Origin of the sequence: Microcystis ichthyoblabe FBCC-A1114 (assembly GCF_050500245.1) — a bacterium.
Classification (GTDB): Bacteria; Cyanobacteriota; Cyanobacteriia; order Cyanobacteriales; family Microcystaceae; genus Microcystis; species Microcystis ichthyoblabe_A.
Map to the genome: position 1 here is coordinate 4,491,310 of NZ_CP191408.1, position 57,671 is coordinate 4,548,980.

General features: G+C 43.3%; 52 protein-coding genes and 6 pseudogenes (2 of these 58 only partly in view). 32 read left to right on the forward strand and 26 right to left on the reverse strand.

Translation table 11 applies throughout. The features are described 5' to 3' along the window. Positions 1 to 75: the 5' portion of a hypothetical protein gene (locus tag ACQY1Y_RS21885; RefSeq protein ID WP_016516458.1), read on the reverse strand. 348 nt of this gene lie to the left of the window's left edge; 75 of the gene's 423 nt are visible here — the first part of the coding sequence; its start codon is at positions 73 to 75; the stop codon falls past the left edge of the window. After that, complete coding sequence (locus tag ACQY1Y_RS21890; protein ID WP_002747030.1) at positions 68 to 286, reverse strand: hypothetical protein; 219 nt, start codon at positions 284 to 286, stop codon at positions 68 to 70. Before ACQY1Y_RS21890 ends, ACQY1Y_RS21885 begins: the two co-directional genes overlap by 8 nt. A gap of 206 nt (positions 287 to 492) precedes the next feature. Here ACQY1Y_RS21890 and ACQY1Y_RS21895 point away from each other — a divergent pair, with 206 nt between their 5' ends. From ACQY1Y_RS21895 to psbC, 4 genes are all read left to right on the forward strand, one after another. Next, complete coding sequence (locus ACQY1Y_RS21895; protein ID WP_130758437.1) at positions 493 to 969, forward strand: YbjN domain-containing protein; 477 nt, start codon at positions 493 to 495, stop codon at positions 967 to 969. After that, positions 932 to 1,693 (forward strand): lipoate--protein ligase family protein, encoded by a 762-nt coding sequence (locus ACQY1Y_RS21900; RefSeq protein WP_002778839.1) that lies wholly within the window; start codon positions 932 to 934, stop codon positions 1,691 to 1,693. The genes ACQY1Y_RS21895 and ACQY1Y_RS21900 overlap by 38 nt, the downstream gene beginning before the upstream one ends. Positions 1,694 to 2,018: 325 nt before the next feature. Then, positions 2,019 to 3,074, forward strand: coding sequence for a photosystem II D2 protein (photosystem q(a) protein) (gene psbD / locus ACQY1Y_RS21905; protein WP_002737445.1), 1,056 nt, complete (start codon positions 2,019 to 2,021; stop codon positions 3,072 to 3,074). Further along, on the forward strand, positions 3,058 to 4,440 hold the full coding sequence (gene psbC, locus ACQY1Y_RS21910; protein WP_002801320.1) for a photosystem II reaction center protein CP43: 1,383 nt from the start codon (positions 3,058 to 3,060) through the stop codon (positions 4,438 to 4,440). Before psbD ends, psbC begins: the two co-directional genes overlap by 17 nt. Before the next feature lie 62 nt (positions 4,441 to 4,502). On the opposite strand, the gene cobD is transcribed toward psbC, so the two are convergent. Continuing rightward, positions 4,503 to 5,567 (reverse strand): threonine-phosphate decarboxylase CobD, encoded by a 1,065-nt coding sequence (cobD, locus tag ACQY1Y_RS21915; RefSeq protein ID WP_002790903.1) that lies wholly within the window; start codon positions 5,565 to 5,567, stop codon positions 4,503 to 4,505. Between the two features lie 31 nt (positions 5,568 to 5,598). After that, positions 5,599 to 5,883, reverse strand: coding sequence for an HU family DNA-binding protein (locus ACQY1Y_RS21920; protein WP_002739253.1), 285 nt, complete (start codon positions 5,881 to 5,883; stop codon positions 5,599 to 5,601). A gap of 549 nt (positions 5,884 to 6,432) precedes the next feature. On the opposite strand from ACQY1Y_RS21920, the gene ACQY1Y_RS21925 reads away from it, so the two are divergent. Both ACQY1Y_RS21925 and ureE read left to right on the forward strand, forming a co-directional pair. Further along, complete coding sequence (locus ACQY1Y_RS21925) at positions 6,433 to 6,918, forward strand: DUF4168 domain-containing protein (protein WP_002738674.1); 486 nt, start codon at positions 6,433 to 6,435, stop codon at positions 6,916 to 6,918. Positions 6,919 to 6,994: 76 nt separating this feature from the next. Next, on the forward strand, positions 6,995 to 7,471 hold the full coding sequence (ureE, locus tag ACQY1Y_RS21930) for an urease accessory protein UreE (protein ID WP_002747017.1): 477 nt from the start codon (positions 6,995 to 6,997) through the stop codon (positions 7,469 to 7,471). 481 nt (positions 7,472 to 7,952) lie between these two features. On the opposite strand, the gene ACQY1Y_RS21935 is transcribed toward ureE, so the two are convergent. Continuing rightward, positions 7,953 to 8,600: a Uma2 family endonuclease gene (locus ACQY1Y_RS21935; protein ID WP_002738484.1), complete on the reverse strand. Its 648-nt coding sequence runs from the start codon at positions 8,598 to 8,600 to the stop codon at positions 7,953 to 7,955. 72 nt (positions 8,601 to 8,672) lie between these two features. Then, complete coding sequence (locus ACQY1Y_RS21940; protein ID WP_199309477.1) at positions 8,673 to 9,275, reverse strand: DUF928 domain-containing protein; 603 nt, start codon at positions 9,273 to 9,275, stop codon at positions 8,673 to 8,675. On the opposite strand from ACQY1Y_RS21940, the pseudogene ACQY1Y_RS21945 reads away from it, so the two are divergent. From ACQY1Y_RS21945 to ACQY1Y_RS21955, 3 genes and pseudogenes are all read left to right on the forward strand, one after another. Next, positions 9,229 to 9,450: pseudogene (locus tag ACQY1Y_RS21945) on the forward strand (transposase); the annotation flags it as partial. The gene ACQY1Y_RS21940 and the pseudogene ACQY1Y_RS21945 sit on opposite strands and share 47 nt — an antisense overlap. 147 nt (positions 9,451 to 9,597) lie before the next feature. After that, a pseudogene (locus tag ACQY1Y_RS21950) lies at positions 9,598 to 9,714 on the forward strand (transposase); the annotation flags it as partial. A gap of 733 nt (positions 9,715 to 10,447) precedes the next feature. Next, the gene (locus tag ACQY1Y_RS21955) at positions 10,448 to 10,729 is read left to right on the forward strand and encodes a hypothetical protein (protein ID WP_002790909.1); all 282 of its coding nucleotides are present in this window, start codon (positions 10,448 to 10,450) and stop codon (positions 10,727 to 10,729) included. 23 nt (positions 10,730 to 10,752) lie between these two features. Here ACQY1Y_RS21955 and ACQY1Y_RS21960 read toward each other — a convergent pair whose 3' ends face one another. Beyond that, entirely contained in the window at positions 10,753 to 11,733 is a 981-nt protein-coding gene (locus ACQY1Y_RS21960; protein ID WP_002738968.1) for an aspartate carbamoyltransferase catalytic subunit, read from the reverse strand. A gap of 83 nt (positions 11,734 to 11,816) precedes the next feature. Between ACQY1Y_RS21960 and ACQY1Y_RS21965 the strand changes: the two genes are divergently transcribed. The 8 genes and pseudogenes from ACQY1Y_RS21965 to ACQY1Y_RS22000 all read left to right on the forward strand — a co-directional run bounded on the left by ACQY1Y_RS21965 (position 11,817) and on the right by ACQY1Y_RS22000 (position 24,938). Beyond that, positions 11,817 to 12,419 carry a GUN4 domain-containing protein gene (locus tag ACQY1Y_RS21965; protein WP_002739340.1) on the forward strand — a complete coding sequence of 201 codons (603 nt, stop codon included), beginning with the start codon at positions 11,817 to 11,819 and terminating at the stop codon, positions 12,417 to 12,419. 301 nt (positions 12,420 to 12,720) lie between these two features. Further along, entirely contained in the window at positions 12,721 to 14,178 is a 1,458-nt protein-coding gene (locus ACQY1Y_RS21970; protein WP_002750991.1) for an efflux RND transporter periplasmic adaptor subunit, read from the forward strand. Between the two features lie 5 nt (positions 14,179 to 14,183). Continuing rightward, positions 14,184 to 14,678 (forward strand): ureidoglycolate lyase, encoded by a 495-nt coding sequence (locus tag ACQY1Y_RS21975; protein ID WP_430013559.1) that lies wholly within the window; start codon positions 14,184 to 14,186, stop codon positions 14,676 to 14,678. A 446-nt stretch (positions 14,679 to 15,124) separates the two neighbouring features. After that, the gene (locus ACQY1Y_RS21980; RefSeq protein ID WP_430013560.1) at positions 15,125 to 16,075 is read left to right on the forward strand and encodes a hypothetical protein; all 951 of its coding nucleotides are present in this window, start codon (positions 15,125 to 15,127) and stop codon (positions 16,073 to 16,075) included. A 21-nt stretch (positions 16,076 to 16,096) separates the two neighbouring features. Then, the gene (locus ACQY1Y_RS21985; RefSeq protein WP_430013561.1) at positions 16,097 to 17,131 is read left to right on the forward strand and encodes a hypothetical protein; all 1,035 of its coding nucleotides are present in this window, start codon (positions 16,097 to 16,099) and stop codon (positions 17,129 to 17,131) included. Positions 17,132 to 17,152: 21 nt separating this feature from the next. Continuing rightward, complete coding sequence (locus tag ACQY1Y_RS21990; protein ID WP_069475326.1) at positions 17,153 to 18,175, forward strand: hypothetical protein; 1,023 nt, start codon at positions 17,153 to 17,155, stop codon at positions 18,173 to 18,175. Between the two features lie 26 nt (positions 18,176 to 18,201). After that, a pseudogene (locus ACQY1Y_RS21995) lies at positions 18,202 to 18,579 on the forward strand (hypothetical protein); the annotation flags it as partial. Between the two features lie 134 nt (positions 18,580 to 18,713). After that, the gene (locus ACQY1Y_RS22000; protein ID WP_430013562.1) at positions 18,714 to 24,938 is read left to right on the forward strand and encodes a cadherin domain-containing protein; all 6,225 of its coding nucleotides are present in this window, start codon (positions 18,714 to 18,716) and stop codon (positions 24,936 to 24,938) included. On the opposite strand, the gene ACQY1Y_RS22005 is transcribed toward ACQY1Y_RS22000, so the two are convergent. Continuing rightward, positions 24,939 to 25,064, reverse strand: coding sequence for a hypothetical protein (locus ACQY1Y_RS22005; protein ID WP_002738347.1), 126 nt, complete (start codon positions 25,062 to 25,064; stop codon positions 24,939 to 24,941). 382 nt (positions 25,065 to 25,446) lie between these two features. Here ACQY1Y_RS22005 and ureA point away from each other — a divergent pair, with 382 nt between their 5' ends. The 3 genes from ureA to ACQY1Y_RS22020 all read left to right on the forward strand — a co-directional run bounded on the left by ureA (position 25,447) and on the right by ACQY1Y_RS22020 (position 27,062). Then, on the forward strand, positions 25,447 to 25,749 hold the full coding sequence (gene ureA, locus ACQY1Y_RS22010; RefSeq protein WP_002738360.1) for an urease subunit gamma: 303 nt from the start codon (positions 25,447 to 25,449) through the stop codon (positions 25,747 to 25,749). 19 nt (positions 25,750 to 25,768) lie between these two features. Then, positions 25,769 to 26,095, forward strand: a complete 327-nt coding sequence (locus tag ACQY1Y_RS22015) for an urease subunit beta (RefSeq protein ID WP_002738732.1) — start codon at positions 25,769 to 25,771, stop codon at positions 26,093 to 26,095. 82 nt (positions 26,096 to 26,177) lie between these two features. Further along, entirely contained in the window at positions 26,178 to 27,062 is an 885-nt protein-coding gene (locus ACQY1Y_RS22020) for an S-methyl-5'-thioadenosine phosphorylase (RefSeq protein WP_024970817.1), read from the forward strand. A gap of 226 nt (positions 27,063 to 27,288) precedes the next feature. Here ACQY1Y_RS22020 and ACQY1Y_RS22025 read toward each other — a convergent pair whose 3' ends face one another. Then, on the reverse strand, positions 27,289 to 28,245 hold the full coding sequence (locus tag ACQY1Y_RS22025; RefSeq protein WP_002739411.1) for an RNA polymerase sigma factor, RpoD/SigA family: 957 nt from the start codon (positions 28,243 to 28,245) through the stop codon (positions 27,289 to 27,291). Positions 28,246 to 28,807: 562 nt separating this feature from the next. Here ACQY1Y_RS22025 and ACQY1Y_RS22030 point away from each other — a divergent pair. After that, complete coding sequence (locus tag ACQY1Y_RS22030; protein ID WP_002739408.1) at positions 28,808 to 29,446, forward strand: LON peptidase substrate-binding domain-containing protein; 639 nt, start codon at positions 28,808 to 28,810, stop codon at positions 29,444 to 29,446. A 184-nt stretch (positions 29,447 to 29,630) separates the two neighbouring features. Next, the gene (locus ACQY1Y_RS22035; RefSeq protein ID WP_002748318.1) at positions 29,631 to 30,233 is read left to right on the forward strand and encodes a Crp/Fnr family transcriptional regulator; all 603 of its coding nucleotides are present in this window, start codon (positions 29,631 to 29,633) and stop codon (positions 30,231 to 30,233) included. Between the two features lie 423 nt (positions 30,234 to 30,656). Here the strand turns inward: ACQY1Y_RS22035 and ACQY1Y_RS22040 are convergent, their stop codons facing one another. From ACQY1Y_RS22040 to ACQY1Y_RS22050, 3 genes are all read right to left on the reverse strand, one after another. After that, positions 30,657 to 31,865, reverse strand: a complete 1,209-nt coding sequence (locus ACQY1Y_RS22040) for a 4-hydroxy-3-methylbut-2-enyl diphosphate reductase (protein WP_430013563.1) — start codon at positions 31,863 to 31,865, stop codon at positions 30,657 to 30,659. Between the two features lie 94 nt (positions 31,866 to 31,959). Next, a complete protein-coding gene (locus ACQY1Y_RS22045; RefSeq protein ID WP_002738641.1) occupies positions 31,960 to 32,433 on the reverse strand; it encodes a CRR6 family NdhI maturation factor in 474 nt (157 codons plus the stop codon). 413 nt (positions 32,434 to 32,846) lie between these two features. Next, positions 32,847 to 33,011 carry a hypothetical protein gene (locus ACQY1Y_RS22050; protein WP_223210779.1) on the reverse strand — a complete coding sequence of 55 codons (165 nt, stop codon included), beginning with the start codon at positions 33,009 to 33,011 and terminating at the stop codon, positions 32,847 to 32,849. A 581-nt stretch (positions 33,012 to 33,592) separates the two neighbouring features. Here ACQY1Y_RS22050 and ACQY1Y_RS22055 point away from each other — a divergent pair. Together ACQY1Y_RS22055 and ACQY1Y_RS22060 are read left to right on the forward strand one after the other, a co-directional pair. Further along, positions 33,593 to 34,462: a bile acid:sodium symporter family protein gene (locus tag ACQY1Y_RS22055; protein ID WP_430013564.1), complete on the forward strand. Its 870-nt coding sequence runs from the start codon at positions 33,593 to 33,595 to the stop codon at positions 34,460 to 34,462. A gap of 44 nt (positions 34,463 to 34,506) precedes the next feature. Beyond that, positions 34,507 to 35,103, forward strand: a complete 597-nt coding sequence (locus ACQY1Y_RS22060; RefSeq protein WP_430013565.1) for a hypothetical protein — start codon at positions 34,507 to 34,509, stop codon at positions 35,101 to 35,103. 23 nt (positions 35,104 to 35,126) lie between these two features. Here ACQY1Y_RS22060 and recA read toward each other — a convergent pair whose 3' ends face one another. The 3 genes from recA to ACQY1Y_RS22075 form a co-directional block, all read right to left on the reverse strand. After that, positions 35,127 to 36,194: a recombinase RecA gene (gene recA / locus ACQY1Y_RS22065; RefSeq protein WP_002739007.1), complete on the reverse strand. Its 1,068-nt coding sequence runs from the start codon at positions 36,192 to 36,194 to the stop codon at positions 35,127 to 35,129. A 127-nt stretch (positions 36,195 to 36,321) separates the two neighbouring features. Next, positions 36,322 to 37,275, reverse strand: coding sequence for an aldo/keto reductase (locus ACQY1Y_RS22070; RefSeq protein WP_430013566.1), 954 nt, complete (start codon positions 37,273 to 37,275; stop codon positions 36,322 to 36,324). A gap of 394 nt (positions 37,276 to 37,669) precedes the next feature. Further along, the gene (locus ACQY1Y_RS22075) at positions 37,670 to 37,843 is read right to left on the reverse strand and encodes a hypothetical protein (protein ID WP_164502961.1); all 174 of its coding nucleotides are present in this window, start codon (positions 37,841 to 37,843) and stop codon (positions 37,670 to 37,672) included. 163 nt (positions 37,844 to 38,006) lie between these two features. On the opposite strand from ACQY1Y_RS22075, the gene ACQY1Y_RS22080 reads away from it, so the two are divergent. Next, positions 38,007 to 39,284, forward strand: coding sequence for a pentapeptide repeat-containing protein (locus tag ACQY1Y_RS22080; RefSeq protein WP_430013567.1), 1,278 nt, complete (start codon positions 38,007 to 38,009; stop codon positions 39,282 to 39,284). 209 nt (positions 39,285 to 39,493) lie between these two features. Here the strand turns inward: ACQY1Y_RS22080 and ACQY1Y_RS22085 are convergent. Then, positions 39,494 to 40,712 (reverse strand): annotated as a pseudogene (locus tag ACQY1Y_RS22085) (ISAs1 family transposase). Between the two features lie 349 nt (positions 40,713 to 41,061). Between ACQY1Y_RS22085 and ndk the strand changes: the two are divergent. From ndk to ACQY1Y_RS22115, 6 genes and pseudogenes are all read left to right on the forward strand, one after another. Further along, positions 41,062 to 41,511, forward strand: coding sequence for a nucleoside-diphosphate kinase (ndk, locus tag ACQY1Y_RS22090; RefSeq protein WP_042790998.1), 450 nt, complete (start codon positions 41,062 to 41,064; stop codon positions 41,509 to 41,511). Positions 41,512 to 42,100: 589 nt separating this feature from the next. Beyond that, positions 42,101 to 42,985: pseudogene (locus ACQY1Y_RS22095) on the forward strand (RluA family pseudouridine synthase); the annotation flags it as partial. Positions 42,986 to 43,297: 312 nt separating this feature from the next. After that, complete coding sequence (dnaK, locus tag ACQY1Y_RS22100; protein ID WP_430013568.1) at positions 43,298 to 45,460, forward strand: molecular chaperone DnaK; 2,163 nt, start codon at positions 43,298 to 43,300, stop codon at positions 45,458 to 45,460. Between the two features lie 145 nt (positions 45,461 to 45,605). Then, on the forward strand, positions 45,606 to 46,481 hold the full coding sequence (locus tag ACQY1Y_RS22105) for a DnaJ C-terminal domain-containing protein (RefSeq protein ID WP_430013569.1): 876 nt from the start codon (positions 45,606 to 45,608) through the stop codon (positions 46,479 to 46,481). 104 nt (positions 46,482 to 46,585) lie between these two features. Continuing rightward, the gene (locus ACQY1Y_RS22110) at positions 46,586 to 47,728 is read left to right on the forward strand and encodes a quinone-dependent dihydroorotate dehydrogenase (RefSeq protein WP_002738734.1); all 1,143 of its coding nucleotides are present in this window, start codon (positions 46,586 to 46,588) and stop codon (positions 47,726 to 47,728) included. Between the two features lie 181 nt (positions 47,729 to 47,909). Next, positions 47,910 to 49,499 (forward strand): DUF3352 domain-containing protein, encoded by a 1,590-nt coding sequence (locus ACQY1Y_RS22115; protein WP_002738841.1) that lies wholly within the window; start codon positions 47,910 to 47,912, stop codon positions 49,497 to 49,499. On the opposite strand, the gene ACQY1Y_RS22120 is transcribed toward ACQY1Y_RS22115, so the two are convergent. The 6 genes and pseudogenes from ACQY1Y_RS22120 to psbA all read right to left on the reverse strand — a co-directional run bounded on the left by ACQY1Y_RS22120 (position 49,473) and on the right by psbA (position 54,623). Continuing rightward, positions 49,473 to 50,720 (reverse strand): bifunctional folylpolyglutamate synthase/dihydrofolate synthase, encoded by a 1,248-nt coding sequence (locus tag ACQY1Y_RS22120; RefSeq protein WP_430013570.1) that lies wholly within the window; start codon positions 50,718 to 50,720, stop codon positions 49,473 to 49,475. The genes ACQY1Y_RS22115 and ACQY1Y_RS22120 overlap by 27 nt on opposite strands. Positions 50,721 to 50,803: 83 nt before the next feature. Beyond that, positions 50,804 to 51,529, reverse strand: coding sequence for a 2-phosphosulfolactate phosphatase family protein (locus ACQY1Y_RS22125; RefSeq protein WP_002759138.1), 726 nt, complete (start codon positions 51,527 to 51,529; stop codon positions 50,804 to 50,806). 567 nt (positions 51,530 to 52,096) lie between these two features. Next, positions 52,097 to 52,231, reverse strand: a pseudogene (locus tag ACQY1Y_RS22130) (ISAs1 family transposase); the annotation flags it as partial. Positions 52,232 to 52,721: 490 nt separating this feature from the next. Continuing rightward, positions 52,722 to 53,060: a type II toxin-antitoxin system PemK/MazF family toxin gene (locus ACQY1Y_RS22135; protein ID WP_002739429.1), complete on the reverse strand. Its 339-nt coding sequence runs from the start codon at positions 53,058 to 53,060 to the stop codon at positions 52,722 to 52,724. Next, positions 53,050 to 53,289, reverse strand: coding sequence for a hypothetical protein (locus ACQY1Y_RS22140; protein WP_002738503.1), 240 nt, complete (start codon positions 53,287 to 53,289; stop codon positions 53,050 to 53,052). Before ACQY1Y_RS22140 ends, ACQY1Y_RS22135 begins: the two co-directional genes overlap by 11 nt. Before the next feature lie 251 nt (positions 53,290 to 53,540). Continuing rightward, complete coding sequence (gene psbA, locus ACQY1Y_RS22145; protein ID WP_002731626.1) at positions 53,541 to 54,623, reverse strand: photosystem II q(b) protein; 1,083 nt, start codon at positions 54,621 to 54,623, stop codon at positions 53,541 to 53,543. Positions 54,624 to 54,898: 275 nt separating this feature from the next. Between psbA and msrB the strand changes: the two genes are divergently transcribed. Continuing rightward, positions 54,899 to 55,315 (forward strand): peptide-methionine (R)-S-oxide reductase MsrB, encoded by a 417-nt coding sequence (gene msrB / locus ACQY1Y_RS22150; protein ID WP_002791726.1) that lies wholly within the window; start codon positions 54,899 to 54,901, stop codon positions 55,313 to 55,315. A 52-nt stretch (positions 55,316 to 55,367) separates the two neighbouring features. On the opposite strand, the gene ACQY1Y_RS22155 is transcribed toward msrB, so the two are convergent. From ACQY1Y_RS22155 to ruvA, 4 genes are all read right to left on the reverse strand, one after another. Then, complete coding sequence (locus ACQY1Y_RS22155; RefSeq protein WP_002739162.1) at positions 55,368 to 55,571, reverse strand: phycobilisome linker polypeptide; 204 nt, start codon at positions 55,569 to 55,571, stop codon at positions 55,368 to 55,370. A gap of 189 nt (positions 55,572 to 55,760) precedes the next feature. Then, positions 55,761 to 56,246: an allophycocyanin subunit beta gene (gene apcB / locus ACQY1Y_RS22160; protein WP_002738786.1), complete on the reverse strand. Its 486-nt coding sequence runs from the start codon at positions 56,244 to 56,246 to the stop codon at positions 55,761 to 55,763. 79 nt (positions 56,247 to 56,325) lie between these two features. Further along, a complete protein-coding gene (locus ACQY1Y_RS22165; protein WP_002744263.1) occupies positions 56,326 to 56,811 on the reverse strand; it encodes an allophycocyanin subunit alpha in 486 nt (161 codons plus the stop codon). A 317-nt stretch (positions 56,812 to 57,128) separates the two neighbouring features. Beyond that, a protein-coding gene (gene ruvA, locus ACQY1Y_RS22170) for a Holliday junction branch migration protein RuvA (RefSeq protein ID WP_002777015.1) crosses the window boundary here: on the reverse strand, positions 57,129 to 57,671 show its 3' portion. The gene runs 87 nt beyond the window's last position; 543 of the gene's 630 nt are visible here — the last part of the coding sequence; its start codon lies off the right edge, out of view; its stop codon occupies positions 57,129 to 57,131.

A 57,671-nucleotide genomic window follows, 5' to 3' on the forward strand; every position in this document is an offset into this window, starting at 1 on the left:
CACATATGGCATTCGGTCAACCATGCTGGAACTGGTGTCAATAATTTTGTAGGGAAATTTTTGACCATCAAGCATTCTGTTCTTTTTGTTTTGTAGCCAGAAGGTTCATTAAGGTGTTGGCCGCTTCAGAACAGCCATAGGGAGACCAGATTGGGTACTCTTGACCTTCTACAAAAAAGTCTCCGTTCTCTTCTTTGACAAGCTCAGTGGCCAAGAATTGCATTAGTCGCAGCTTGTCAATTTTTGAAAGTTCCTGGATTTGAGATTTGAGTTCAGCCAAGGACATTTTGAGAGCCTCTTTTCTGAAATTTGGTGGCAAGGTAATGATACTGGCTTCTGGTTCAGGTACAGACCAGCAATCAATATTCTACCATCCAGACTGCTGAAAAATATCGTCAGTGCTGGGTTGTAACCAGTATTTTCCCCGATTTTTTTGACTTTTTACTTTTCTCTTGGGATAAGATTGTGATCGATCGAGTTTAGGGAATTTTTATGACCACAGAAAGTTTAGCGACTTCAGAAGCAATAGAGTCAATGACCGATGAATTTCTGGCTAGTACGAGCAGTCACCAAGAAATGATTGAAATGGTTATTTCTACTCTGCAGCAGAATGATACTGCTATGGTACAACATACAGAAAAAGGTTATCTGTGGAAGTTTCAGTATGGTAGCGTTGAGGTATTTGTGCAGTTAACTGGGGAAAGCGATGATGATTTTCTCACGGTGTGGTCTTCTGTGCTGAAATTGCCTGTTCAGGATGAATTGGGATTAACCCGCAAGTTATTAGCGATGAATTGTGCCGAAACCTTTGAATCTCATTTTGCCATTATGAATGATCAGGTGGTGGTGATTTCTCAGCGTACTGTGGCCGATTTGTCTCCCGGGGAGATTTCCCGAGCAATTACTCTCGTGGCGACGGTAGCAGATAATAATGATGAAATGTTACGAGAATCCTTTGGTGGCAGCTAAAATTTGGCGTTATATCCCTCCAATTATCTCATCGGCAGAGCTACAAATGGCGATCGATTCTTGGTTACTAGAACAACACCGTTGTGGTCATCATCCCCCGACTCTGCGTTTTTATCAATGGTCGCCCCCAGCTATTTCCTTGGGCTATCATCAACGGCAATATCCCGATTTTTGGCGTGATTTGACTTGGCAAGGTCAAAAAATCTCCCTAGTTCGTCGTCCTACCGGTGGCCGGGCCGTACTACATCAGGGGGATTTGACTTATATGGTGGTAAATTCGGGGATGAAGGGGAATGTTAGGAAAGTTTACTGTCAAATCTGTCAATTTTTAATCACAGGCTGGCAAAATCTCGGTCTAGAATTGTCCTACGGTGCTGCCGGCCGGGGATATATCCATTCTGCTAACTGTTTCGGTACAGCTACCGGTGCGGATTTAGTCGATAATTGGGGAAATAAATTTATTGGGAGCGCCCAACTGCAACGGGGTTCCTCGGTTCTCCAACATGGTTCGATGGTGTTAGAGCAAGATAATTCGCTGTTTGAGCAAGTTTTCGCCAGTGCTGCCCCTCAAAAGCTCAATTTAGCCCCAGATTTGACCCTAGAGACAATTATCGCTACCCTGAAAACCGCCGCCGAGGAATGCTTTGATTGTCAATTGCTAGAGCAACCCCTAGAGGATTGGGAATGGCGATCAATTAAAAAAATGAATATAAATACTCATTGACAAAAAAGTTTTTGTGTGTATAAAAAATCAATTATGAGTCAAGTTGTATAGATTTGTAATTTTTTGCTAATAATAGTTAAAGGTAGATAGAGGCCGCAAGGAACCAAAGTCTTACCGAACTCGAAATTATTGTCTAGCTTGTGCTAGTTTAAGAAACGTTAATCTTTTACAGTTTGTGAGGATTAACGAGCGATCGCAGCTAGTTTAGTTAAGCTAATCCAGTCAATCGATCGCGCCATCTTATAAGACAATGGGAGTAATCCCAGACTCAAAAAAGTTAAGAAATCTTGCCCGTGATTTCAGTTAAGCAAGAGGAAAAATACCCATGACCATTGCTGTCGGACGCGCCCCAGAAAGAGGGCTGTTTGATGCTCTCGATGACTGGCTCAAAAGAGACCGTTTCGTCTTCATCGGTTGGTCTGGTTTACTACTCTTCCCCTGCGCCTTCATGGCCCTAGGTGGATGGTTAACCGGCACCACCTTCGTCACCTCCTGGTACACCCACGGGTTAGCCAGTTCCTACCTGGAAGGCGGCAACTTCCTGACTGTAGCCGTCTCCACCCCCGCCGATGCCTTCGGTCACTCCATCCTCTTTCTCTGGGGACCGGAAGCCCAAGGTAACTTCACCCGTTGGTGTCAAATCGGCGGTTTATGGCCCTTTGTCGCCCTGCACGGTGCTTTCGGCTTGATTGGCTTCATGCTGCGTCAGTTTGAAATCGCCCGTTTAGTCGGCATTCGTCCCTACAACGCCCTCGCCTTCTCTGGCCCGATTGCGGTGTTCGTCAGTGTCTTCCTGATGTACCCCCTCGGTCAGTCTAGCTGGTTCTTTGCCCCTAGCTTCGGCGTGGCTGGTATCTTCCGTTTTATTCTCTTCTTCCAAGGCTTCCACAACTGGACCCTCAACCCCTTCCACATGATGGGTGTAGCTGGTATCCTCGGTGGTGCGCTTCTCTGTGCTATTCACGGAGCGACCGTAGAAAATACCCTGTTTGAAGACGGTGAAGGTTCCAACACTTTCCGAGCTTTTGAACCCACCCAAGCGGAAGAAACCTACTCCATGGTCACTGCGAACCGTTTCTGGTCGCAAATCTTCGGCATCGCTTTCTCCAACAAACGTTGGTTACACTTCTTCATGCTCTTTGTCCCCGTGACTGGTTTATGGATGAGTGCTGTGGGTGTGGTGGGATTAGCTCTTAATCTACGGGCCTATGACTTCGTTTCTCAGGAATTGAGAGCGGCGGAAGACCCGGAATTTGAAACCTTCTACACTAAAAATATTCTGCTTAACGAAGGTCTGAGAGCTTGGATGGCTCCCCAAGACCAACCCCACGAAAACTTTATCTTCCCTGAGGAGGTTCTCCCGCGTGGTAACGCTCTCTAATATCCCTACCGCTAGTGGTCGTGACCAAAGTTCCACCGGCTTCGCTTGGTGGTCTGGTAACGCTCGTCTTATCAACCTCTCCGGTAAACTGCTCGGCGCCCACGTCGCCCACGCCGGTTTAATCGTTTTCTGGGCCGGGGCGATGACCCTGTTTGAAACCGCCCACTTTATCCCCGAAAAACCGATGTACGAACAGGGTTTAATCCTGCTTCCCCACTTAGCTACCCTCGGTTTTGGGGTCGGTCCGGGTGGTGAAGTAGTCGATACCTTCCCCTACTTCGTTGCCGGTGTTCTGCACTTAATTTCTTCGGCTGTACTCGGTTTTGGTGGTATCTACCACGCTATCCGCGGACCGGAAACCCTAGAGGAATACTCTAATTTCTTCGGTTACGACTGGAAAGACAAAAACCAAATGACCAACATCATCGGTTATCACCTGATTCTCTTGGGTTGTGGTGCGCTGTTGTTGGTATTTAAAGCCATGTTCTTTGGCGGTGTCTATGATACTTGGGCTCCCGGTGGCGGTGATGTCCGCATCATCACCAATCCGACCCTCAACCCCGCAGTTATCTTTGGTTATCTGACCAAAGCTCCCTTCGGTGGTGAAGGCTGGATTATCAGCGTCAACAACATGGAAGATATCATCGGCGGTCACATCTGGATTGGCTTAATCTGTATCGCTGGCGGTATCTGGCACATTCTCACCAAACCTTTTGCCTGGGCGCGTCGCGCTTTCATCTGGTCTGGAGAAGCCTATCTGTCCTACAGCTTGGGCGCTCTTTCCATGATGGGCTTTATCGCCGCCGTTTACGTTTGGTTTAACAACACCGCCTATCCCAGTGAATTCTACGGTCCGACCGGTATGGAAGCTTCCCAAGCTCAAGCTTTCACCTTCTTGGTGCGTGACCAACGCTTAGGCGCTAACGTCGCTTCTGCCCAAGGCCCCACCGGTCTAGGTAAGTACCTGATGCGCTCTCCCACTGGCGAAATCATCTTCGGTGGTGAAACCATGCGTTTCTGGGATTTCCGCGGTCCCTGGTTAGAACCCCTCCGCGGTCCTAACGGTTTAGACCTCGACAAAATCAGAAATGACGTACAACCCTGGCAAGTACGCCGCGCGGCTGAATACATGACCCACGCTCCTTTAGGTTCCTTGAACTCTGTGGGTGGGGTTATCACTGACGTTAACTCGTTTAACTATGTGTCTCCTCGCGCTTGGTTGGCTACCTCTCACTTCACCCTCGCCTTCTTCTTCCTGATTGGACACCTCTGGCACGCTGGACGCGCTCGCGCCGCCGCCGCCGGTTTCGAGAAAGGAATTGACCGCGAGACTGAACCCGCATTGGCAATGCCTGACCTCGACTAATTTCCCTTAGTTCGATGGCAGCGGCTCCCGTCTAGTTGGCGGGAGCCTTTTTGTGGTTAATATCAGACATTGACATCCTCAGACGCGGCTAAAACACTCTCTAAAGCCGATAATAATCGTTGATTTTCTGCCGGTAAACGGACAGCGACCCGAAAATAATTGCTCCCCAATTCGGGGAAACTGAGACAATCGCGGATAAAAATTCGATGATATTTTAATAAAGCTTCCTGTAGGGGTAAACAGGAAGATTGAGATTGTACTAAGAGGAAGTTAGCGGCACTGGTTTGGGGCTGTAATTGCGGAAAATTAGCTAATCCCTGCCATAAATCCTGGCGGGCCGCTGTTAACCAATCCCAGGTTTGTTGTTGAAAATCCCTATCTTCAATTGCCGCAATAGCGGCAACCACAGCCAAGTTATTCACCGACCAAGGATCGCGCCATCTTTGCCATTGTAACAGGCGATCGGGATGAGCGAGGACGTATCCTAGACGCAAACCGGGGAGACTGTAAAATTTAGTTAGGGAACGCAAAATCACGAGATTGGGATATTCCGGCAACAGAGATATTAAACTCTCCTGTTGTGGCGGGGGTAAAAAATCCATAAAAGCTTCATCCACTACCACCAAACCAAATTGCGATAGATAGGGACGAATGGCCGCCACCGTCCAGAGTTTCCCGGTGGGATTGTGGGGATTATTAAGTAATAAGCCTTGTTTTTCGGGATTAACAGGCTTTAAACTGGTTAAATCTAGGGAATGTTGGCAGATTTTTCCACCAAAACTTTTTAAGGCCCGTTCGTAATCGTTAAAAGCAGGTGTTAGTACATAAACACTATCAAATGAGGCCAATTCCCGACCAGCCCAGGTTAATAACTCAGCCGTACCATTGCCCGGGAGAATCCAATCTGGTCCGATATTGTGCCATTGACCGAGGGCAGAACGCAACTGCCAATACGCGGGGTCAGGATAACGAGTCAGACTGGTTAAATGGCTTTTAATAGCGGTTAGTGCGCTTTCCGGTGGACCGAGGGGGTTGATACTGGCAGAAAAATCGAGAATAGAGGAAACCGGACAGCCAGCAATTGCGGCCGCCCAGTCAAGATTACCACCATGTTTAGGTCTAGGCAAAAGACTTACAGCGAACGAAACTCAACAGTAATTATTCCTTATCCGGAGCCACTCTGTCTTTAAACAGTTTACCCGCCGAGAAAGCCGGGACGCGAGTAGCTGGAATCTCCATCTTATCGCCGGTTTTCGGGTTGCGTCCTTCCCGGGCCTGACGTTCCCGGGCCTCGAAGGAACCGAATCCTACTAGGGTTACTTTGTCCCCCTCAGAAACCGCATCGATAATGGTTTCGATGGCGGCAGTGAGAACAGCATCTGCTTGTTTTTTGGTCACAGAGGCTTTGAGAGCGATTTGATCGATTAATTCACCTTTATTCATGCGCTAACTCCTTTTTTTGCGGTTTTTCTGAGTTTAGGGTGGTTGTCAGTAGTTTATTATGGTTCCCCTGTTGAGGACTCGCCAGGATCGAGTTCACTAAATAAAGCCTCAAATCCTCATTGGCTATATATTCCACTGCATTATTCTAAGCGGGAATTGTCTCGATCGGAATCGCTGAAACCTTTAATTTATCTAGATTTCCCCCCGATTCCCCGGTAAGAGGAGAGACAAAAGGGAATAAGCGAGAGATTTACGGCGATATAAGCTAATAAAAAGAGATTAGCAAGCTAAATTGCCGATAAATATTCTCTAAAAGCGATAGGCATCCTAACTTCCCAAAAATCGTTCATCGGTTCTCTCCCAGATTTTTGACTAATTTTGCCACCAAAAACGTTAAAAAAGTTTACCAAAGCAATTTCTGCCCAAAAATTAAGGTTCAGACCCAGGAGATATTCGCTAGAATTGGAACTTATGATCGTTAAAAATATTCAAAAAAGCAGGATTTAACTGGAAAGTTTGCTATCATTATCTATTCAGCGACAAACTCGCATGGTGATTTACTGCTATCCCCTAGCCGATCTAGGTCAAAGCTTAAGACGTTCTTTTATCGTGACTTTTTTGGCAGTAATCGCCATTCTTGGCGGTGTGATTCCCGAATTTTCTTGGACGACGGCGGTGGTTAGTTTCCGGTCTTCCGCTTATACTCAAGATTTTACGGCTGACCAAATTAAACGTTATGCGACCGCAGTTTTGTTGATCGAAACCCAAAGAAAACAAGCTTATCAGGCAATTTCGCAAATTTTAGGCAAAATTCCCCCAGCAATTACCTGTAACCAACGGGAAAGCTTTAATAATCTTCCCGCTAATGCCCAAAAAATTGCCGTCGATTATTGTAATAACTCAAAAAAGATTGTCCAAGACAGTGGACTGAATGCGACTGAATTTAACGCCATTACTAATCGGGTTCGTAGCGATGATAACTTGAGACGACGGGTACAAAATGAGATGATTCGTCTGCAGCGGGAAAATAAATAGAAAAAGTTCCTCAGTTTTTCGGGTCAAGTTGGAGTCAGGGCTACAATAAGAATGTTTTTTCCCATTGACCACTACCATGTTAACTTTTACCGAGCGCTTACCCCCCCGTCATACCGCTAGTCCACCTCCCCCAGAAACGGTGGTTTTTAGCCTCCTACTTACGGCCGAAGAACGCACCCGCAGCCGTTATCGTCTCGACAGTCCCGAAGGTTTTTCCCTCTGTTTTCGTTTACCTCGCGGCACCATTCTACAGGATCGCGATTTCCTGCGGGGAGAAAACGGCGAAATTGTTCAAATTATCGCTAAACCCGAACCAGTTATCACTATTACCGCCCCTTCAACCGATTTACTCCTCAAAGCGGCCTATCACCTCGGTAATCGTCATGTAGCCCTAGAAATTAACCCCGATTATCTGCGTCTGGCCCCCGATTCTGTCCTACAAGCAATGTTAGAAGGTTTGGGATTAACTGTAACTGAAGAAATCGCCCCCTTTAACCCCGAAATCGGCGCTTATCAGCATTATCATGACCTGGAAGAGGCAAAAAAGGGATAGTTAGCTAATCTTGCCCAATGCCCTTTCTGATTTAGAGTAAGCAAAAATCAAACTCGGTTTCGACTTACCTCTTTTCCTACCATAAATTGTAGTTTTTGGGCATTATCTTAACAAAATTTAACTGACAAGAAAACAGTAACTTTTTAACAGCCTCTACGGGATATTTTCTTAATCAAGAGGCTCTCATTCTGCTAGTTTCTAAAATTTTAATCGGCCTCGGTGAATTGATTAATCATCAAAGTAAAAATCGAACTACGAGGAATGAATAACCATGGTACTTTCAGAACTAGCACCAACGGCTGTAACCTCTGTCCTGTCTGATTTATTCACACCCACTGAGGTTAAAAAATTCCCTGCTCAAAACAATGATCTAATCTATTTTTGTGAACTAGATTCTAGTAATAAACTGATCATTGAACCGCAAGGGGTTTATACAACTCTCGACGGACGAATTTATCTTATTCGAAAATGTTAGGATTTTTCAACTATTATCTATATTTTCCGTCAGCCAATTTTTAAAGTTTCTGATGGCTTCACTTCTCCCCACTTGTTGACTTTGTTTAACAAATTGATTAATTAATTCAATAATCGGGATCTGAGGAAAATTGGGACTGCTTAAAGACTCAATATATTCTCCTTCTTGTAATAAATTAATCTGTAGGCCACTTTGAGTATAACGCCACAGTTCGGGAACACCTAACTGTCGATAATTATCTAAATAAGTACGGGAAGTAATATCAATTTCTAGGACTAAATCGGGGGGGGGATCACTTTCTAAATTAAGTCTATTTTTGCCAATAACGGCTTGATAGTTTTTAATATAAAAACAGGCATCAGGTTCAACCGCTTGATTCATCCGCTCGTTTTTAAATGTTGTTGATCCTAACGGTTCAAAATCAATATTGAGTGCTTCTAACAAAAACTGAACCATATAACTAATGATTTCTTTATCTTTTTCATGTTCGGGTAAAGGTACCATAATTTCTAATATTCCGTTACTGTAGGATAACCGAGAAGCACGACTTTCTCCTAATTCTGATAATATTGTCTCAAATTTTTGCCAGTTAAGCTCTTTTAAAAGTAACTGTTGACCGGGATTGACGATAATTTGTTCTAAGGCTAATTGCATGGCTTTAGCTGAAAATGTTGATTTCTTAGTTTAATTATACCCTTACTCATAGGATTGCAACAAAAATTAAGCCTATTTGTAATATTCTGCCAGTTTTATTAAAGTGTTATTTCGTCGAGTAATAATTTTGGCATCAACCCCTTCAGATGGATCTAAATGTTCAGATTCTACAAGAGATTTAATAAAATTGGAAACTTGAGGGTTTAATTCTCCTTGATGGGTTGAAGATAAGCTCGTCATTAAAGCATCATACCATAACCCATTTTCGGCATAGCGTTCTGCTTGTTCAGTTTTTTGAATTGGTGGTTGACTTAAATGAATGGGTATTTCAACCACTCGGAATTCTGCTCGTTGAATCATCCAAACGTCAGGACTTTGACGAATAGCGACTTGCCATAAATACTTTTTACCCACTTCTAAAGGGGTTTGATTACTGGGAAAAGAAAAGTTATGAATTCCTCCTTTTTGTTGAAATCTTAACGTTTCTCTCCTTTGTTTAATTTTTCCTTGCTCATTAAATTCAAATAAGCGAAAATCTACCTCATAATCCGTATTTTGATTACCCACTATGCAGACAAAAGAAGGGGTAACAGATACAGTTTGACCGACATAAACTTGCGATGCAATATTGGAAGAAGTATATAAAGTGTCTCCAAAACTTGGGGAAATGCACAAATTAAAAGAGTAATTTAGAGAAGTATTTGAGAAAAATACGGAGGGGAATGAGGGATTATTTGCCTTGAGCGATTGGATAAAAAAGGCGATGGCTTACTTTCCTAAAAGCTGCCAGACAATTCGTCGCTGGATTGACGAAATAACTGCCTATTTTGATAACCGAACAACCCAGGGAGGCTCTCCCAGGTTTGGTGGGTAAAATGTATTCTAAGATACATTCCTCCTAGCGAGGGGGTGGAACGAACCACAAAGACACAAAGGACACAAAGATCGATCATATAGTAAGTTAAACTTATCACACAGAACCTAGAAGAGCCCCCAGGGAACAGTGGAAGGAATTAACAATAAACTGAAGGTGATTAAAAGGAGAGGCTATGGATTTAGAAACTTTAAAAACTTTAGTCTTAGATGTTTATTAAATTGGCATTTTGCTAGTTGATTTTATATGGTAAGTTCGGAAGAACCCAAATTACCTCATTTGTTGAGGGGGGGACTGGATGAAATAATTTACTTCCTGATCCCGATCCTGCTACTTTAGGAGGGATAGGATTAGGTTTACGCTGGTTAGTGGCTAATGGTTTAACTGTTCGTTTAGATTACGGGATTCCGTTAGTTTCTGTCGATAATTCCGGAAATTCACTGCAAGAACAAGGGTTTTACTTTTCGGTGAGGTATAGAAAAGCATTCTAGCATATTCTGAGAGAATTATAATAATAGTTCTCAATTAACTTAATCCGAATCTTTATCTTTTGTCGCTTGGTTAATTTCAGCGTTTTTCTCAAAGATGAGGTATAATCAATGTGGTTTGTGCTTCGAGGCGAGCGCTCTGTTCAAACCCTCATTCTGTAAGGCTTCTGGGGTTGATGATCGCACTTTTTGATTTCAAAAAAGCCTAAAGATATTATCCAACCAGGTTTTTAGATTTATTCAGCCAAACCTAGTTAAAAAAGAGAGGAGTAGGTCGCCATATCTAGTCCCTTGAGAACGGAATTCGGTATCGGTCAAAGTTTCTAGAAAAGCCCTAGGGATAGCTTGAGTATTTATACTTATTGCCATCCAAGTATGCTTCCCCTAAGATATAGTTGATCGGTAATCGCGCCGAACTAATTACCGAAAATTTGGGTTTAAAACCCCTTGAATGATGTTTTTATTGTATTCAGGAAGTTGAAAAAATGAAGACCAAATCGATCATAAGCTTACTATCTCTTAGCATTATAGGAATGTCAATCTATGCAGGTCAAGCTAATAGCAGTGATTATCGAGCTTTGACCCCGGAAGAAAAATCGCAGTTGACCGATGCTTTGCTAAAACAGGGCTGTAGGAATCCTAAAGAGATGAAATTTGATGTTGAGACTAACCAGTTTGAAGCAGAAGATGCTGTGTGTGAGGGAGGAAGAAAGTATGATATTTACCTTGACAAAAACTTTAGGATTGTTTCAATGAAACCAGACTAAAAGAGCAAATCCCTGAGAAGCTTTTACCGGTCGCCGCGAAGATTACCAATGAGGTATAACAAAGCCATTCTAACAGCAACACCACTGGTAACTTGTTGGGAAATCAGACTAAAATCGGGATCGTCCATCAAATCGGAACTAATTTCCACTCCCCGATTCACAGGACCTGGATGAAGTACTTTCACCCCTGGTTGACAGGATTGCAAACGAGGACGAGTAATGCCAAAACTTTGATGATATTCGCGTAAACTGGGCAAAAGATTGGCAGTCATTCGTTCTTTTTGCAGTCGCAGGGTCATCACAAAATCGGCCTTTTCTAAAGCTGGTTCTAAATCCCAGTGGAGAAATAGGCGATCGCACAATTCCCCAAAATATTTCGGCAGTAGGGTAGGGGGTGCGGACAAATGTACTTCCGCCCCTGCCGTGGTTAAACTCCAGATATTGGAACGAGCCACACGAGAATGGAGTATATCCCCGACAATAGCGATTTTTTTGCCCTCTAACAGTTCTAAACGGGGATTTTCCTCATCTAACAGACAACAGATCGTAAACAGGTCTAAAAGTCCCTGGGAGGGGTGTTCGTGTTGACCGTCCCCAGCATTAAGAATACTGACCCCCGACTGCAAACGATCCATTTCTGCGGCAATTAAATCGGGAACCCCCGACTGTTGATGTCGGATAACAAAAATATCCGTACCCATGGCCACATAGGTTAAAGCGGTATCGAGAATCGTTTCCCCCTTAGTCAAACTGGAACTACCCGGGGCAAAATTGAGAACATCGGCCGAAAGACGTTTCGCCGCTAGTTCAAAACTACTACGGGTGCGGGTGGAAGGTTCAAAAAAAAGATTTGTCACCACTTGACCTTGTAGGGCCGGCACTTTCTTGGTACGTCGGGAAAGAACTTCACGAAAACTAGAGGCCGTTTGTAGCAGGGTTTGGTATTCTTCCGGTTGCCAGTCTTGCAATCCCAAAATGTGGTGTCGGATCCAAGTGAAAGCCATAGGAGTTGAGGAGGCGGTAAAAACGGCAAATTTCGTCTATGCTATTGTAGGATTTCTTTGCATCAAGTTAATAAATAGGGTTTATGAGAATTAATTTTTCCTTGTGTCAGGTCACTCTCGCGATCGCTTTATTTCTCAATCCCTTGCCGGCGATCGTTGCCCAGACTGCCACCTCTGGGGAAATGGTATCACCGACCACGGGCATTAATTACACTCGCCTGAAAAATTTCCTCGCTCAACAAAATTGGCGACAAGCTAACGATGAAACCCGTAATTTAATGCTGAAAGCGACCGGACGGGAATTACAGGGCTGGTTTACCATGGAAGACCTGCAAAAATTGGCCTGTTGGGATCTGCAAAAGATGGATCAACTCTGGAAAGAAGCTTCCGGGGGTCGTTTTAGTTTCAGTACCCAATTTCGTATTTTTATCGAGACAGGTAATCGACCGGGGCGCTTAGTGGCGATCGAAAATTTTCAAACTTTTGGCGATCGCATCGGTTGGCGTAAAGATGGTGATTGGATTATTTTTAAAGAAAATCTTAACTATACCCTCAATGCTCCCGTCGGTCATCTGCCGGCGCCCCGGGACGAATATCAGATCGCCGGTGGTCGTCTAGAATACACCACCCTCGCCCAAAGATTAGTCACCTGTAATATTGTTAGCTTAGGGCAAAGCAAACAATAGACCTCTTGTAAAAATCAAAAATTGTTGTTAGGGTTAGGAGTCAGTAGTCAGTAGTCAGTAGTCAGTAGTCAGGAGAATTAAGAATGAACAATAATCAATTAAATAGTCTATTTACGGATTTTATGCAATTTAATCCTTATTTTTGCCGTTTTTGAACCCTCAAAAATTAATTATGCCATAGGTTTAATAATCACGGCGATCAATTCTGTAGAGTAAAATTTAAGGAAAAGCTTCTCTCCTCACCTTCCCTTTTTTTCCGATTTACTAGCACTTTTTCTGCCAAAACTCCCTAAATTTAACAATGATTAAACGATCCGTTAACGTATCGAGAGCGATCGGTTCGTCGATCGCCGTTTCCCTAATTGTCACTGGTTGCGCCCCCCAGGGCCCCCAGGCCACCGGACCGGCGGCTGTTCCCGTCAAACTGCAAACCCTCGGCACCGACAAATTAGTGCAAAGTAGCGAATTTGTCGGTACTTTGATCGCCCAACAGCGTGTTAGCGTCTCTCCTCAGATTACTGGTCGGATTCGCTCTATTTTCGTTAAATCTGGCGATCAGGTAACTCAGGGACAAAAAATCGCCGAATTGGATCCCGAACAACAACAGCAACAGGTAAACGCCGGCATCGGCCAGGTAAATTCGGCCAAAGCGAACCTGAATGCGTCTGAGGCGGATTTAAGGCAAAGACAAGCGCAAGCGAGGGCAAATAAAGCCCAAATTGCCCAGAATCGGGCAAATGTGGCCAATGCTGAAGCCAATGTTAAAAGTCAGATCGCCACCTTGAGCGCCGCCGAAGCCGATTTACAGAGAGCGAGAGCTAATTTAGATTTGGCGGAAAAAAACCTAACAAGAGCCGAATTTCTGGTTAAACAAGGCGCACAGCCCCAACAGGACTTAGATGATCGCCGCCGCGACATTCAGGCCGCCAAGGCAGAAGTAGAGGCCCGGTCTCAAAATCGTGATGCGGCCCGTCAACAGGTGACGGCGGCTAGAGCTACCCTACAGGCAAACAAAGAAGCATTAAATATCGCTATTCAAAACGAATTAGCCTCAGGGCAACAGGTGGCGGCGGCGGCGGCAACAGTGAACAGTCGTCAAGCGGCAGTAGCCAGCGCTGAGGGACAATTAGGGGCGACGCGTCAGAATTTAGTTTTTAACACCATTACCGCCCCGATTGATGGTTTTGTCGGCGATTTTAATCAAAGAAAAGTCGGCGATATTATCTCCCTGGGTGAAGAATTAACCTCGTTAACTAACAATAAAACTTTGGAACTAAATGTGCAGATTCCCGTGGAATTACAACCGCGTCTGCGCGTCGGGTTGCCCGTGGAAATTATTAATCCCGATGGCAGCCCGGGGGTTCGCGGTCAAGTAACTTTTATTTCCCCCACCGTTTCCCAAGCTACCCAATCGGTTTTAGTGAAATTTGCCTTTACTAATGATGGCAGTCTTCGCAATAACCAATATGTGCGGGCGCGGTTAATTTGGGATCAAAAACCGGGGGTATTAGTTCCCACCACGGCAGTGACTAGCATCGGGGCGCAAAATTTTGTTTTTGTGGCCGAAAAAGAAAAGGCTAAAGAAGGTCAAGAAAATGCCAAGGAGCGTTTAGTGGTTAGACAAAAACCCATTCAAGTCGGCACGATTCAAGGGCAAGCTTATCAGGTTATTTCTGGAGTAAATGCCGGGGAAAGAATTGCTGTTAATAATATTCTTTCTCTCCGAGATGGTACAGCTATAACTGTTAGTCAGCAGTAATTTTTATGAGTAATTCGATTACCGTTCGTCCCCTGGCATCGCAACTAATTACCGCCGAGAGTTTCCGTCCCTACGGTCAATTAATAACCCCTGGCCATGACGGGAAACTGTTTGATGAAAGCGATGCACAACTGCATTTAAAAAATGGTGTGCCACGTTTTTATATTATGCATTTACAGACTCGCGGACGTAAATTTAAGCGAATTACTCGTCATAGTCAATGTACCCAATGTCTTGGTTCTTTGGGGGGACAAGAGTGGTTTTTAGGAGTGGCCCCCCCTAGTCCTCATCCTCAACCAGATTTAGAAAAATTAAAGGTTTTTCGCATCCCCGGGGACTGTTTTATTAAATTAGAGGTGGGAACTTGGCACGCTGGCCCACTTTTTGATCAACCAGAGATCAATTTTTATAATCTCGAATTGAGCGATACTAATATTATCGATCATTTTACCTATAATTTTGCCCAAGAGCAGTCAATAGAATTCGAGATTGTTGATTGAAAAAATTAATTTTTTTACCTAGGTTTTGCTGAATGTCGGTGAAAGCTGACAGGGAGAAAATGTGAGTTCGATGAAGTTAAAAAAGGGCAGAAGGTAGAGCAGGGAAGTCTTTTGCCTCTAAATCCAGAGAAGGCTTAATAGGATGATAAGTGTAAGCAATGAGACTCCCTAAAAGGTTAACTAGAAAATTCCAGATACTACTTTGAATTGGCACTATTTGTCGATTAAGTCTGAAAACGATGACCTATAGTCATTTCAGATAAGTATGATACAGTCTAGACCGACAAAATCCTTAGGAACTCTGGGATTGATATTCTCAATCTTAATTGAAATGACTATAGGTTGCTCTAATGGGAAGTTTTGTGACGACAAGTAGCATTGATGATATTTATGGGGAATAATAGATTTAGATGAGTGCCTAACTTTCCAATTGGTAGCGACTTGCCATGAACCCAACAACCGCCAATTATGATGAACCTTGGAAAGAAGCATTAAGCGAGTATTTTGAAGCGTTTTTATACTTCTTCTTTCCTGAAGTTCACCAACTAATTGATTGGACAAAAATTCCCGAATCCCTAGAAAAAGAACTCAAACGAATTACCGCTTCAGCAAAGACAAAAAAACGTTTCGCTGACAAACTCTATAAAGTCTGGTTACTCAGGGGTGAAGAAGTCTGGATTTTGATTCATATTGAAATTCAAAGTCAGTACGAAGAAAATTTCCCTCAGAGGATGTATATTTATAACTATCGTGCCTTTGATTTGTATCAGAAACCGGTTATCAGTCTCGCTATATTAGGAGATGAACGAGTAAATTGGCGACCAGATTCCTATAATTATACCATTGCTGGTTGTGAAGTCAGCCTCAAATTCCCAACAGTCAAATTACTGGACTACGAGGAAAGCTGGTCAGAACTAGAAACAAGTAGCAATCCCTTTGCTATAATAGTCATGGCACACCTGAAAACAAAAGCGACTACTGGGAAGCTGCCAGAACGGGAACAGTGGAAGTGGAGGTTAATCAGGGGATTATATGAAAAGGAGTTCGAGAGGGAACAGATAATTAAACTGTTTGAAATCATCGACAATATGATGACTTTATCCCCTGAATTACAGTCAAGTTTAGAGAGTAAAATTAAACAATTTGAGGAGGAAAGAACCATGCCTTTAATGAGTAATATGGAGTTACGAGGAATAGAACGCGGTAAGGAAATTGGAGCATTAGAAAAGGCTCGTAACTATATTAAAACGGTGCTGAAAACGCGATTGGGTGACATTCCAATAGACATTGAGCAAGCTGTGGATAAAATTGCTGTATTATCGATTTTAGACGAGTTACTGAAATCGGCATTAACCGTTAATTCTTTTGATGAGTTGCATCAACTTTTAGAACAATAGTCTCAGTAACTTTCTTCTCCAATGAACCCAACAACCGCCAATTATGATGAACCCTGGAAAGAAGCATTAAGCGAGTATTTTGAAGCGTTTTTATACTTCTTCTTTCCTGAAGTTCACCAATTGATTGATTGGACAAAAACTCCCGAATCCCTAGAAAAAGAACTCAAACGGATTACCGCTTCAGCAAAGACAAAAAAACGTTTCGCTGACAAACTCTATAAAGTTTGGTTACTCAGGGGTGAAGAAGTCTGGATTTTGATTCATATTGAAATTCAAAGCCAGTACGAAGAAAATTTCCCTCAGAGGATGTATATTTATAACTATCGGGCCTTTGATTTGTATCAGAAACCAGTTATCAGTCTCGCTATATTAGGAGATGAACGAGTAAATTGGCGACCAGATTCCTATAATTATACCATTGCTGGTTGTGAAGTCAGCCTCAAATTCCCAACAGTCAAATTACTGGACTATGAGGAAAACTGGTCAGAACTAGAAGCAAGTAGCAATCCCTTTGCTATAATAGTCATGGCACACCTGAAAACAAAAGCGACTACTGGGAAGCTGCCAGAACGGGAACAGTGGAAGTGGAAGTTAATCAGGGGATTATATGAAAAGGAGTTCGAGAGAGAACAGATAATTAAACTGTTTGAAATCATCGACAATATGATGACTTTATCCCCTGAATTGCAGTCAAGTTTAGAGAGTAAAATCAAACAATTTGAGGAGGAAAGAACCATGCCTTTAATGAGTAATATGGAGTTACGAGGAATAGAACGCGGTAAGGAAATTGGTAAGGAAATTGGGGAGTTACGAGGGATAGAACGCGGTAAAGAAATAGGCAAGGAAATTGGTAAGGAAATTGGTAAGGAAATTGGAGCGTTAGAAAATGCTCGTAACTATGTTAAAACGGTGCTGAAAACGCGATTGGGTGACATTCCAATAGACATTGAGCAAGCTGTGGATAAAATTGCTGTATTATCGATTTTAGACGAGTTACTGAAATCGGCATTAACCGTTAATTCTTTTGATGAGTTGCATCAACTTTTAGAACAATAGTCTCAGTAACTTTCTTCTCCAATGAACCCAACAACCGCCAATTATGATGAACCCTGGAAAGAAGCATTAAGCGAGTATTTTGAAGCGTTTTTATACTTCTTCTTTCCTGAAGTTCACCAATTGATTGATTGGACAAAAACTCCCGAATCCCTAGAAAAAGAACTCAAACGGATTACCGCTTCAGCAAAGACAAAAAAACGTTTCGCTGACAAACTCTATAAAGTTTGGTTACTCAGGGGTGAAGAAGTCTGGATTTTGATTCATATTGAAATTCAAAGTCAGTACGAAGAAAATTTCCCTCAGAGGATGTATATTTATAACTATCGTGCCTTTGATTTGTATCAGAAACCGGTTATCAGTCTCGCTATATTAGGAGATGAACGAGTAAATTGGCGACCAGATTCCTATAATTATACCATTGCTGGTTGTGAAGTCAGCCTCAAATTCCCAACAGTCAAATTACTGGACTACGAGGAAAGCTGGTCAGAACTAGAAACAAGTAGCAATCCCTTTGCTATAATAGTCATGGCACACCTGAAAACAAAAGCGACTACTGGGAAGCTGCCAGAACGGGAACAGTGGAAGTGGAGGTTAATCAGGGGATTATATGAAAAGGAGTTCGAGAGGGAACAGATAATTAAACTGTTTGAAATCATCGACAATATGATGACTTTATCCCCTGAATTACAGTCAAGTTTAGAGAGTAAAATCAAACAATTTGAGGAGGAAAGAACCATGCCTTTAATGAGTAATATGGAGTTACGAGGAATCGAACGCGGTAAAGAAATTGGTGAGGAAATTGGGGAGTTACGAGGGATAGAACGCGGTAAGGAAATTGGTAAGGAAATTGGAGCGTTAGAAAATGCTCGTGATTTTGTGAAAAAAGTTTTGGAAAACCGACTAGGCGATATCCCTGGAGATATTGGACAATGTCTCAATGATGCTTCAGTTATTTCGGTTTTAGAAGAGATGTTAAAAGCCGCACTTATAGTAAATTCTTTTGAGGAGTGTAGGAAGTCTTTTAGTATCATCATAAATAAGTAGTGTGGGTAATACCTACCTTACTTAGTAAACTGTTTGAAATCATCGACAATATGATGACTTTATCCTCTGAATTGCAGTCAAGTTTAGAGAGTAAAATTAAACAATTTGAGGAGGAAAGAACTATGCCTTTAGTAAGTAATATGGAGTTACGAGGAATAGAACGCGGTAAGGAAATCGGTAAGGAAATTGGTAAGGAAATTGGTAAAGAAATTGGCGCGTTAGAAAAAAGCCGCGATGACATCAAAACAGTTTTAACTGTGCGGTTTGGACAGATTTCTTCAGAAATTGAAGAGATAATCGGCAAAATGACTAACCCTACTATCTTAGAAGAGCTACTAAAATTAGCAGCTACCGCTAATTCTCTCGCAGAATTTAAGCAGTCTTTGGCAAGAATCCAATCCTAGAACTTCTTTAGAAAACGGGTTTCTTTGAGAAACCCGTTTTCTTGTAATAAATGTTAATTTATGTTACAGGGGTCTTGAGAAATTTGCGCTTGTTGAGCTAAAACTATTAGCAATAAACCTCTGCTGTTAATGTCATGACTTCTTCTCTTTTGCCGATTCTTCCTGCTGTTGACGATGTTTTGTTCAATTTTGCTCAATCTGATGGCTTTTGGGCGAATTTGGCTATCGCTTTTGGCACAAGTTATGATGTGGTTAAGGCGACAGAACTACAACAGCAGTGGAAAAGCCGAAATTTTAGTCAAATTCCCCCAATTGAGGTACTCAGTGATGAGGTTTTAGGGACGGCGAATGGTGCCTATTCCAGCAGTACCAATAAGATTTATCTATCAGCATCTTTTTTAAATACGGCCTCGTCAGCAGCGATAGTTAATGTAATTTTAGAAGAAATTGGGCATTATGTGGATGCTCAAATTAATCAGGTGGATACGGTGGGGGATGAGGGGGAGTTATTTTCGGCGTTGGCACGCGGGGTAAGTTTAAGTCCTTCGGGGTTGAGTCGGATTCAGACGGAAGATGATCATGCAGTGGTAGTAATTGATGGGCAAGAAGTTCTGATTGAGCAAGCCAGTCTTTCGGGCAGTGGTGGTGTAGGTGGAACTAACAAAACTCTTCAACTCGATCCTCTACCCCAAGGACAAACCGAAAGAAATGTTACTCTTACCTATTTCTACGAGCATTATTCTATTCCTGATCAATTTCAGGTCAGATATGCAGGAAAGGACATTGTCAATACTGGAGGACTTGTTTCGGGAAGTAAAACTGGAAATGTAACATTTAAGCAAGTGCAAGGGCAAGACTTTCTCAATATCGTTGTTACTGCTCCTCAATCAGGAACAGCTTGGGATTTTTCTGTTTCTACTGACAATGCTCAAATAAACTTCAATGGTCTTGTAGGAGATGTCATCAAACTCGATTTAGGTAAGCAAAGTGGGAATGTTACGCTGAAATCCCTACCAAATTCCTCCAAAGGTAAGTTGATTAATGAGAAAGGAGAAAATGCCATTGTAGGGAGTGTATATACAACTTTATACTATGTCCCTACTGTAAATGGTGCAATCTCTAGTTATGGTCAAGATAAGGGACATCCTGGGATAGGTCAAGTCACGTTTGATGTTGAAGATCAGGATCAGAAGTCTCTGACTGTCAGTGTGAATGTTACCGATGGTTTTTCTAAGACTGATGGAAGTAATCCAGTAAAAACTGGAACTGGAAAGCTTGATATTTATACTCAACAACAGCGACTAGCTTACCTTGGGTTTCCTGACAGCAGTGGCAGTCCTTTAGTTGTTGATGGAGTAACGGGGAAGAATACTAAATGGGCAAAGACTTTGTACGATATAGCAGTGAATCCAGCCACTTCGGGAAGGGGAAGGGTCTTTAACCTACTTGAGAATCCTAAGAATTTTAATGCTTATATTAATTCTCCAAATGCACCTAAGTGGAATTTATTGACGAGTGTTCCTGGAGTTGTTTTCAGTGGTACTGCAAGAATCTATGGAATGGATTTGTCCGGTCGTTTTATCCAAAGGGCGTCTACTAATTTTGGGACAACTCTAACTTCAACTGGGGTTACCGGAAAAGATGGAGATGGTTCAGGTTCTGCTGGGAGAAAAAAAGGTAGTAAAACCCATGATGCTGGACGCAGTATTGATATAGATGAAATTCCAGGTAGCTACTTTTTCAAAGTCAGGAATGGTTTTGTGGCATCTCCTGGTGGAAAAATTGTTGTAAAAGATGGCAATTCTTACAGGGCAGGTGATCCTAACAATCCTAATGATCGGGCAAACGGATTGAGCTATTCTACACTTACCTCACAAACCAATGCAACAATGGTAACAGCGATTGCAGGTCTAATTGAATATTCCCAGACCCGACAAGCAGTCCAATCCCTAATAGATGCGTTTACCGGAGCATCTATCATTTTTTACAACGATCCAAGATTTTTAGGAACTGGAGTAGTACAGTACTCAAAACCGCACTATGATCATATTCATTTCGGCATACCTTCGCCAATTAGTTCTTCTTTTTCTCCAAGACTAGCTAATCAAAATGAGACTTATATTTCTTCTGAAGATAGTTTTCAGTTGCCTCTGGCTTCAACATTTATAACTGCAAATAGTGTTTTGGATAGTGCTATTGACCTAGGGAAAATTGATGGAACAACCACAGTAACTGGAAACTTGAGTTCTTCCGATACAGAGCGTTACTATAAGTTCACGCTTGGAGATCCGGGAAGTCCCGATGACTATGATGAGGCTTATTTTATTACCACTAGAAACTTATCATTGCTTCTAGATAATCTATCTGATGATGCTGATATAGAAATATTTCAAGATTTCAATGGTGATGGAATTCGTCAGGATGATGATGTTTTATTTTCTTCCACAGAGTCAGGTACTTCTCCAGACTCCATATCTTTGACTGATATACCAGAAGGCAATTATTTCATCCGCGTTTTCCCCAAGGCATCTGGTGGTGGTAGTATAGATTACCGACTATCTGTAACTGTTCCCCCGCTACCAGTTCCCCCTGACAATGCGGGTAATACTACCACTAATGCTCAGGATTTAGGAACGCTCAATGGAAGTATTACCCGATCTGACTTCATCGGTACGGTTGATTCCGATGACTATTATCGCTTTAACCTGACAACTGTGAGCGATTTTAATCTGGAAGTTAATGGATTAGATCAGGGCGATCTAATTGCCACTTTGGGACAAGATACTAACAATAATGGGGTCATTGACTTTGATGAAACTCTTGCCATATCGGACGCTGAAGGAAATGACCCAGAAGTGATCGATATCAATGGGTTAGCTGCGGGAACTTACTATGTTTGGCTTTCTCGCAGCAGTGGTAATACAAACTACAACCTCAATCTTTCTGCAACCCCGTCAGTTATTCCACCTGATAAAGCAGGTAGTACCCTTACCACTGCCTTCAATCTTGGCACTTTAACTGCTTCCACCCAAAACGATTTTGTTGGTAATGTTGATCCGATTGACTATTACCGCTTTACCCTGACAAATCCTAGTGGAGTTACCCTCAATCTTAGTGGCTTATCAGCAGATGCCGATTTAGAATTGTCTCAAGATAAAGATGGAGACGGTGTAATCTCTTCTGATGAAGTGATTCAGCTTTCTGAAGGAACAGACAATCAAGATGAAAATATTAATATTACGGCATTACCCGCAGGAGACTACTTTGTAAAAGTATCCCAATACGAAGGTGACACCACCTACAATCTTGCTCTCACACCAACAGCAGCCACTGGAGTAGATCTACAAGTGAGTGTGACTCCAGTAACTAATTCTCTTACTTTAGGAGATCAAGTCAGCTACACCATTACCGTTAAAAATATCGGTGCTTCTAATGCAACAGGAGTCACACTCAGCGATAACTTGCCCCTTGAAAATATCCTTGATGTGTCTGCTGTTGCCAGTAAAGGTACGACAAGTATTTCTAGCAGTGCAATTACTGCAAATATTGGCAGCCTTAACGTCAATGAATCAGCAACAGTAGTTGTTTCAGGCAGATTGGTTGGTTCGGGTTCAACCAGTAGTTTGATTCAAGTCTCAAGCGCACAAGCAGACTTTAATCCAGACAATGACTCAGTAGTACAGCGTTTCAACGTTGCACCTGGTACAATTCAACCTGCTGATTTGGAACTTTCTCTAACTTCAGATAAAACGACAGCGAATATTGATGACCTAGTTACTTTCAAAATAACTCTAACCAATAAAGGTCCAGGGGCTGCAACATCAATTCAGGTAAAAAATGTTTTGCCTCAAGGATTAACTCTTGTTTCGTCAAATCCTCAACAAGGTTCTTACAACTCCACATCTGGCATTTGGGAAGCAGGGAATATCGCCAAGGATAATCAAGCTTTCGTAGATATCGTTACCAAAGTTACTTCTGGAGGAAGTCTTTCTAATACTGCTGAAGTGATTGCAGTAACTGAACCTGATCCTGATTCTACTCCCAATAACAATAATCCCAATGAAGACGATCAAGCTTCAGTTATTGTCACTATTGGCACCGATGAAACTCCCGGTAATCAAGCTCCCACAGATTTAGCCTTAAGTGCAACCACAGTAAATGAAAATGTCCCTGTTAATACAGTGATTGGAACATTTTCTACCACAGACCCCGATACTGGGAATACCTTTACCTATAGCTTAGTTGCAGGAACAGGAGATACAGATAACTCAGCATTCTCGATTGTAGGGAATCAATTACAGATTAATAATTCTCCCGATTTTGAAACCAAGAATAGTTACAGTATTCGGGTAAAAACCACTGACCAAGGGGGACTAAGTTTTGAGAAAACCTTGACAATTACTGTCAATGATGTTAATGAAACTCCCGGTAATCAAGCTCCAACAAATTTAGCCTTAAGTGCGACAACAGTAAATGAAAATGTCCCTGTTAACACAGTGATAGGAACATTTTCTACCACAGACCCCGATACTGGTAATACCTTTACCTATAGTTTGATAGCAGGAACAGGAGATACAGATAATACTGCCTTCTCGATTGTAGGGAATCAATTACAGATTAATAATTCCCCGGATTTTGAAACCAAAAATAGTTACAGTATTCGAGTAAAAACCACCGACCAAGGGGGACTAAGTTTTGAGAAAACCTTGACAATTACTGTCAATGATGTTAATGAAACTCCCGGTAATCAAGCTCCCACAGATTTAGCATTAAGTGCGACAACAGTAAATGAAAATGTCCCTGTTAACACAGTGATAGGAACATTTTCTACCACAGACCCCGATACTGGTAATACCTTTACCTATAGTTTAGTTACAGGAACAGGAGATACAGATAACTCAGCATTCTCGATTGTAGGGAATCAATTACAGATTAATAATTCCCCAGATTTTGAAACCAAAAATAGTTACAGTATTCGAGTAAAAACCACCGACCAAGGGGGACTCAGTTTTGAGAAAACCTTGACAATTACTGTCAATGATGTTAATGAAACTCCTAGTAATCAAGCTCCCACAGCCCTAATTTTCCAAAATGCTGTCACCGAGTTAGCTGAAAATGTCAATGTCACACCAGAATTTAAAGTCGCCGACCTCCTGATTGAAGATGATGGTTTAGGAACCAATAATCTCTTCCTCACGGGACGGGATAGGGAGCGCTTCTTAATTCAGAATTCAGCCCTTTTCTATGTCGGTTTTACCCCTAATTTTGAAGCCCAAAATAGTTACGAAGTCACCGTCAATGTCGATGATACAACCGTTGGTGTCACCCCCGATCTCACCCAAACCTTCACTTTAAACATCACCGATGTCAACGAAGCTCCCACAGCCCTAATTCTGGCCAATAGCACCAATGCGATCGCTGAAAATACCGATACCAGTCAAGGTGTCAAAGTTGCCGATATTCAGATCAGCGATGATGCCTTGGGGACCAATAGCCTTTCTTTGTTGGGCAGTGATCAGAGCAGTTTCCAGATTCGTGGCCGGGAATTATTCTTCATCGGTAAGGCTGATTTTGAAGCCCAATCCCTCTATAACTTGACAGTTGCGGTAACGGATACTACCCTCAACCCGGCTCCCAATGCCACGCCAGACGCAACGGTTAATTTCACCCTAGAAATTACCAATCTACCCGACCAAGCCGTTAATCCCCAGGCCCTCCAATTTAACAATACGGGTAATGGACAAGGTTCTCTGGTTTTCAACTTTAGTAACTTGCCCGGTAGCATACAGGTGACAGCCATTGAGGAAGGACTTAGACAGACGGGAGCTTTCTTTAATAACGTTGTCGGTCTCTATCCAGTGGCCGATGATAACGGAGCCGTTTTTGATAGCCTCGATTTAGATGGAGATGGCAACGTGACAGAGTTAATTCAACCCGGTCAAGCGGGTTATGCGCGTACCGCCTTAAGTCAAGCAGTGAATAACTTCTTTTTGCGGGCCAGTGGGGAAGGGGCAAACCAAAGCACCACCGCCGCTGAATTTGGGGATGTGTTGTTGGAAGGGGGGCGACGCTACGCACCCTTTGTGATTGCCAATGGGGGCAATCTGGGAGAAAGTCTGCAAGGGAGTGTTCAGGCATTTTTGACCAAGAATCCCGATAACGTGGCGGCTACCCTAGAAAACTATATAAGTCATGAAGTGGCCTACTTCTCCTTTGGGGCGGCAAATCCCGATGGGGCGGAACATTTACGGTCAAGGGGGAATAATATCTTTGGCTTTGAGGATTTACCCGGTAACTTACCCAATATCAGTGATAACGACTTTAATGATGGGATTTTGGCGTTTAATTTTATTGCTTAATCATCCCTTGCTGGTTTGACAAACCATTTCCTCTGGGAGTTGGCGGTGGTTGTCTTTTTCTAACTGCGAATCACCGTCATTTGTCGCCCCACAGGCCTCATTGCCGTTTCTGATTAATGGTGGCATGGCTGGCTTCCAATCCAGCCATGATTTATATAGCGTTTTTCAGTCTGCTGAGGTACAAAAGTTATGGGTTTTAGGCAAAAGGCAAGATGCAAAAGGCAAGATGCAAAAGGCAAAACGGAAGAAAATAGGTGTACCTCACTAGCTTGGGAAACGCTATAGTTATTTCAAATAAGAACGAGACACTAGCCTGAATTATTCACCAATTGCCAGCCGTTTTTTAGCCAGATCGCTGAAAGACTTTCCTAGCAAGACTTTTAAGTATCTTCCCAAATCTTCATCAATAAAGCAGGCTAAGTAAATAAAATTTCACAACTCGATCGCTACAACTATCCCGCCAACAACTACAATAACCCTAGGCATCTGTGTGAAAAAAGGCCCATCTATGCAACTTTCGCCCCAAGAAAAAGATAAATTACTCATTTTCACGGCGGCACTGCTCGCCGAAAGACGCAAAAACCGTGGTATCAAGTTAAATTATCCCGAAGCGATCGCCTATATTAGCGCCGCCATCCTCGAAGGTGCGAGGGAAGGTCGTAGCGTCGCTGAATTGATGAGTTACGGCACCACTTTGTTAACCCGCGAGGAGGTAATGGAAGGCATCCCGGAAATGATTACGGAAGTACAGATCGAAGCGACTTTTCCCGATGGTACTAAATTAGTTACCGTTCACAATCCCATTCACTAACAGGAGATTTTTAGCAGTTATGATTCCGGGAGAAATTATCACACCATCCGGAGCGATCGAGATTAATGTCGGTCGCGACACCCTGCGTATCTCTGTGGCTAATACAGGCGATCGACCGATTCAAGTGGGTTCCCACTATCATTTTTATGAAGTTAACCAGGCCCTGGAGTTCCAGCGCGAATTAACCAAAGGAACCCATCTGAATATTCCCGCAGGTACGTCCGTTAGATTTGAACCGGGAGACACGAAAGAGGTGGAATTAGTTACCATCGCAGGTACTGAAGAAATTTATGGCTTTAATGGTTTAATTAATGGTTCTCTCAAAGGCAAGAAAAAGAAAAAGTAGGGTCTTAACGGAAAAATTATCATAGTTCGATCGCTCAATTGTGGTAACATCAAGGCAACGATAACTAATTCTTTCCAAGACTATGACGACGGTAAAAATTGGCATCATTGGCGGCAGTGGTTTGTATAAAATGGATGCCCTCAAGGATGTGCGGGAAGTATCCCTCGATACTCCTTTTGGTTCTCCTTCCGATGCTTTAATTCTCGGTACTTTAGAGGGAACAGAAGTTGCCTTTTTAGCGCGTCATGGCAGAGGTCACCATTTTTTACCGACCGAATTACCCTTTCGAGCTAATATTCACGCTCTCAAACAATTAGGGGTTGAATATATTATTTCCGCTTCGGCCGTTGGTTCCCTCAAAGCCGAAGTTAAACCCCTAGATTTAGTCATTCCCGATCAATTTATTGACAGAACTAAAGAGAGAATAGCGACTTTTTTTGGGGAAGGAATTGTTGCCCACGTGGCCTTTGGTGATCCCATTTGTCCCCAATTAGCAAACATTTTAGGGGATGCCGTCGCTAGTTTAAACCTACCAGAAGTTACCCTGCATCGGGGGGGTACATACATCTGTATGGAGGGGCCGGCTTTTTCTACTAAAGCGGAATCAAATCTCTATAGAAGTTGGGGCGCAACCGTCATCGGTATGACCAATTTAACCGAGGCAAAATTAGCCCGAGAAGCGGAAATTGCCTACGCTACCTTAGCCCTAGTTACCGATTACGATTGTTGGCATCCCGATCACGATCATGTCACGGTAGAAATGGTGATCGAAAATCTCCACCATAACGCTATTAATGCCCAAAAAGTTATCCAAGAAACGGTGCGCCGTCTAGCAGCTAATCCCCCCGTTTCCGCCGCTCATTCTGCCCTTAAATACGCTATTCTTACCCGTCTAGATTCTGTTCCCGTCGCCACTAAAGAAAAATTAGCTCTCTTTTTGAAAAAATATGAAGAAGTAGAGAAATAAGAGCCGAGAAAAGTCGCCGATAAATCTAGAAATGGGTCATTTTTCTCGCTGTTATTCAGACGATCAATTTGACCCTTAACGAAGGCAGGAGGCCGTCGGCAGGAGTCAGTATTCAGGAGTCAGGAGATAGGAGATTATTTTATTTATTCTCCCCACACCCCACACCCCACACCCTACACCCCACACCCTACACCCTGTCCCCACGAACAGCTTTTTGCCGCAAACCCTAACTAGCTAGATATTCTCTGATCTTGGCCTTGCGTTTTCTTAATTTAGCGATCGCTTCTCGTTCGATCTGACGGACGCGTTCACGACTGATATTGAGTCGAACGCCAATTTTTGCTAGGGTGAGGGGCTGCCCATTATCTAAACCAAAACGCAGACAAATCACTTCTTTTTGTTGAGGGGTGAGGTCTGCCATCAGTTTTTCTAAGTCCACTTGCAGGGAAGAATAGGCAGTGTAATCTTCCGGGGAAAGTCCCGTATCTTCCAAGAGTTCCCCTAATTCCGTGTCTTGATTGTCCCCCACCTTTAAGTCAAGGGAAAGGGGTTGACGGGACCTTTCCAAGTAGTCTCGCACCTGTTTAGGAGTTAAGTCTAATTCCTCGGCTAATTCGGCAATGGTGGCAGCGCGACCTTTATCTTGAGCTAGTTGACGCTGGGCCTTTTTGATTTTATTCAGTTTTTCGGTGATGTGGATGGGCAGACGGATGGTGCGACTTTTTTCTGCGATCGCCCGGGTGATGGCTTGGCGAATCCACCAATAGGCATAGGTGGAGAAGCGATAGCCTTTGGTGGGATCGAATTTTTCCACCCCTCTTTGCATCCCAATGGTTCCCTCTTGGATCAGATCTAATAGATCTAGATTGCGTTTTAGGTATTTTTTAGCGACGGAAACCACTAGACGCAGGTTCGCTTCTACCATCTTACGTTTGGCGAAATCCCCTGCCCCCAATTCTCGACGCAGTTGTTCTTCACTAATTTCCGCCGCTTCTGACCACTGGCGATCGCTGGGGTCGCTGCCGAGTTTCGCCCTTAGGGATTCTTTGATTTTTTCCAGAAAAATTAATCTTTGTACCTGTTTCGCGTAGAGAATTTCTTCTTCATGGCTGAGAAGGGGAACTCGGCCAATTTCTCTGAGATAGGCGCGAACTGGATCGGTGGGGTTTTTCGAGGTTTTCATGAGTGCGCGTCGGTTGAGGGTTGATATTCAGGGATTGATGGCGTTTTTCAGATTGCTTCCCCAGGGCAGTAAAGGAGATGCTATCAGAGTTTTTTCTCGTTTTGTAAAGAGATAAGTGAGTGGTTACTCAACTATAGAGAGAAATCTCATTGACTATTTAATTGCCTCTATAGTCTTTTTTTTGGCTATATATAGATTTTATGGGCATAAATGGCGAGTAGTGAGAAGCTTGGTTATTTAACTAATATTACAACAATTATTAAATATTGTAAAGTTTATGAGAAAAAAATCACCCCTCTCAGGAAAGCACCAATGAAGAGGAGGTTTGAGTATCTCTACTCATAGATTAGCCAAAGGTTTCCGATCAGGATGCAATCTAGATGACAAAATCAGCAATTTTCTCAGATAGCGATCGCAGGGTAGGCAGTGAGGGAAGTATTTTCAGTCAACAGTGAACTGAAAACTCACAGCTGACGACCGTCTCCCGTCTATTGCCCTTGCCTAGCGGTTCAGGGGGGATTGTGTAAAAATAAGAGAAGATCGGTTTTTTTTTACTAAACCTATGGCCACTTCTTCCATTGCCGTTAGAGAATTACCTCTCTTTCCCCTACCCGAAGTTGTTTTATTTCCGGGTCGTCCCCTGCCCCTACACATCTTCGAGTTTCGCTATCGGATTATGATGAATACGATATTGGAAGAAGATCGCCGTTTTGGGGTCTTAATGGTAGATCCGGCCACGGGAGAAATCGCTAAAGTGGGCAGTTGTGCGGAAGTTGTCCGTTGTCAACGTCTTCCAGATGATCGCTTAAAAATTCTCACCATCGGTCAACAGCGCTTCCGTGTCCTAGAATACGTCCGGGAAAAACCCTATCGTGTCGGTTTAGTGGAGTGGATTGAAGATGTCCCCACCACCCAAGATCTGCGACCTCTGGCCAAAGAAGTGGATCGACTGCTGCGGGACGTGGTTCATCTATCAGCCAAATTAACCGCTCAAAAAATTGAACTCCCCGACGATTTGCCTAGTCTTCCCCTGGAATTATCCTACTGGGTGGCGGGTAATCTCTACGGTGTGGCCGGGGAACAACAAGCTTTATTAGAAATGCTCGATACAGTCAGTCGTCTCCAACGAGAATCGGAAATTCTCACCTCAACCCGCAATCATCTGGCCGCTCGCACGGCTCTTAAAGATGCTTTAAATTAATGATCTGTAGGTTTTTCAGCTGCGGCAGCGGATGTTATTTCAGTGAACAGTGATCAGTAAACAGTAATCGGTGAACTGATCACTGATAACTGATTACTGTTAACCTGGGGATTACCTAATGTTTACCTTGATACAGTAAAGTGGGGTTAAAATTGTTAGCCCCTCGCCTAGGAGAACTTTGATCATGTTGCTCACCTATAATCCCAACGTCTCACCCTTCCGAGAAGACTATAGCGAGAGTCGTCGGCTCCACTTTTATGAGCGCGGGGAGAATATTCCTCTGGTGGCTGATGGAGTCTGGCAAGTTTATCGGGGTATGGCGCAACTAAGTCAAGTATCTGAGAGTGGAGAGGAAATTTTACTAGGTTGGGTTCATTCATCCCACTTTTTCGGCTTAAATTTGACTCATCTGGAATCTTATCACGCCAGAGCCTTGTCGGAACTGTACCTAAAATGGTACACGATCACCGAAGTGGAAAATTCGGCGGAATTAACCAGGATGATGTTAAATCAAATGATCCGTCGTCAACAACAAACGGAATCGCTCCTTGCGATCGCAGGACTGAAACGAGTGGAGGAACGTCTTCAGCAGTTACTACAGTTATTAAAGCGGGAAATGGGAGAACCAATCGCCCAAGGCAGTCGTTTAAAGATACGTTTAACCCATCAAAATCTCGCCAATGCTATCGGCACCACAAGGGTAACGGTGACGCGTTTGTTAGGGGAATTTCAGCGTCAGGGATGGGTGAGCAGCGATTGCGACCGCCATTTGATTATTCACCATTAATCCCTCTTCTGTCACTCTAGGGAACGGGAAAACATAAATGACAGGGAAAAACGGATTCTAACAGAGAATTTATTCATCGATTAAGTTGATTATATAGAAAAGAAAAGTAGTGAATTAGTCCAGGGGTAAAGAAAAACCATAGCCAAGCTTTTCAGCGATTCAAGTAACCGAAAGGCTCGATAAATAACCAGGGTAAGCTCATCTTAACAATCCTTGACAAAATGGACTTGATGTGAGTTGCTTACCCGGAGAGTGCTTCAGGCATATTTGATGAGAATTAGCCATCTCAATTGTTAAGCAAAAATCGACCCGTTTAGTCGATTTTGTAACTATTTTGATTGACTGGTATCACTTGAACTGCCCATGCGGATCACAAAATTGGCCAATTGTCAATAGCGTTTGAGATGCTCTCACCCTGGCTAATTAACCCTGGACTAAAGAAGATTTGAGCGCAAAAATTTTCTCGATTACCTCTTCTACCACCTTATCGGGAGTGGAAGCACCAGAAGTCACTCCGACGATAATTTTTCCCTCATTTAACCAGTTATCAGTGATGATTAAATCGCCACCTAAAGGTTTATGTTCGATGCGATTACCGGGGAGAATGCGCTCGGCACTATCGATATGATAGGAGGGAATGGCACGCTCGAGCGCTATTTCCTGTAGGTGAGTGGTATTAGAGGAATTATAACCGCCAATTACCACCATTAAAGAAAGCGGTTCTTTCACCAGTTCAAACATGGCATCTTGACGCTCTTGAGTGGCATCACAGATGGTATTAAAACTCATGAAATGATCTTTAAAATTGATCGGTCCGTACTTTCTCAACATAGTATGCTCGAAGAGTTTGCCAATTTCCTCCGTTTCACTTTTCAGCATTGTGGTCTGATTGGCAATACCGATATAATCTAGATCGCGATCGGGATCGAAACCCTGGGAATGGGCATTTTTAAACTTCTCTAAAAACTCATTTTTATCACCACCGTGGAGAATATAATTAGCGACATAATTAGCTTGAGCCAAATTTAAAACGATTAGATAAGTGCCAGCAAAAGAGCTAGTGGCGATCGTTTCTTCGTGATTATATTTCCCGTGAATAATCGAAGTGTGGTCGCTTTTTTTGTGTTTTTCCACGGAATTCCACACCTTAGAAACCCAGGGACAAGTAGTATCCACAATCATGCAACCCTTATCGTTAAGGATTTGCATTTCCGAGGCACTGGCCCCAAAAGCAGGTAAAATCACCACATCCCCCGATTCCACCACAGTAAAGTCTTTTTGGCCATTTTCCATCGGAATAAAACCCACGGCCATGGAGCGCAGACGCTGATTAACCGAGGGATTGTGAATAATTTCGTTAGTAATCCAGAGACGTTCCTGGGGAAAATGTTGACGAGTTTCGTAGGCCATAGCAACAGCGCGTTCTACCCCCCAACAAAAACCAAAAGCTTGAGCGAGATAGATCGTCACCTCACCCCGTTGTAAACGGTAATTATTTTCACGAATTTCTTGGATCAGGTCGCTTTGATACTCATTGGTCATCGCATCCATTACTTCTTCTTTGTGACCGAATCCCTTGCGGTTATAGTTATCCGATTGCTGTAGGGTGCGTTTAAAGGATTTTGTATCCATGATTCTCTGATAGGGGTATTGGTGGTGCTAAATTGGGCGAGACAGTAGCTTGCCATATATTTAAAATACCTTATCTAGTCAGCGCAGGAAGCTTTTAGAGACTAGAGAGAAATTCCTCGTCGATATCGTAACCAAACTGTTGAGCGAAAAATTTTAAGCGAGATAAAGCAGGAATTTGCTGACTTTTCAGCCAATCAGACAAAATAAAGAGTTTTTGCATCACAAAAATCTCTAAAGCTTCGGGATTATATTGAATTCCTTCCCCGCGATGGAATTGATGGGGGACCAACATAGCAGCATAACGGGCGATTTCTCCCTGTTTTGGGTCAAGAATAAAGATTAACCAAGGATAAACTGCATCCAAACGCAAAAACCACAGCCTGACTTCCGGTATCTCCGATAATTCCCGCATATCACCCTCCGCACGAGGATAATCTATCTCTAATTGTAGAGCTTGTTCCAATTTTGCGATCGCTGCCCGCGACTGATAATCTTGAATAATAGTCTCTAAAGATGAGAGATCGAGATTTTGAATCTGATTGGGGTTAAGAGCGATTTTGACAGTCATAGGAGCAAATAAAAGGTTATATCGGGCAAAATTACCGTTTTTTATCCCTAGATCACAATGATCTATCTCAGAAAATACTCTCAATCGGGACAAAAAAACTGGCTATGACTATTCTCTCACTCCAGAGCGAGAGAGGGAAACCAGACAAAAATCCTCATGATTGGATTTCTCCCACAATTTAACCTCCCCTGCACACCGGGGTTTTTTAGATTGATAACTATTAGGGTGATATTGTCCTCGTTTGCTCATCAGTTCCGCTTGACAAAGAGCTAATCGATGACTAATTACTATTGATAGAGTTCCTATTCTCGATTAGCAGCAAGGGAGCCAGTCTTTTACTCAAAAATGAGCCATGCTAAGGATAATTATTTTAGAGGATTTAACCCTTTTTCTCTTAACTTAATTAAGTTCAATCAATCGGGATTATCAAAGAGAGTTATATCGGGTAAATTAGCTACTTTATCAATTACTTTACCCTGAACAAATCCTCGAACTCGATCGCGCAAAGAAGCAAAGAGTAAACCGGTAATCGTGCTGAGGGAATCGGTGAACAAGCTCAGGAAAATTAATCCGCTCACACTTGCGACTACATTTAAAACAAACAACGGTTGAGTCTTGTCTGACGAATAATACACATTATTACAGTCCCCGGCGCTCGAACCAGGGATAAAGGTACAATAGAACTGTAGAGATCTGGAGGGTTGCTATGTTTACACACAACTTAGATGACAAAAAACTGTCCCTCGATCTAGAAGGGAAAACACCGCAAAAACTCACCTATCGTTCACCAAAAATCTACCACCTTGATCGCCCTAGCAATTTATCAACAGAAAGGAATTCAAGGACGGCGGGATTTAGAAGGAAAATTTGCCCTCGTTATTCTTGATGGAAGTCCTGCGGCAAAATTCCCTAGGCATTGGTGATGTCGAAAGTGGCAGTCGCATCAGCAGTTCCCTAGCTGTGATCCCATGGTTGCCACCAAGCAACTGAAGTAAGACGAGGATATCATCCCGGATCGGCAAGGGAAACTGGACTAAAATCCCCAAGGTTGGATTTCTCCCACAATTTAATCTCCCCTGCACACTGGGGTAGTCAGCAAAATCGAGAACTAGGGACACGAATTATGGGAAAATAAGCTCATCTTCTCCGCTTTTATCCCATGCAAGCCAACTTTTTTACTAATATCCTCTTACCCGTTGCCCTAGGCGTTTTAATGTTAGGCATGGGATTAGGATTAATTCTCGCCGATTTTCAGCGTATCACCCGTTATCCCAAAGCAGTCCTGATCGGTTTAGTCAATCAAATTATTATTCTACCGATCGTCGGCTTTATTATTGTTTCTCTTTTGCCTCTCCGGCCAGAAATTGCCGTCGGTTTAATGATTGTCGCCATTTGCCCCAGCGGCCCTTCCTCCAATGTTTTAACCTATTTAGCTAAGGGAGATGTGGCTCTTTCTGTTACTTTAACCGCTTTTAGCAGCATCATCACCATTTTCACAATACCTTTTTTAGCTAGTTTCATTCTCCAGCATTTTATGGGAGAAAGTGCCGCCATCTCCCTACCCATTGGTTCCACTATGGCGCAGATATTTTTGATTATAGTTTTACCCATGGTTATGGGTATGACCATCCGCCATTACTTCCCTTTACTGGCGAAAAGTCTGGAACCGATAACTAATCGTTTGGCTGTGATTTTTCTAGCAGTTATTATCTTCTTATTAATCCTGAGAGAATGGGAACGTTTACCTTTATTTATCGCTCAAACTGGCCTGGCAGTGATTATTTTAAACACGATTGCTTCCCTAATTGGCTTTTTCAGTGGTCGTTTATTTCAATTAACTATTGCCCAAAGAATTTGTATCGCAATTGAAGTGGGTATTCAAAGCGGCACTTTAGCTATTGGCATTACTGCCGGTTTATTAAAGAATCCCGAGCTAGCCATTCCCGCAATGGTCTATAGTTTATGGATGTATGTCAGCGCTTTTGTCGCTGTTTATTATGGTCGCAAAAAAGCAGCTTTGGCAAAATAGCTAAATGGAGTGATAGGATATAGCTAAAAAACTGATAACTGATTATGTTAATTGGTAAATATTTAACCCTAGAAGAATTATCTACCTGTTCCCAAACCTATCAAAAGTATGCATCACAAATCGATCCCTATCCAAAAAATCCTGCAACGATAACCGCTTGGCAAAATCTCGCTCACTTTATTATAGATCCAATTATTGATAATTTTGGTCGAGAAAGATTCCAATTAACCTACGGATTTTGTTCCAATGATCTGAGAAAATTTCTCCAAAAAAAAGACCCGATCACTGGCTTAAAAAACGGTAGAATCGATCCCAGTCGTGATCAACATTGCGGCCACGAAATTAATCAAAAGGGTCAATATTATTGTCAGCGATTGGGGGCAGCCTGTGATTTTCGGATTATCAATTTAACTAGCGATCGCCTGATAGATTGGATTTTAACCGCAAAATTACCCTTTGATTCTCTCTATTTTTACGGAATTAATCGCCCAATTCATATCAGCTATGGACCCCAACATAAACGAGATCTATGGACTTTTACCACTAAAGGAACACCGACTAAAAAAGGTTTACAATCATGGTTAGAAGCCGCTAAATCTATCGATTCTGAAGCTAAAAAATCCCCCAAAATAGGGGGATAACCAAGACTTAAAACCGTCTTCTTTTAGATTTCTGGTTCCAGATCGTCCTCCTCGTCTTCATCGGCCGGTTCCGTGGGTAAAGGAACCGAACCCATGTCTAATTTATCCCGCAATAACTTCTCAATTTCTGCCGCTACTTCTGGCCTTTCTTCGAGATATTTAACGGCATTATCGCGACCCTGGGCAATATTTTCGCCATTATAGCTATACCATGCCCCTTTACGAGTAACCACGTTAGTTTGTTCGGCGATATCGAGCATACAACCCACCTGGGAAATGCCTTTACCGAAGATAATATCAAATTCAGCAATCCGGAAAGGAGGCGCGACTTTATTTTTAGCCACCTTAACTTTAGCCCGAATTCCGTATTCCCCTTCCGTGCCTTTTTTCAAAGTTTGAATGCGACGGATATCTAAACGTACCGAGGCATAAAATTTTAAGGCCGTTCCTCCGGTGGTCACTTCAGGATTGCCGTAGGTGACACCGATTTTTTGCCGCAGTTGGTTGAGGAAAATCACCACACAACCGGATTTACCAATATTACCGGCAATTTTTCGCAGGGCTTTACTCATCAAACGGGCCTGCAAACCCACCTGATTATCCCCCATTTCCCCTTCAATTTCCGCCCGCGGCACTAAAGCGGCCACCGAGTCGATGACGACGATATCCACGGCCGAAGAACGCACTAACTGGTCAACTATTTCTAAGGCTGCCTCCCCCGTATCCGGTTGTGCCACCAGTAAATTATTGATATCTACCCCTAAATCTTCCGAATAGGTGGGATCTAAAGCGTGTTCCGCATCGACAAAGGCCGCCACTCCCCCAGCTTTCTGCACTTCTGCGATCGCATGGAGGGCTAAGGTGGTTTTTCCAGAACTTTCCGGCCCGTAAATTTCGACGATGCGGCCCTTCGGTAAACCGCCACCCAACGCCATATCTAGGGTTAAAGCACCACTAGGCACGGTTTCCACCCGCATCCGGGTGGCGTCTCCTAAACGCATAATCGAACCTTTGCCAAAGTTGCGCTCGATTTGATTTAAGACTAAACCTAAGGCCTTATCTCGATCGGAATTATTTGTCATTGTCGCCATTAATTTTCTCCCCAGTTTTCTTAAGTAGTACAGCAGTATGCAAAGATTGTAGCCTGTTTTAATCTTGATCACCAAAAAGTTAGAGACTTTTTCCAGAATGGTGATCAAAAATTAAAAGTTTTGATTTTTACAGCCAAGGCCGGCTCATCTGTTCTAATTGCGTCACCTCTCGCGCTTCTAAACTCCATCCTAACGCTCCGGCATTTTCCCTCGCTTGGGCCGCGGTTTTTGCCCCCGGGATGGGAATCACATCCCCTTGGGCGATTAACCAATTGAGGGCGACTTGTGCGGGGGTTTTTTGGTATTTTGCGCCCAATTCTTGCATTACCCTTAAAATTGGGGCTATTTTCTCCAAACCTTCTTTTTTGAACCGTGGGTCAACTTTTCTGGCTCCATCGGGCAAATTCTGGCTTTCTGGGCTATATTTACCCGTCAGTAGTCCTTGAGCGAGGGGGCTGTAGGCGAGGATGGTGACACCTAATTCCTTGGCCGTGGCTAAAATTCCCTTAGTTTCTATTTTGCGATACAAAAGCGAATACTGCACCTGATTGACCGCTAAGGGAACCTCTTTTTTCGCCAAAATCTGGCTTGCTTGACGCATTTGCTCGGCGGAATAATTACTTACACCCACGGAACCAATCCGGCCGCTTTTTACTTCTTCCCCTAGGGCATTCATTAGGGTTTCTTGGCTAATTAGGAAGGTGAAGGGCCAATGTACTTGGTAAAGGGCAATTTTATCGGTTTTTAGACGGTTTAAGCTCTCGGTAATGGCATTATGAACCGCATTCGCCCCCAATCGCCACGGTACGGGGGCAAATTTGCTGGCAATATCGATGGGAATATCGGTCTGTTGGGTAAATTTTCCTAAGAGTCGTTCCGATTCCCCCAGTCCATAGACTTCGGCAGTGTCAAAAAAGGTGATTCCTGCCTCTACTGCCGCTTTAAAGGCCTCCTCTACCTGACTAGCTCCGTATTCCTTGCCATAGTTCCAGAATAGTTTATCTCCCCATGCCCAAGTCCCAATTCCCAAGGCACTGACGGAAATTCCTGTTTGTCCGAGATTAGCGGTTTGTCTAGTCATATTCCCTACAAAGAATGACAGCGTTTCTCATTTAAAGTTGAAGTGTAACCTATATTTGGTCTGACTCCCCACTAAACCCCTTTTTTGATTCCGGGAAATTCCCACCCATAAGTAATGGGAAAGGACTTGACTTTGCCGGCGATTTGCGCTATGCTTTTCTTATAATGGGAATCTGTGCAAATTTTTTTAGACACAAAGATTTCCATTATGAATAAAATCCTTTAAAAATATTATCCCAAAATCTGCCGACAAAAGCAAGCAAAATTTTGCCGATAATTGTTAAGTTTTGTTAACCAAGAAATACAGAGATCAGCAAGGTAAAAAAATCGAAGTCTCTTGCCGATCCTGTTTGTCGCCTAAGCTATGATTAGGTTAGGCGAATTTGGCGCTTTGACTAATTGTTAGTGCTAACTTCCGTGGTTTCAACAATTGCCGTCGGTTGGCAGGGAGTAGGTTGAAATTTCTCTGGAAAAGAGAAGCCTAAAAATGATGCGATCGCAAATATGGTGCTGATAATTTTGGCAAGACTAACAAGGTCTTCTCTGTACTTTAACCAATATTTATACATAATCATCAATCCTTTTACTTAGGGGGTGAACTATCTCTAGATTAAAAAAAATCTGATTATTTGTCGTTACTCAAAAGTCCTAAAAATGGTACTTTTTTTAGGTACTCTCAAGTAACCTGACAGGGTACTGAAAAGTAATCTTAAGTCCTGTTACCCTTAAAAAATGATGATAAATGAACTAAAAATGACTGAAATTAAAACCCTTTCATGGACTGAATTAGAAATGCTGGTTAATGATCTGAAAAAAAAGCATACAAACAAGGGATTAACGGACGTGGAGACAAAAATATTAAAAGGTATTTTTGATGATAAAACATATCGTGATCTAGCGGAAGAAATTAGGCAAGAAGAACAGTCAATCAAGAATGCGGCTTATGATTTATTTAAAATCTTGTCAGAGCAAACAGGTGAAAAGATTGGAAAGAGTAATCTGATTACTGCTTTGGCAAGGTATAGAGATAATTCTCAGACATTTGATCATAACAATAAACCTCAAACTCAGCAATCAAATAAAGTTCTTGAATTAGTTATTGAGGTAGGGATAGACGACCTGACACCAGAGAAAATTGATAAGATTAACAACCTTATTCAAAAAATCGCCAGAGACAACACGATCAAGCCTATTATGAAACTTAAAGGCAGTATTCGGCTATTTTTAGAAGGTTCAGAAGATGGACTCCAGCGCCTAGCAGATTTACATCAATCGGGGGAATTGCAAGCCCTTCTCAATGAACTTAAATCAGACGATATACCCGAAATTGTCGTCAAAAAAGCAGAGTTCACTACAGATGCAAAAGTTATTGAAAAAGCCGAATTAATTAAGGCAATTCGAGAGGGAACAATCAATAAGAAAACTCTACAACAAGTTGATTTAAGTGGGGCTATCCTGAGAAGGGTTGGCCTGAGAAGGGCTGACCTGAGAGAGGCTGACCTGAGTGGGGCTGACCTGAGTGGGGCTGACCTGAGTGGGGCTGACCTGAGTGGGGCTGACCTGAGTGGGGCTAATCTGAGTGGGGCTAATCTGAGTGAGGCTGACCTGAGTGGGGCTAACCTGAGAGGGGCTATCCTGAGTGGGGCTATCCTGAGTTGGGCTAACCTGAGAGGGGCTAACCTGAGAGGGGCTATCCTGAGTGGGGCTATCCTGAGTTGGGCTATCCTGAGTGGGGCTGACCTGAGTTGGGCTATCCTGAGTGGGGCTAACCTGAGAGGGGTTAACCTGAGTGGGGCTAACCTGAGTGGGGTTAACCTGAGTGGGGTTAACCTGAGTGGGGCTATTCTGAGAGGGGCTAACCTGAGTGGGGCTAACCTGAGTGGGGCTGACATTGAAAACGCTATCTTTATCGATGCAACGGGGATCACCCCCGAACAAAAACAGGATTTGATTCGACGAGGGGCAATTTTTGGGGATAATTCTAACGATCGCAGTAAAGTATTAGTTTAAAACAGCCTTTGATCTCCACCTTCAGCAGAGATTTAGGTAGGGTTGGCTGAATAAATGTGAAATATAGACGAGATAAGGGGTTTGGCGGCCTGTTTGACCAAGCAGCTGCAAGATTTTCAAGCTGGTGGCTCAAAAACCTTGTATCTTAACCAGCGATCGCCCCTACTTTTTCAGCCAACCCATAATTAATCAGGGTAAGAGCATCTCAATTAGGCTTGACAAAAGGCTTTCAGCACAGCCATCATATAGTCATTATCCATGGCCGCCCGTTTACTTTTTTGTGCCAGACCACGTCGGTAAGTAGATTCCTGGTTAAGAGCGTTAAGTGCTACTCGTCTCAAGAAGGCTCCCATTACGAGGGCTGTGACCGGAGCGAATCCGAGATTTATCTTCATTAAAAGTAACATCTAAAATCCAATGAGCCTGATTTTCAATGCCCCAATGTTTACGAATAGCATTACCTATTTTTTGAGCATCAGCGGGGAGAGAACTGAGATAAAATTGGACTTCACAAGTGGTTTTATTCCAAAGATGACGAACTCGTTTAACCATGATAATACTTTGAAGTCCTTGCCATTGAGCCTGTTGATAAAGACCGCCGAAAGCTTCTAAGGGTACAGCCCAACACCAACGTTTTTCGAGGCGATGATGACCTTTTTCCAGACGGTAATCATAACTAAATTGAATACCATCAAATTGATGTGCTTGAGCTTGCTCAAACCAGTTTTTGACCTGAGTATAAAGAGTCGGATGATTAGCTTTAAGGGCGACAACGTAGTCAGCTTTTTTGGCTTGAATATGATTAATAATCGCCGTTTGAGTTCCCAGAGCATCAAGGGTGATAATTGCCCCTTGAAGGTCTAACAGTTCTAGTAAAGCGGGAATAGCAGTAATCTCATTGGATTTATCTTCCACCTTGACTTGTCCTAAAACTAATTTCTGCTCCCCCGCCCAAGCCGTCACTAAATGCAAGGCTTTAATTCCTTGATTACGGTCGTAAGAACCTCTGAGACTTTTCCCGTCTATGGGAACTATTTCCCCCGAAAGAGAACCGATTAAATGGGGCAGCCATTGAGACAAAACTTTGGCCAAAACTTCCGGGTTAATCCGTTCAAAAACCCGCCGAAAAGTATCATCAGAAGGAATGCCATTAGGTAATTCTAAAAACTCAGATAACCAAGACTGCTTACTGAGTCCATAATTTTCCATGTCTTCCCAACCTTCGGCTCCTGCTATAACGGCTAAAATAGCAATGACTAAAATATCAGTTAATAAATGTTTTTGGGTTCGGGACACTCTCGGGTCAGGAATATCTTGAAGATAAGTCAATAAACTAGCTTGAATTTCATTGATTGATGTTAAAGGAAGCTCAGGTTTTAGTTGAGCTTTATTTCCGGTGGGGAGAACGGGAGCAAAACCTTTACCCATGAGCTATTTCCTCATTAATTTTCATCAACAACAGTGAGACTAAGGCTAATTATAAATTATACAGAGGTAGCAGCGGCTAAGTCTGGGTACTGGCAGTGCGGGACGGTGCTATGGCGATTTGATTGCCCTATTCAGAAATCTTTGTCAACTACAATGATTAGCCGACAATGAATCGCCGATAGCTGATAGCAGGCGTTGGGTTTCATACTTCAACCCAGCCACTTAACTGCTGTAAATCCGACAGCAAGCTGACTCAGCAATTTAAGCGAAAATTCTGCCATTCTCTAGAATGCCATTCCGGGTTAATCTGGGTTTTGTGACAATTTATGGCTAAATTTTAAGAGGCAGTATGGAACGCACTTTCTTAATGATTAAACCCGACGGTGTACAACGCAATCTGGTGGGGGAAATTATTCAACGCTTTGAAGCTAAAGGTTTTACGCTGGTTGGGTTGAAAATGATGCAGGTTTCTAGCGAATTAGCGGAAAAACACTACGCTGTTCATAAAGAAAGACCTTTTTTCCCTTCGTTGGTCGATTTTATTACTTCCTCCCCCGTGGTGGCTATGGTTTGGCAAGGAGAAGGAGTAATTGCCTCCGCTAGAAAAATTATTGGCGCCACTAATCCCCTCAATGCCGAACCTGGTACGATTCGCGGTGATTTTGGTATTAGTGTCGGACGCAATCTTATCCATGGTTCCGATGGTCCAGATACCGCCAAAGATGAAGTTAGTCTCTGGTTTAGCGATGCAGAATTGGCTAATTGGACTCCCTCCATCACTCCCTGGGTCGTAGAGTAAATCCCTTTGAAGCAGTCAGGAGTCAGGAGATAGGAGTCAGTATTCTCCGAGTCAGCTTTTTTCTCCCTTCTCCCTTCTCCCCTCTCTGCAATAACTACTGCTGCATACTTTGTGCTTTTTGTCAAAAAAACTTTTTTTTTGCAACAAAACTACACAAAAAAAAGATCATCGTTGTGGGTGAAATTGACTGATTTACCTGTCTGAATTAGGATCACTCTCTAGGTGTGGCAAGGGTTTCAACCATTGCTGCCTAAGAAAGCACAAAATACCCCATTATGAAATTCAGTAAAATCGCTGTAACCATGATAACATCGTTGTCAAATAAAAATCTTTCTCAATTAATTCTTAAGAATTTGTAAATATTGCGAAATGTTAATTTAAATATTCTCAAGTTTTTGGAGTCAATAAATAACTTTTGCTTATCTTTGTCTAACATTGAGTTAGGAGATAGGAGTCAGGAGATAGGAGATTATTTTATTTATTCTCCCCACACCCCACACCCCACACCCTACACCCCACACCCTACACCCTACACCCTACACCCTACACCCCACACCCCACACCCCACACCCCACACCCCACTTCCCCAATGGCCAATCAAGGTTGGATTTATCGAGATAAAATTAGCAAAAATCAGGCAGGATTAAGCCTATTAGCCTACTATGCGGGCAAATATCCCCATTCTAGCCCAGAAGAATGGCTCGATCGCATTTTATCAGCAGCAATTCTCGTCAACGGTCGTCCCGCTTACCCCGATACAGTCTTAGAAATCGGGCAGCAATTGACCTATCAGCGCCCGCCTTGGACAGAACCGGATGTACCGCTCTTTTTTGAGGTACTCTACGAGGATACCGAGGTGTTAGTGGTGGCGAAACCTTCGGGATTACCCGTGTTAGCGGGGGGTGGATTTCTCGAACATACTCTCATCCATTTGGTACATCAGCATTATGCCGAGGTCACTCCCTATCCAATTCATCGTCTTGGTCGCGGCACTTCTGGCATAGTCTTAATGGCGAAATCAAAGCCCGCTAGAGCTAAATTGAGTCAACAGATGCGAGAGGGGAAAATTACCAAAATATATCGAGCTTTAGTTGGTCAGGGCGACATACCGGATAATTTTAGTATTAATCAAGCGATCGGGAAAATCGCCCATCCCATTTTAGGCTACGTTTACGGTGCGCTCACAGATGGGTTATCGGCCCGCAGTGATGGTCGAGTCTTAAAAAAACATCCCGATAGTACACTATTAGAAGTAGAAATTTTTACGGGCAGACCCCATCAAATTCGCATTCATCTGGCCTTTTTTGGCTATCCCTTAATCGGTGATCCCTTGTATGGTCTGGGGGGATTACCGCGACCGGATGCAGTGCCAGGAGATTGTGGTTATTATCTCCATGCCAATCAAATCGTTTTTAATCATCCCAGTACAGGGGAAAGAATCTCTATTTGTTGTCCAGCGCCGCCGGAATCAGTTATCAGTTATCAGTTCACCGAGAAAACTCCCCACATCCTACACCCCACACCCTACACCCCACACCCTACACCCCACACCCTGCCACCACCGAAAAACTTTTTGCCGCAGACCCTATTTAAAACTCCCCAAGCTCGATCGCCAGCGATCACTAAAAGACTACTTCGGTAATCACACCCTGAATCGCCCCGAACCGAGAGCGAGAACCTAAGACAATTCGATACAATATTGTCAACAAGCATTAAGCGATTTAAACTATCGATCGAAGGTAAAAGTCCCGAAGTTATCGAAATCTAGGGGGAGACAAAAACAAGCATGGGTAGAGTAGTAGGCATTGATCTAGGGACAACTAACTCCGTCGTCGCCGTGATGGAAGGCGGAAAGCCAGTGGTCATCGCCAACTCGGAGGGCATGAGAACCACCCCTTCTGTGGTCGGTTTTAATAAAGATGGCGAGTTAGTCGTCGGTCAAATGGCCCGGCGACAAGGGGTACTCAATCCCCAAAACACCTACTATGCAATCAAACGCTACATAGGTCGTCGCTACTCGGAATTAAACCCCGAATCGAAGCGCGTCCCCTACACCATCCGCCGGGATGAGATGGGCAATATCAAGATTAAATGCCCCCGTCTGCAAAAAGAATTCGCCCCCGAAGAAATTTCCGCCCTAGTTTTACGCCGATTAGCCGAAGAAGCCAGCCGTTATCTAGGGGAAGAAGTCACCGGGGCCGTCATCACCGTCCCCGCCTATTTTAATGACTCCCAACGTCAAGCCACCCGGGATGCGGGCCGAATTGCGGGGTTAGAAGTGATGAGGATTCTCAACGAACCCACCGCCGCTGCCCTAGCCTACGGTCTCGATGAACAGGAAAGCAAGAAAATCCTCGTTTTTGACCTGGGAGGCGGTACTTTTGATGTTTCTATCCTGGAAGTGGGTGACGGCGTTTTTGAGGTGAAAGCCACCAGTGGCGACACCCAATTAGGCGGTAATGATTTCGATAAAAGAATCGTCGATTGGTTAGCCAATCAATTTTTGGAACAGGAAGGCGTGGAGCTGCGCCAAGACCGGCAAGCACTACAAAGACTGACAGAAGCGGCAGAAAAAGCCAAAATTGAACTATCTGGGGTCAGCGTCACCGATATTAATCTACCCTTTATCATCGCCACGGAAGACGGACCCAAACACATCGAAACTCGCCTGAGTCGGGCCCAATTTGAGGAATTATGCGGCGATTTAATCAGTCGTCTCCGTCGTCCTCTCAAACGGGCCCTTTCCGATGCCGGTTTGTCCCCCGTCCAACTAGACGAAGTGGTACTGGTGGGCGGCGGCACGCGGATGCCGGTGGTGAAGGATTTAGTGGGGAGTTTTATCGATAGGGAACCCAATCAAAATGTTAACCCTGATGAGGTTGTAGCGGTCGGGGCGGCTATTCAAGCGGGAATTTTGGGCGGCGAGGTCAAAGACGTGCTGCTCCTCGATGTGACCCCTTTATCCTTGGGTTTAGAAACCATCGGCGGTGTGATGAAAAAGTTAATCCCCCGCAATACCACTATTCCCGTCCGCAGATCTGACCTTTTTTCCACTTCCGAAAATAATCAAACTGTGGTGGAAATTCATGTTTTGCAGGGGGAAAGGGAAATGGCCAGCGATAATAAATCCCTGGGACGTTTTAAATTAACCGGTATCCCCCCCGCACCCCGGGGCATTCCCCAAGTGCAGGTGTCCCTCGATATCGATGCTAACGGCATTCTACAAGTCACCGCTAGGGATAAAATGACCGGACGGGAGCAAAGTGTCACCATTCAAGGCGCTTCTACCCTCAGCGAAGGGGAAATTAACCGCATGATCGGTGATGCTGCCCGATTTGCCGAAGCAGATCGTACCCGTCGCGAAAAGGTGGATAAACGCAATCGCGCCCGCTCTCTGGTGGATCAAGCCCAACGACGCTTAAAAGATGTTACTCTCGATTTTGGTAATGAGTTCACCCGTTCCTATCGTCGTCAAATTGAGTCTTTGAGTACGGAAATTATCGACGCTTTGGAGAAAAATGATGACCGTCGCATCGATCGCGCCCAGGCAGACCTACAGGATGTTATCTATGAATTAAATCGCGAGGTACGCCTACAATACGACGAGGAAGACGAGGGCTTTTTTAGCGCTATTCGCAAGACTTTTACTGGAGATAAGGAAGATGATCTTCCCTCCGAACCGCGTCGCGATCGTTATCGTCAGGATTATCGTCCCAGTACACCGGGTTATCAAAGTGATTATCGACCCAATTATTCGGCTAATCAAGATAGTTATCGCCCCCGCAATCAGGACAATTACTATAATGGCCGCGATAGCGATTGGCAAAGTCCCCCCCCTTCGGAGGAAAAAAGTTATAACAATAGTAAAAGTACCCGCAGCAGCGGCAATCGTTCCCGCAATATTCCCCCCCAAAATAACTGGGATGATGACGATGATGATTGGTTTTAATCAGTGATCAGTAAACAGTGATCAGTAATCAGTAAAAAGACAGTGGGAAACTACTATTTAATACTGCTCGCTTAATACATACTGCTCACTTAAAACTCAAATCTGATAACTGATAACTGATAACTGATAACTGATAACTGAATATATGCCACAATTAGTTAATTATTATGATGTTTTAGGAGTATCTCGCACGGCTACTGGTGACGAGATAAAAAAGGCTTTTCGACGACTGGCGCGTCAATATCATCCTGATGTTAATCCGGGGGATAAATCGGCCGAAGAAAAGTTTAAAGATATTAATGAAGCTTATGATGTTCTCTCCGATGAAGAAAAACGGGTTGAGTATAATCGTTCCTTGACGGGGATTAAGCGCCGCGGGATACGTCCGGGGGAAAAAGCCAATAGTAACGGGAATGGAAAAATACCCCGTACAGAACAGGATTTATGGAAGTTTAGAGATTTTAATAACCTTAATACTAAGCGCGCTAAAATTGCCTCCTCTCCCCGTTTAACTCGTCGAGATGTGGAGGCAAAATTGACTTTACCTTTGGAGAAAGCCTATCAAGGTGGCCGACAAAGAATTCGTCTGGAAGATGGTAGATCAATAGAGGTTGATATGCCAGCATCTATGATCGATGGGCAGAAAATTCGTCTCAAAGGTCAGGGTATTGAAGGGGGTGATTTATATTTAAAAATAACTATCGCTAGGCATCATTTTTTTAGGATTCAAGGTTCTGATATTGTCTGTCAAGTACCAATTACTCCTAGCGAGGCAATTGTGGGCGGTTTTGTGGAAATTCCCACCATTGACGGGTTAGTTAAAATGATGATTCCTAAGGGAGTTAAAAGCGGTCAAAGATTACGTTTGGCTAATAAAGGTTATCCCACTTCCCAAGGAGAAAGGGGCGATCAATTAGTGGAAATTATCTTAGTTAATCCTCCCAATCCTAGCCCAGAAGAATTAGAACTTTATCAAAAAATACGGGCGATCGAAACTTTTAATCCTCGTCAAGGTTTATAAAGATTATGCTAGGTGGGTTACGGCAAATTGGAAATTTTTTGTCAAAAACATAACTTGTTCTTGCCTAACCCACCCTACACCTAACCCTTAATTCCTGTCTTTTTATGATCAATATAATTGACACAATTAAACCTTTTTATCCTCTAGCTTTCAAGGCTATTCGGGGCAATTTAGAAGGAACACAAAAACAATTATTAAATACTCTGCAAAAAATCGATCGCTCGCGGGGGGAATTTTGGGGACAATGGCTAATCTCACAATTATCAGAATCCCTCAGTTTTAGCGATTCTCGCCTATCGCAAAGCCTCTGGGGGTTAAATTTCCCCAATCCCGTCGGATTGGCGGCAGGATTCGATAAAGACGGTTTAGGGGCAGGACTTTGGCATAATTTCGGCTTTGGTTTTGCCGAGGTGGGTGCTGTCACCCTAGAAGGGCAACCGGGCAACCCAAAACCGAGATTATTTCGTTTACCGGAAGATTTGGCGGGATTAAACCGTATGGGGGCAAATAACCTCGGTGCGCCGGTTCTAGCGGCAACTCTCCAACAATCTTGGCAACGACAACCCCGACAGATTCCCATCGGTATTAACCTCTGTAAATCGAAAAATACGCCCCTAGAAAAGGCCCCGGAGGACTATTTAGGCAGTTTTCGCTATTTATTCCCCCATGCTGATTATTTTGTCGTTAATGTTAGTTCTCCCAATACTCCCGGTTTGCGTTCCCTGCAAAGTGGGGAACAACTCGATAAAATCCTCGACATTTTACAAACAGAAAATCAAGGCAGAAAACCCCTATTAGTGAAAATTTCTCCCGATTTAGAATGGGAAGATATCATAATAATTATTGACCTAGCTTTCTCCTATCAATTAGCTGGAATTGTCGCTACTAATACCACCACTAAACGCACGGGATTAAAAACCACAATTCTGCCCGAAACCGGTAAACCAATCACTGAAGAAGCAGGGGGAATTAGTGGGCAACCTTTGCGGGAACGTTCCACAGAAGTGATCCGTTTTATCTATCAGCAAACCCAAGGCAATTTACCAATAATTGGAGTGGGAGGCATTTTTTCTCTCGATGATGCTTGGGAAAAAATTACCGCCGGTGCGAGTTTATTACAGATTTATACCGGTTGGTTATATCGAGGACCATGGCTAGTATCAAATATTTTACAAGGATTAACAGAAAAACTAGAGGTCAATGGGTTGACTAACATTAATCAAGCGGTGGGGTTGAAATCTGACTAAGGATGAGCCAATTTTCTCTGGTAATTAGCAATAATTTCGGAAAAATTAGCTGAAATGTTGTCTGTCACCTTTGGGGATAAGATAAGATAATTAGGATAACTACAATAGGACTAATCTAGAGACTACAACCGCAGACAAATCGATCGCCAAGTATGGAACTTTTTAACCAAACCACAATTCTATGTCAAAAAAATCATTTTTACCCGGTTGTTTAGTCGTCCTAGGACTAACAGCAGTAACCGCAGGAGGTGTCTATCTTTATCTACGAGGACAGCTACCTTGGCAAAGATTCACCCCCTTGCAATCGGCAAAAGTTATCCCAGAAACTGCCTTTGCTAGTAGTTTTGTCTCCACGGATGCAAAAGCTTGGTCAGTGTTAGCTAAATATGGTACACCAGAATCGCGAACTGCGGTTAGTCAGGGACTAGAAGAATTACAAAAAAATATCTTCACTGATAAGATTGATTATCAACGGGATATCGAACCTTGGATCGGTAGTATTAGCTTTGCTTTTCTTCCCGCAGCTACCCCCGGACAATCGGAATTATTAACGGTTATCGGGATCAAAGATAAAATTAAAGCGTCAGAATTCCAGAAAAAACTAGGACAACAAGTTAATCGCAAAACTAGCACCAGTGACTACAAAGGTATTACAATTACTTCTATAGATTGGCAGGATAATACCACCATTTATACTGCCGTTACTGGTGATTTTTTGTTGATATCCTACGATAAAAAGGTGTTAGAAGCGGCGATCGATACCTATCAAGGACAGCCATCTTTTAGCAGTAAACCGGAAGTGAGAAAACTGCTTTCCCAATCCCTCAACCTACCCAATACCCTAGCGACAATTTATATTGATGATTATGCCAAAATCTTGGGACCAGATGCTAATTTATCTCCCCAAAGTCGGCAAGAATTAGCAAAAATTCAAGATATTGTCGCAGGAGTGGGTGTCACCGATACGGGATTACAATTACAAATGGTGGCTAAACTTGCTCCTGAAACTATTTCTAACCTACCTTCCCCTAGCAGAAATCAAGTTTTAAATTATTTACCCGGAGATACCATCGCACTTTGGAGTGGGAATAATCTTAAACAGGGATGGGAAGAAGCAGAAAAACAGTCCCAAACTAACCCAGAATTACAAGCTTTTCTGCGTCAGATCCGTGAGAATTTTCAGATGGCAACTCTTGACGCGGATAAAGAAGTTTTTAACTGGATGGATCGAGAATTTGCCTTCGGAATTATCCCTAACCAGCAAGCAGTGGGAGGGTTAGGTTTTGGGGGAATGATGATCTGGCAAACTGGCGATCATAAAGCGGCAAAAACTACCCTCGATAAGTTAAATGAATTGGTGAAAACTGTTCCCTTTATCACCATAAAAAACAGTCAAATTTCTGGCCAAGATGTGACTGAATGGAAAGCGGAAGAACAAGCTATTTTAACCTATGCTTGGCCTAATAATGATACCCTAAAAATGACCGTCGGAATTCCCTATCAACCCCAACCGAATCAACCGATTAGCAAAAGTGAGAATTTCCAAGCATCGATCGCAAATTTGCCTAAAAATAATCTCGGTTATTTCTTCATCGATGTGGAGCAAATTATCGCTAAAGCAGGGGGAATTAATAATCTTCCTGCCACGGAATTAACCCCGGAAGCAAAGGCCTTTTTAGAATCGGTACGCGGCATCGGAATTACTGCCACTATGCCTGATAAAACCACCAGTAAAATTGATGTTTTATTTTCCCTGAAACAAACTCCCTAAAAAGTAACCAACTAAATAAAGCGATCCACAGAGAATTATCTGACTATCGGCAGATTCTTGGATGGCTTTTTTTAGTCCTAAAAATACATCAGAACAAGTCTCTAGGTGAGATAATTCTGAACAAATTGAAGCCGCTAATTCCGCTAAGGTTTCAGGATTAGCACTGCTATGATCAGGAACAGGAACTAAATATAAACTATCGCCTTTTCTTAATAAAGCTTGGAATATTTCCCGATGATCTTTGGTCGATAAAATTCCCATCACCCAGATAATTTTTGGAGCCTTTAAACTATCTACATAATGCCTTAAACCAATGGCAGCAGCGGGATTATGAGCGCCATCTATTAAAATTTCTCGCTGACACCAATTAACGGTTTGTAAACGTCCTAACCAGCGAGTTTTTGCCATTCCTTCCCGCACGACTTCATCGCTAATTTGCCAACCTTGCCGACGTAAAATATTAACAACAGCGATCGCTATAGCCGAATTAGTTAATTGAAAATCTCCCGCTAAGGATAAAGGGTATTCTAAACCTTGATATTTAGCCCGATTATCGGCAATTTTTTCGGCAGCTTCTACCCATACCGTTGGACAATTTAACAGCTTGATTCTCTCCCTAACTACTCCCTGCGCTGATTCCGGTAATTGTCCGATAACTGCGGGACAATTCGCTTTTAATATCCCCGCTTTCTCCCCGGCAATATCGGCAACCGTGGGACCTAAATTTTGCCAATGTTCCCGACTAATAGAAGTGATGACAGTAACTAAAGGTTGAGCGCAAACATTAGTCGCATCCAATCTTCCTCCTAAACCCACTTCCATCACGGCAATATCCACCTTTTCCTGGGCAAAATACAGCCAAGCAGCGGCAGTAATTACCTCAAATTGAGTAGGACTTTCCTGCTGGGGATCGATAAGCGATTGTATATATTTAAGCAGGTTTTCTAAAGTCGCGGTTTCAATATTTTCGCCATTAATAGAGATTCTTTCTGTCCAATCAATTAAATGGGGAGAAATATAACGTCCGACTTTGTAACCGGCGGTACTGAGAATAGAGGATAGATAGGCACAAACTGAACCTTTGCCATTAGTTCCCGTGACATGAATAATCGGAATTTTATCTTGGGGATTGCCTAAAATCTCCAGCAGATTTTTTATTCTTTCTAAACCGAGATTGACACCAAAACGCTGAAAAGATTGCAGTAAAGAATCGATAGTCATGGTTAGCAAACTATAAATAAAGGAATCCGGCTAGGATCGATACTCCTACCGGCACTGATGACCCTTTCTGTGGGTAGTAATGTCTAAAGTTTGACTAAAATGCTCGGTTCTTTTTGGATCGGTAAAACATCAAGAGAGTCAATATTAGCGCAGTATTTTAAATCTTCTTGACAGTGGAGACGCAAGAGGCGCTGACCATGACTACAACTGTGGAACATTCCTAAAAGATCATTTTGCCATTGACGATAAAGAGCGATCGAGGCGATAACCTCATCATTACCGATCGCCATTTGCCCCGATTGTTCTTGTAGCGCATCGGCGATCGCTCCAGCACAGGCCGTATCTTCCAAAGAATAACCCCCTTCCCAACCAGAGCCAACAATCCAGACGGTTTCGGGCTGCCTATCCAATAAGTAATTAACGGCAGCTTGCCGATTGATCATGGCCGCAGTGATCACGATCGGGGATTCTTCCACTCTTTGCAGAGCGCGAGTGCCGTTAGTGGTACTGATAAACAGACGACGACCTTTCATTAAATCAGGGGTACAATCGAGGGGAGAATTGCCCAGATCGCAGCCTTCCACTTTCGCGCCGCCTCTTTCTCCTGCTCGGAGACGTTTTTCTGGTTGCCAGGTATCGCTCACCTGCATCAGGGTTTTCAGATCGCTAAAGGTTTGCACTGCTTCCGCACCGGCATTGAGGGCAGTGGCGATCGTGGTTGTCGCTCTTAAAACATCGATAACGACGGCGCAATCGGGTAGAGTATGGACGGGGGTAAGTTCGGGAGTATGATAAATGAAAACCTGCACGAGTTATACCAAGTAAAAAGTAAAAGGGGGAATAAGCTCAACATACCGCCGCTCGGCGTTGCGCTGGCAGAAGAAAGACAAGGCCGATTTTATCACGATGGATGTCAGCTAGTTAAGCTGTTCTTAATTCAAATTGCTTGTTGAGATCAGGCAAGGGGGGGCTAATCTCAGAATAAGCGGTTTAAATACGTCTTAGCTTATTACTTGAAATACCCACGCGGGGCTCTTCTGGTTTATGTGTGGAAACGAAGCCTATACTGATAGTTTCTTCGGCAAAATAGTCGTAAAAGTCCTTCTCAGTCAACATTTCACGATTCCATAAGCAAAAATTATCACACAAAGTCGAGAAGAGCCGTATAGCTGATTTTGAGTCAATAAATTTGATCGAGGATTCTCAAGTTTATCTTTTTTTAATCAAAAGAGTTAGTCATAATAACTAATCTTTAATCTTCTGCCAATATTTATTATGAATAGATTGATAAAGCCTGTTCCCAAGCCACTAAAAGCCTATCTCTCTTGAAATTGTCTGAGAGTACATCCTGTTAATTTAGCTAATTTTTCTGCTTCTTACGTCGATAAAACTATCAGTTTTTCCCAACGTTCAGCTAACCACCTCTGTCCCTCCGTTATTGAGAGAAAACCCAAACCTCTGAAAAGATTCAATCCTATGGTTGTGAGAATTGACCAATTGCTTGCCGGCTCTTCTCGACTTTGTGTGATAATTTTTGCTTATGGAATCGTGAAATGCTTATCGGGTAACACTTTTAGGACTATTTTGTCGAAGAAACTATCAGTATAGACCTCGTTTCCACACAGAAACCAGAAGAGCCGAGGTTTAAAGACTGATTCGAGCCAATTATTTTTATTAATAAACATTTTACACAATTCATACCAGGTAAGCAACAGAGCTACGCCACTACTACCGAATCATTACCGATTCCCTTTTAAATCTTCGCTATTTATAGAGGAATATGAGTAATCCGGTCTTGATAATCTTGGGCATCTCCTAATCAAGCAATGAGAATTACTTAATACTGATTAATAATTTTCTGCCGCTGCCCTTTCTGCCTTTAATTTCCGCATTTTCTCCACAAAAGCGGGGGGTTCATACTAAATCCGTTGAGTATAGGCTAGTTATACAGAGAAAAACAAACGTTCGCCTCTAGCAAGATTTACCTAATTTAAAGGTATATTAGGAACGTAGAATATCGGACAAAATATCTATAATTAAAGTTTGAGTTTTTAATGATAATGAGCCTAGTTCACGCTGAATCAGTGAAGATCGAAGTGTTACTAAATGATCAAGTCTGATGGCTGAGGATTGGCGAAGACCACTTATCATAAAATCTGGACTTTCTGGTCTCAGAATAATATCTGTACGAAGGGGATTTTCGGGAATACGACTGGTGATCAGAGCAAAGATAATGTGTTGATAGCCTCCAATTTTATTGGTTAAGCAATAAGCGGGGCGAACTTTACTGGAAGATAAATCGTCGAAGGGAAATTGAATTAAAACGATTTTACCCTTCATTGCTTACAGGTTGTCCATCGTTTAGAGTATAAATATCTTCTTCGGTATCATGCAGAAAAGCAAAGCTAGGGTTATGAGAAACGGCATCTAGCCAGTTTTTTTCGTTCAGTTCATCCTCCGACATCAAAAGAATGACGCGCACAAACCGATCTTTTTCTTGGGGAATAGGATGATCAAGTTGAATTTGCCCTTGGGTATTGAGGATACCAGTGGTTTCAATCGCACGCATAGCAAAGTCTAAAGGGAGTAACTCGATTCTAACATTAAAAATGTGGCTACTATGAAATTAGGATTAAAGGAACGGGGAATGGGGAACAGAGTAAAGTAAATGTTTACAGATAGTTCTAACAATCCAAAAAAAGACTTCAGGATGATCAATCCAAAATTATCAAATCATCGCCTAATTCAGCAACGCTTATCATAATTCTAACAACAAAAAAGCACCCCCTCGCGGGAGTGCCTTTTCGTTCAGACTAGAACTTAACCATTGATAGCAGGAGCAGTCAGAGCTACAGGAGCCTGTTCACCACTAGCCAAGTCTAAGGGGAAGTTGTGAGCATTACGCTCGTGCATTACTTCCATACCGATACCAGCGCGGTTTAACACATCGGCCCAGGTACCGATTACACGACCTTGAGAATCGAGAATCGACTGGTTGAAGTTGAAACCGTTGAGGTTAAACGCCATGGTGCTAACACCCATTGCCGTAAACCAGATACCGATTACCGGCCATGCACCTAAGAAGAAGTGCAGGGAGCGGCTATTGTTGAAAGAAGCGTATTGGAAGATTAAACGTCCGAAGTAACCGTGAGCGGCAACGATATTGTAGGTTTCTTCCTCTTGACCGAATTTGTAACCGTAGTTCTGAGATTCGATTTCAGTGGTTTCACGCACTAAGGAAGAAGTTACTAGAGAACCGTGCATCGCGGAGAACAGAGAACCGCCGAACACACCAGCCACACCTAACATATGGAAGGGGTGCATCAGAATGTTATGTTCTGCTTGGAACACGAACATAAAGTTGAAGGTTCCAGAGATTCCTAAAGGCATACCATCAGAGAAAGAACCTTGTCCGATGGGATAGATTAAGAATACAGCAGTAGCGGCGGATACAGGTGCCGAGTAAGCCACACAGATCCAAGGACGCATTCCTAAACGGAAAGACAGTTCCCACTGACGACCGAGGTAGCAGAAGACACCTAGTAAGAAGTGGAAAATGACTAACTGGTAGGGACCACCGTTGTATAACCACTCATCTAAGGAAGCAGCTTCCCAGATGGGGTAGAAGTGGAGTCCAATTGCGTTGGAAGAGGGAACAACAGCACCAGAGATGATGTTGTTTCCGTAGAGTAGAGAACCAGCTACAGGCTCGCGAATACCGTCGATATCTACAGGAGGAGCGGCGATAAAGGCGATGATGAAGCAGGTGGTGGCGGTGAGCAGGGTGGGGATCATGATGACACCGAACCAGCCGACATAAAGACGGTTGTTGGTGCTGGTGATCCACTGGCAGAACTGCTCCCACAGGGAAGCGCTCTCGCGCTGTTGTAGAGTTGTGGTCATTGGTTTATGATTCCTATTAAGTTATCGAGGTACGATTGATTGATGATGTCTCTATCTTAAGGGTAATGTAACGGTTTGTAAAGAAGTTTGACAATATTGTTACTTATACCATTGATAAGCTGAGGTTATGTTAAGTCTATAGGGTTTCCTGGCCAAGTTTTCCTTTTGGGGAGTACGTCGTCAGAAGGCGATGCTAAATCAGGTCATACTTCATGTTTATGAAAAAAACCTAGATCTCGAACTCAGGTTAGACTAAAAAGGGAAATTTAATCATAATGGCGGTTGTCCTGACTATGGTAGAAAAAGTTCGTAAAACCGAGGCGGAATGGCAGGCCCAGCTAACTCCCGAACAGTTCCAAGTTACTCGCAAAAAGGGAACAGAACGGGCTTTTACGGGTAAATATCACGATAATAAAGAAAAAGGTATTTACAAATGTGTCTGCTGTGGTACGGAGTTATTTACTTCTGACAGCAAGTATGATTCGGGTACTGGTTGGCCGAGTTTCTGGACTGCTGCTAACGGGGCCAATATTAAGTACGAGCGAGATGTTAGTTTTTTCATGGTGCGGACAGAGATTGTTTGTGCCGCCTGTGATGCTCATCTCGGTCACGTTTTTAATGATGGTCCACCCCCGACGGGAAAACGCTATTGTCTCAATTCTGCCGCTTTGCAGTTTGAAAAAAATCCCTAAAGCAAAAAGAGGTCTGGAAAGACCTCTTTTTTTAAGTTCTAGTGGCAGCCGATTACAGTAAACCTGTATTAGTTCCCGGTTTGCCAGTGGCTAACTGCACTTTGACAATTTTGCCGCCCATTTTCATGATGCGTTGTTGCTCACGAAACCAATTATCGTAGGGAACGAGTTTGGTAAAATAGGTATTTTGTAATTCCCGTTGTGTCCGAATGCGGCTTTGGCTTGGAACACAAGCGGTGATTTTGAACATCCGCATGGATTGACTTCTCCTAATCGCTGAAAAACTTGTCGCTCAAACTAACGAAGGCTTTTTCCTAAAATAACAAAGGTCGGGAGTCAAGGATCAATACTAGCTCGTCAAAACCTATCTTGGACAGATTCAGCCTTTAAAGACCTAGCACTCATCCTCGGCTTCCCGAACCTATTTTGTCCGAGTTCGTTATTTCTAGCTTAAGCCAGAGCTAATGTAGTCGAAGTAAATCCCCATTTCTTTACCCGCATCAGCACCAACTAAACTAGCGGTGACTTCTTTCATCGCTTGGATAGCTTGAACGGTGGAGGAGATGGGTACACCTAAAGAGTTGTAGGTTTCTTTCAGGCCGTTGAGAACGCGCTCGTCGAGGATAGAAGGATCTCCAGCTAACATAGCGTAGGTAGCATAACGGAGATAGTAGTCGAGGTCACGGATACAAGCGGCGTAACGACGGGTGGTGTACATATTGCCACCGGGACGGGTTACGTCAGAGTATAACAGGGACTTAGCCACAGCTTCCTTAACGATACCGGCAGCGTTGGCGCTAATGACACTAGCGGCGCGCACGCGCAGTTCACCGGTGGCGAAGTAGCCTTTCAGTTTGCCGAGAGCAGAAGCGTCAAGGTATTTGCCTTGAACGTCAGCAGAGTTGATAACAGAAGTAATTGCGTCTTGCATGGTGGTTCTTCCTTGGGTTTTGCTTAATCTTAAGAGGTTTACGGGGGGTGTGTCTAGAACAATTCACAAAGGAATTATTCTACGACATAGAGCCGATCACGTAATCGAAGTAGGAAGAAGCTTCAGAAGCATCGTCAGAAGACATAAGACCAGTAGCAACTTCTTTCATTTCGCGAACGCTTTGAGCTACGGCACCGATGTCGGTTCCTAAAGATTTGTACATTTCACGCACACCGACTAAACCGATTTCTTCAATCGGGGTGACATCACCAGCAACTACTCCGTAGGTGATTAAACGTAGGTAGTAGTCCATGTCACGCAGACAGGTAGCGGTCATTTCTTCGCCGTAAGCGTTGCCACCGGGGGAAACGATGTCAGGACGTTTTTGGAATAAGCGATCGCCAGCTTGTTTGACGATGGTTTCGCGAGCGCCAGTCAGGGTTTCAGCGATGCGTAAACGAGCGGCACCACTGGTAACGAAGGCTTTAATTCTGTCTAGTTCGCCGGGGCTGAGGTAACGAGCTTCAGCATCAGCATTCACGATCGATTTCGTGACGATACTCATTGATGGATTCCTCCCAACTAAGTGAGATTAATAAACTTAATCTGACATTTTATAGCAGTCGTGGTCACTACGCTTAAGTTATCTCGTTTCCGCCTCAGCGTCTCAAGACTTCCCTAGCTAGAGCGACCTAACGCAACTATTTTGCGGCATCTGGTTCACCTTCTCACTATTTTCGTAATACTTTTTAACATTTGCCCTGAGAAAGGAGCACCGGAGTGGGGTATGAGGTGTGGGGTGTGGGGTGTAGGGTGTAGGGTGTGGGGTGTGGGGAGAATACAATGAAACTGTCTCCTGTCTCCTGCCTCCTGACGACTGATTTAGCCTAGCCAATTAATTGCCCCTTTAATCCAGTCTTCTGGCTGAGTATTTTTACTAAATAAAGCATCTTGACTGAGGACTGCGATAGCTCGATCGATCTCCTCCCGGCTGTATCCTAAAGCTAAAAGGGTCATCTGCACATCTTCGAGGATTTCCGCTGCTGGTAGTATTGCCGTGGTTGTCGTCGTCGCTTCTTTTAGCTGTCGCCATGCTGCCAATTTAGTTTTTAACTCTAAAGCGATTCTCTCTGCTGTTTTTAAGCCGACTCCGGGGGTTTTGCTCAAAATTTTGGTATTTCCCGTCACTATCGCCACCACAAGTTCCTCAATCCCCAAGGTATCGATTAAAGCTAGGGCTAATTGCGCTCCAACTCCATTGACGGAAAGCAGTTGACGAAACAGATCTCGCTCTGGGGCGGCGCCGAAACCGTACAATAAAGGCTGCTCCTCGCGAAGGAGTAGGTGAGTAAAAATCTGACGACTATCATTGTTATCTTTGCCGATGTCTAGGGCTAATCGCGAGGGAATTTGGATTTCGTAACC

Bases quoted from the DNA above. Each gene is read 5' to 3' on its own strand.
- ACQY1Y_RS22060 (WP_430013565.1), top strand. From the start codon at position 34,507: ATGTTAATTGGTAAATATTTAACCCTAGAAGAATTATCTACCTGTTCC.
- ACQY1Y_RS21960 (WP_002738968.1), bottom strand. From the start codon at position 11,733: ATGGCTTTCACTTGGATCCGACACCACATTTTGGGATTGCAAGACTGG.
- ureE (WP_002747017.1), top strand. From the start codon at position 6,995: ATGTTAACTTTTACCGAGCGCTTACCCCCCCGTCATACCGCTAGTCCA.
- ACQY1Y_RS22110 (WP_002738734.1), top strand. From the start codon at position 46,586: ATGATCAATATAATTGACACAATTAAACCTTTTTATCCTCTAGCTTTC.
- ACQY1Y_RS21980 (WP_430013560.1), top strand. From the start codon at position 15,125: ATGAACCCAACAACCGCCAATTATGATGAACCTTGGAAAGAAGCATTA.
- ndk (WP_042790998.1), top strand. From the start codon at position 41,062: ATGGAACGCACTTTCTTAATGATTAAACCCGACGGTGTACAACGCAAT.
- ACQY1Y_RS21985 (WP_430013561.1), top strand. From the start codon at position 16,097: ATGAACCCAACAACCGCCAATTATGATGAACCCTGGAAAGAAGCATTA.
- ACQY1Y_RS22115 (WP_002738841.1), top strand. From the start codon at position 47,910: ATGTCAAAAAAATCATTTTTACCCGGTTGTTTAGTCGTCCTAGGACTA.
- ACQY1Y_RS22045 (WP_002738641.1), bottom strand. From the start codon at position 32,433: ATGACTGTCAAAATCGCTCTTAACCCCAATCAGATTCAAAATCTCGAT.
- ACQY1Y_RS21965 (WP_002739340.1), top strand. From the start codon at position 11,817: ATGAGAATTAATTTTTCCTTGTGTCAGGTCACTCTCGCGATCGCTTTA.
- ACQY1Y_RS22015 (WP_002738732.1), top strand. From the start codon at position 25,769: ATGATTCCGGGAGAAATTATCACACCATCCGGAGCGATCGAGATTAAT.
- ACQY1Y_RS22120 (WP_430013570.1), bottom strand. From the start codon at position 50,720: ATGACTATCGATTCTTTACTGCAATCTTTTCAGCGTTTTGGTGTCAAT.
- ACQY1Y_RS22020 (WP_024970817.1), top strand. From the start codon at position 26,178: ATGACGACGGTAAAAATTGGCATCATTGGCGGCAGTGGTTTGTATAAA.
- ACQY1Y_RS21955 (WP_002790909.1), top strand. From the start codon at position 10,448: ATGAAGACCAAATCGATCATAAGCTTACTATCTCTTAGCATTATAGGA.
- psbD (WP_002737445.1), top strand. From the start codon at position 2,019: ATGACCATTGCTGTCGGACGCGCCCCAGAAAGAGGGCTGTTTGATGCT.
- apcB (WP_002738786.1), bottom strand. From the start codon at position 56,246: ATGCAAGACGCAATTACTTCTGTTATCAACTCTGCTGACGTTCAAGGC.
- ACQY1Y_RS22080 (WP_430013567.1), top strand. From the start codon at position 38,007: ATGATGATAAATGAACTAAAAATGACTGAAATTAAAACCCTTTCATGG.
- ACQY1Y_RS21895 (WP_130758437.1), top strand. From the start codon at position 493: ATGACCACAGAAAGTTTAGCGACTTCAGAAGCAATAGAGTCAATGACC.
- ACQY1Y_RS22140 (WP_002738503.1), bottom strand. From the start codon at position 53,289: ATGCGTGCGATTGAAACCACTGGTATCCTCAATACCCAAGGGCAAATT.
- ureA (WP_002738360.1), top strand. From the start codon at position 25,447: ATGCAACTTTCGCCCCAAGAAAAAGATAAATTACTCATTTTCACGGCG.
- ACQY1Y_RS22005 (WP_002738347.1), bottom strand. From the start codon at position 25,064: ATGCCACCATTAATCAGAAACGGCAATGAGGCCTGTGGGGCGACAAAT.
- ACQY1Y_RS21970 (WP_002750991.1), top strand. From the start codon at position 12,721: ATGATTAAACGATCCGTTAACGTATCGAGAGCGATCGGTTCGTCGATC.
- ACQY1Y_RS22070 (WP_430013566.1), bottom strand. From the start codon at position 37,275: ATGACTAGACAAACCGCTAATCTCGGACAAACAGGAATTTCCGTCAGT.
- ACQY1Y_RS22035 (WP_002748318.1), top strand. From the start codon at position 29,631: ATGTTGCTCACCTATAATCCCAACGTCTCACCCTTCCGAGAAGACTAT.
- msrB (WP_002791726.1), top strand. From the start codon at position 54,899: ATGGCGGTTGTCCTGACTATGGTAGAAAAAGTTCGTAAAACCGAGGCG.
- ACQY1Y_RS21890 (WP_002747030.1), bottom strand. From the start codon at position 286: ATGTCCTTGGCTGAACTCAAATCTCAAATCCAGGAACTTTCAAAAATT.
- psbA (WP_002731626.1), bottom strand. From the start codon at position 54,623: ATGACCACAACTCTACAACAGCGCGAGAGCGCTTCCCTGTGGGAGCAG.
- ACQY1Y_RS21900 (WP_002778839.1), top strand. From the start codon at position 932: ATGATGAAATGTTACGAGAATCCTTTGGTGGCAGCTAAAATTTGGCGT.
- ACQY1Y_RS21935 (WP_002738484.1), bottom strand. From the start codon at position 8,600: ATGCAATTAGCCTTAGAACAAATTATCGTCAATCCCGGTCAACAGTTA.
- ACQY1Y_RS22030 (WP_002739408.1), top strand. From the start codon at position 28,808: ATGGCCACTTCTTCCATTGCCGTTAGAGAATTACCTCTCTTTCCCCTA.
- ACQY1Y_RS22075 (WP_164502961.1), bottom strand. From the start codon at position 37,843: ATGTATAAATATTGGTTAAAGTACAGAGAAGACCTTGTTAGTCTTGCC.
- ACQY1Y_RS22105 (WP_430013569.1), top strand. From the start codon at position 45,606: ATGCCACAATTAGTTAATTATTATGATGTTTTAGGAGTATCTCGCACG.
- recA (WP_002739007.1), bottom strand. From the start codon at position 36,194: ATGGCGACAATGACAAATAATTCCGATCGAGATAAGGCCTTAGGTTTA.
- ACQY1Y_RS22155 (WP_002739162.1), bottom strand. From the start codon at position 55,571: ATGCGGATGTTCAAAATCACCGCTTGTGTTCCAAGCCAAAGCCGCATT.
- ACQY1Y_RS21920 (WP_002739253.1), bottom strand. From the start codon at position 5,883: ATGAATAAAGGTGAATTAATCGATCAAATCGCTCTCAAAGCCTCTGTG.
- dnaK (WP_430013568.1), top strand. From the start codon at position 43,298: ATGGGTAGAGTAGTAGGCATTGATCTAGGGACAACTAACTCCGTCGTC.
- ACQY1Y_RS21925 (WP_002738674.1), top strand. From the start codon at position 6,433: ATGGTGATTTACTGCTATCCCCTAGCCGATCTAGGTCAAAGCTTAAGA.
- ACQY1Y_RS22055 (WP_430013564.1), top strand. From the start codon at position 33,593: ATGCAAGCCAACTTTTTTACTAATATCCTCTTACCCGTTGCCCTAGGC.
- ACQY1Y_RS22000 (WP_430013562.1), top strand. From the start codon at position 18,714: ATGACTTCTTCTCTTTTGCCGATTCTTCCTGCTGTTGACGATGTTTTG.
- ACQY1Y_RS22165 (WP_002744263.1), bottom strand. From the start codon at position 56,811: ATGAGTATCGTCACGAAATCGATCGTGAATGCTGATGCTGAAGCTCGT.
- ACQY1Y_RS21975 (WP_430013559.1), top strand. From the start codon at position 14,184: ATGAGTAATTCGATTACCGTTCGTCCCCTGGCATCGCAACTAATTACC.
- ACQY1Y_RS22040 (WP_430013563.1), bottom strand. From the start codon at position 31,865: ATGGATACAAAATCCTTTAAACGCACCCTACAGCAATCGGATAACTAT.
- ACQY1Y_RS22135 (WP_002739429.1), bottom strand. From the start codon at position 53,060: ATGAAGGGTAAAATCGTTTTAATTCAATTTCCCTTCGACGATTTATCT.
- ACQY1Y_RS22025 (WP_002739411.1), bottom strand. From the start codon at position 28,245: ATGAAAACCTCGAAAAACCCCACCGATCCAGTTCGCGCCTATCTCAGA.
- ACQY1Y_RS21990 (WP_069475326.1), top strand. From the start codon at position 17,153: ATGAACCCAACAACCGCCAATTATGATGAACCCTGGAAAGAAGCATTA.